This is a genomic window from Amycolatopsis sp. cmx-4-54 (genome assembly GCF_046548895.1).
Lineage (GTDB): Bacteria > Actinomycetota > Actinomycetes > Mycobacteriales > Pseudonocardiaceae > Amycolatopsis.
Window position 1 is genome coordinate 57,226 of the sequence record NZ_JAEBEJ010000020.1, and the last position, 56,219, is coordinate 113,444.

Sequence of the window (56,219 nt, forward strand, 5' to 3'; positions counted from 1 at the left end):
GCCGGTCCAGCCGACCGGACTGACCCTGTCCTGCTTCACGGTCTTCGGGACGTCTGGTTTCTTCGCGGTCCCGGCGTCCATCGCCTCGTTCGCGAGCCCGTCCGCGTGGGAGTTCTCCGCGCGCGGGATCCACTCGTAGCGCACTCGCGAGAACCGCGCCGCCAGCTCCTTGGCCTCGGCGTTCAGCGGCTGCATCGACGGGTGCTTGACCTTCCAGCGCCCGGACATCTGCTCCACCACGAGCTTCGAGTCCATCCGGACGTCCACTGTGGACGCTCCGAGCTCGGCGGCCGCGGCGAGCCCGGCGATCAGGCCGGAGTACTCGGCGACGTTGTTGGTCGCGATGCCGACGTACGCCTTGCGCTCGGCGAGCACCTCGCCGGTGGCCGCGTCCTTGACGACCGCGCCGTAGCCGGCGGGGCCGGGGTTGCCCCGCGAACCGCCGTCGGCCTCGACGAGCACGTGGTCGGTCACAGGCCGGACTCCAGCGTGCGCACCAGGATGGCGCCGCAGTTCTCGCACTGGATGACGTTGTCCTCGGGAGCCGCCTTGATCTCGGCGATCTCGCGGCGGTCGATGTCGAGCTGGCAGGCGCCGCAACGGCGGGCCCGCAGCAGCGCCGCGCCGATGCCCTTCTGCGCCCGGACCCGCTCGTAGAGCTTCATCAGGTCTTCCGGGAACCGCGGCAGGAGCTTGGCGCGGTCTTCGTCGCGGCGTGCCTGCGTTGTGTCGAAATCGGCGAAGTGCTCGTCGCGCCGGCGGATGGCTTCGGCGACCTCGTTCTCGGCCTTCGCGACCTCGGCGCTGGTGCGCTGGGCGTCGAGCTCGAGCGCCTCGCGGCGCTCCATCAGTTCGAGCAGGTCGTCCTCGAGGGCGGACTGGCGCCGGGTGAGACTGTTCAGCTCGTGCTCGATGTCGGCCATCTGCTTCGCCGCGACCGAACCGGATTCGAGGAGCTTGCGGTCGCGGTCGCCGCGGGCGCGCACCGACTCGATCTCCTTCTCCTGACGGGCGATCTCGCGGTCGAGGTCGGACGCCGCGGTCTGGACCGAGACCAGCGCGTCACGTCGTTCGCGCACCGTCTTCTCGCCCGCGTCGATCTCGGCGATCTCCGGCAGGGTGCGGCGACGGTGGGCGGTACGCGAGAGTTCCGCGTCCACCTTCGCGAGTTCGAGCAGCTGGCGCTGGACGGCGGGGTCGGCCTTCACGGTGCTCCTTGGATTGTCAGTGCTCGGTTCGGGTGGCCCGTAGCGTCCACGGGTCGGTGCACCTCGTGGAGACGTGAACGTCGACGTTACCCGCAAACGCGGTACGGACGACGGCCGAGGCTTGCTCGCACCACGGCCATTCGCTCGCCCAGTGCGTGACGCCGACCAGGGCGGGGACTTCGGCGATCTCGGCGAGATGCTCGCCGGCGGGATGGTGCCGGAGATCGGCGGTGACGTACGCGTCGACGCCGGCGGCGGTGGCCCGCTTGAGATAGCTGTCGCCGGAACCGCCGGAGACGGCGACGCGGCGGATCGGGCGGTCCGGGTCGCCGGCGCCGTAGACGCCGGGTTCGGTGCGCGGCAAGGCGTTCGCGACGCGTTCGACGAAGACGGAAAACGGTTCGGGCGCGGGCAGTTCACCGATGCGCCCGATACCGGTGACGCCGTCTTCGCGCGGATCGAGCGGGCCGAGGACGGTCAGGCCGATGGCGTCGGCGAGCGCGTCGGAGACGCCGGGCGACGCGGAATCGGCGTTGGTGTGCGCGCAGTAGAGCGCGACTCCCGCGCGGATCAGGCGGTGCACGAGGCGTCCCTTGGTGCTGTCGGCCGGGACGCCGTGGACGCCGCGCAGCAGCAGCGGATGGTGCGCGACGATCAGCCGCGCGCCGCCGTCGATCGCCTCGTCGACGGTCTCGTCGACCGGGTCGACACAGAACAGGACCTTGTCCACGTTCTCGGCCGGGTCGCCGCAGACGAGTCCGACGGCGTCCCACGATTCGGCGAGTTCGGGCGGGTACGCCTGTTCCAAGGCGGCGATGACTTCGGCTAGCGCGGGCACCCGGGGATTTTCGCATGTAGCGTTCCCGGGCATGCGACTTCGGGTGCTCTGTGCCGCTTCGCTGCTTCTCGTGGTGCTCCCCGCTCCGGCGTCGGCATCAGGGGGACTCTGGAAACTGACCGACCTGGCCGCGCAGCGCGTGCAGATCGCCGACAAGGTCGCGGCCGCGAAGTTCGGCACGCCGTCGCCGATCGACGATCCGGTGCGCGAACAGCAGATCCTCGACTCGGTGGCCGCGAAGGCGCCCGGCCTCGGTCTCGACGCGGCCGGTGCGGTGCGGTTCTTCCGCGACCAGATCGAGGCGAACAAGGTCGTGCAGCGCGGCCTGTACGCGCGGTGGACCGAGCACCCCGGCACGCGGCCGCCCGGACGGCCCGATCTGGGGACCGAGGTGCGGCCGGTGATCGACCGGCTCAACGCCGGCCTGCTCGCCGAACTCGCGGAGACGCGGGACGCGCGGGCACGGCGGTCGTGCGACGTGCGGCTCGCGGTCACGGTGCGGCTGACCGACGCGCGGCGGGGGCTGGACCGGCTGCACTCGGAGGCGCTCACGGAGTCCGTCGGGTCGGCCTGTGCACGGCCCTGACCTGCGGAAAGGGAGCAAGGGACCTTTGCTACCACTTGGGCCGGCCCTGCCCGTGCCGCGTGTTGCGAAAGCCACTTTCGCAACGTTGAAGGTTGCGAAAGTGGCTTTCGCAACGTCGCGGCGGACAGCACCCGAGGCGCTGACCTGCGGAAAGGGAGCAAGGGACCTTTGCTACCACTTGGGCCGGCCAGTGGCTTTCGCAACACGCGGCACGGGCAGGGTTTCGCAACGCGCGGCGGACGCCACCCGGGTCGCTGACCTGCCGAAAGAGAGCAAGGGACCTTTGCTACCGCCCCCGGCTCAGTCCAGCGCCTTCGCGTCCTTGTTGATCGCCCAGCGGCCGGCCGCGCGCACCGCGCGACCCGTCCACAGCATCACCCGGTAGGCCTTCGTCGCCTGATCGGGCACGTCGGGCCGGACGACCTGGTACGGCGCGACGGACGCGCTCGACCGGAGGTGCAACGGCATCCTGGACATCGCCTCTTTCGGCGATCTCGCCTGGACGAAGTGGTGCTCCGACAGGATCCGCCCGACCTCGTAGGGGTGCGGAAGCTTGACGGTGATGCGATACCAGCGAAGCCCGGTTGCCGGGGACTCGACGCTGGGTGTTGGTGCGCTCATACGCGACCTTCCTGCGTGTTTCTCTCCCAGGAGGTCTACTCCCGCTTCGTCCCGGCTTTCCACCTTCGCGCGCCCGGTAGCCGTTCGGAGCCGGTGAGCGGTCGATCTCCGGCGGCCATCACACTGATCGGGTGCTGCACATCGTCTTCGTCTGTTCCGGCAACATCTGCCGCTCCCCGATGGCCGAGCTCGTCTTCCGCGCGAAGGCCGAGGAGGCGGGACTCGATCACCTCGTCCAGGTGTCCAGCGCAGGAACCGGCGGCTGGCACGTCGGCGAGGCCGCCGACAAGCGGGCCCGCGCGAAACTGGCCGAACACGGTTACCCGACCGGGCACGTCGCGGCCGAGGTCGACCGCGGGCATCTGGCCGCAGACCTGCTGCTCGTGGCGGACGAGAGTCACCTGTCATTCCTTCGGCGCAAGGTGTCGGACCCGGCGAAGGTCCGTCTGCTGCGCGAGTTCGATCCGTCCGCGCCCGAAGGCGCCGAGGTCCCGGACCCGTACTACGGCGAGGACGACGGTTTCGAGGACGTCCTCGGCATGATCGAGCGGGCCGTTCCCGCCCTGCTCGACTGGGTGCGCGCACACGCCTGAGGCCGACCGCTTACCGTGGTGGGGTGCGGTTGAAGTTCCTGCTGAAGCCCGGGTGGCTGGCGTTGACGTTGGTGGTGTTCACCTTCGCCATCACCTGCTTCACCCTGCTGGCGCCATGGCAGTTCTCCCGCAACACCGAGCGCGAGCACCAGAACGCGGCGCTGCGGGAGTCGTTCTCCGGGCAGCCGCGGTCGCTGGACCAGCTGCTTCCCGACGGAGCCGCTCCTGATCAGCGCACCGAATGGCATCTGGTCGCGATGAAGGGAACGTATCTGCCCGAGGGCGAGGTCGTGGCCCGTCTGCGCTCCGTACAGGGCGAAGCGGCCTTCGAGGTCCTGACGCCGTTCCGGACCGTCGAGGGCACGGTCGTGCTGGTGGACCGCGGGTACGTCCGGCTCGACGACAAGTCGCGCGCGCTTCCCTTCGCCCCGCCTCCCACCGGAACGGTCGACATCGTCATGCGGGCCCGTCACGACGAGAGGGACGGGAAGAACCGCGACGCCTTCGCCGACGAGTCGACCGGCGGGAAGCTGCAGAGCTACGTCGTCGATTCCCAGGTCGTCGCGCGGGCCGCGAAGCTGGACATCCGGCCGGGCTACTTCCAGCTCGACGTGAACCAGCCCGGTGTGCTGGGCGCGCTGCCGCTGCCGCAGACCGACGCCGGGCCGTTCTTCTCCTACGCGCTCCAGTGGATCGCGTTCGGGGCGATGGCGTTGATGGGCTGGCTGTACTTCACCGTCCGCGAGCTGAAGCCGGGCGGTGCGCTGGCCCCGGAACGGCCGCACCGCCGCAAGAGTGTCGCGGAGATGCTGGCCGAGGACGAACGCTCCGAAATGGCCACCTGATCTGACGCGAAAATGGCCCTTCTATAGGTCCATTCCGCGTGTTCCCCTTCGATCATGCTGATTCACCCGTGGGACGCCGCCCACGACGACGCCGAATGGCAGGCCTGGCTCTCCGCACATGACTTCGGCCAGCTGATCGCCGGGGGCGCGGGCCGTGACCTGCCGATCGTCAACCCGGTGCACTTCGTCTACGACGGCGACCGAACGGTCCTGCTGCACCTCGCACGCCCCAACCCGGTCTGGCCGTTGCTGGAGGAACACCCGCGCGCGCTGCTCTCGGTGACCGACGACCACACCTACATCCACTCCGCCTGGAACACCCCGGCCGACCCGCCGCACGGCGTCCCGACGTCGTACTACGCGTCCGTCCAGCTCGAATGCGACGCCCGGCTGATCGACGACGCCGCGGAGAAGGCCGCACTCCTCGACCGGCAGCTCGCGCACTTCGAACCCGGCTCGGGCCGGTTGGGGGTGAGCGCCACCGAGGCGCCGGACAAGCGGGTCCTTCCCGGCATCCGCGGCGTCGAGCTGACCGTCACCGGGGTGCGGGCGAAGTTCAAGTTCGGCGGGAACAAGCAGCCCGGCGACCGGTCACGGATCGACGCGGAGCTCGCGCGGCGCGACGGCCCGATGGACGCACGGGCGCGGGCACAGCTGGCGCGGCGGGAGCGGTAGCAAAGGTCCCTTGCTCTCTTTCCCCAGGTCAGCGCCCCAAGCGATAGCAAAGGTCCCTTGCTCCCCTGCAAGGCACTGTGTGGATTTCTGGTCATCTGACGTCCCAAAATCCACACAGTCGGTACGCACCGCTACACCGAGTACAGGGTGTGTGGAAATAGGGACACTCAACGTCCCTATTTCCACACACCCTCCCGCGGCAGCAAAGGTCCCTTGCTCACTTTCCGCAGGTCAGCGCCCCAAGTGGTAGCAAAGGTCCCTTGCTCCCCCGGCGCCCTAAAACTCAGCGCCGCCGAAGCCCGACGAGACCCGCCAGCACCACCGAGCTGAGCGCGCCCAGCCACCCGACCACCCGCGAGAGTTCCACGGCCCGCGTCACATGCCCGGCGTCCGGGTTGCGGCCGATGCCGAGCACCGGCAGTTCCTCGACGCCGTGCGGATACACCGTCCGCCCGCCGACCCGGATCTCCAGCGCCCCGGCGAAAGCGGCCTCGACGCGGCCCGCGTTCGGGCTCGGGTGCGCGATGGTGTCCCGCCGCCACGCCCGCCACGCGCCGCCGGCCGAGCCGCCGACGACCGGGGCCGCGAGCACGGTCAGCCCGGCGGCGACCCGCGTGGGTAGGAGATGGACGACTTCGTCCAGCCGGGCGACGAGCCACCGGTACCGCTCGGGGCGCCCGCGCCCGATGCCGCGCAGCAGGCTGATCACACGCGAGCCGAGCAGGCCGGGGACACCGGCCAGCGCTCCCCACACCAGCGGCGCGATGACGACGTCTGCGGTGTTCTCGGCGAGTGTCTCCACCGAAGCGCGCGAGAGGCCGATGACGCCGAGGTCGTCGGCGACCCGGGGGTCCAGTGTGGACAGTGTGCCGCGCGCGGTCTCGAGTTCACCCTCTTCGAGGTCCCTGGCCAGCGACGTGCCGTGCGCGGCCAGGCCGGCGGCACCGAGGACGGCCCAGGTGGTCACCGCGGTCGTGGTCGCCTGCAGGACGGGTCTGCGCCGTCCGGCACGTTCGGCGAGCACGCCCGCCAGCACGGCGGAGCCCGCGAGGCCACCGGTCCACAGGATTCCGGCCACCGGGTGCTTCGACCGGACTTTCGCGTCCACCGCCGAAGCCGCCCTGGCGAACGCCGTCACCGGACGCCGCGACCGAGGGTCTCCGATCGCCCCGTCCGCGGCCACCCCCAACACCAAGCCGATCGCGCGCGCCGCGCTCACCGTCGCCCCCCGCATGCAGTATCACTCGAAGACCTGCAGAGGCTACTCGAAGATCATCCGTCCAGAAGGACGGCCATCTCGTCACGCGCCTGGATGACGATGTCCCGCATCGCGCGTTCGGCCCGGTCAGGGTCACCGGCGTCGACGGCCGCGGCGACCTCGACGTGCAGGGCGACGGCCTCGGGTTGGGGCTCCTCCGGCATCAGCCCGTGCCCGGTGCGCCCGGCGAGCACCGCGGCGACGACCGCCGAAAGCTGCGCGAACATCGGGTTTCGCGACGCGGACAGCAGCAGATCGTGGAAGGCGACGTCGTGCCCCAGGAAGGTTTCGAGGTCCCGCCGGTGCGCCGTCTCCTCCAGCCTCTTCGCCAAGGCCCGGAGACGGCCGCCTTCTTCCGGTGTCGCCCGCAGCGCGGCGTACCGGGCGGCGCACGGTTCCACACCGGACCGCAGTTCGGTCAGAGTGCGCAGCGCGGTCTTCCGCTCGGCTCCGTCGAGTTGCCAGCGGAGCAGTCTCGGGTCGTAATGGTTCCAGTCACGCGGCTCGCGCACGATCACCCCGACCCGGCGCTTGCTGCTGGTCAGGCACATCGTTTCGAGGACGCGCACCACCTCGCGCGCCACCGTGCGGGACGCGCCGAACCGCTCCTGGAGCTCCTCCGAGCGCAGGACGGAGCCCGGCGGGAGTTCCCCGTTCGCGATCGCGGAGCCGAGCGCGTCGAGCATTTCGGCATGCCTGTCGTTGCCCACCAGGCGACTGTAACGTTCTGATTCGATTAAGTAGTACTTGATGTTGCTTAAGTAGTACTTTTGAGCTGTACTCGTCCCGGCTACAACGACGTGGGAGGTACGGATGACCGTCATCGTGGTGATGGGCGTTTCCGGCTCGGGCAAGACGACCGTGGGCACGGCACTCGCCGAACGCCTCGGCGTCGACTACGCCGAAGCGGACACGTTCCATCCGAAGGCGAACATCGACAAGATGAGCTCCGGCCACCCGCTGAACGACGAAGACCGGCGACCCTGGCTCGAAGCCATCGCCGCTTGGATCTCCGACCACCAGTCCTCCGGCGGCGTCGTGACGTCCTCCGCGCTCAAGTACCGCTACCGCGACATCCTGCGCAGCGGCGGCGACGTCTGGTTCCTGCATCTGCACGGCGACCGCGAACTGCTCGCGAGCCGGATGAAGACCCGCTCGGGGCATTTCATGCCAGTGTCCCTTTTGGACTCCCAGCTCGCCGACCTCGAACCTTTGCAGCCGGACGAATTCGGCCTCGTCGCCGACATCGCGAAGAAGCCGGAAGAGATCACCGACACCGCCCTTTCCGCTTTCGAGGACCGCCGATGACCACCACTCTCGCCGCCGCCTGGACCGGACACGACACCCGTCTCATCGGCGCGACGGTGCTGGCCATCGCCGTGATCGTCGTCCTGATCACCAAGGCGAAGCAGCATCCGTTCCTGGCCCTGATCCTCGGCTCCGGCGTGCTCGGGCTCGTCGGGGGCATGCCGGCGGACAAGCTGATCAAGAGCTTCAGTTCCGGCGTCGGTTCCACGGTCGCCTCGGTCGGCGTGCTGATCGCGCTCGGCGCGATGCTCGGCAAACTGCTCGCCGACTCCGGCGGCGCGGATCAGATCGTCGACACCATCCTTCGCCGCGCGGGCGACCGCACCCTGCCGTGGGCGATGGCGCTGGTCGCCGCGCTGATCGGGCTGCCGATGTTCTTCGAGATCGGCCTGGTCATGCTGATCCCGGTGATCCTGCTGGTCGCCAAGCGCACCGGGAAACCGCTGCTGATGCTGGGCATCCCCGCGCTCGCCGGGCTTTCGGTACTGCACGGTCTCGTCCCGCCGCACCCCGGACCGCTCGCCGCCGCGGGCGCGCTGAACGCCAACGTCGGCCTCACCCTGGCCTTCGGCCTGCTCGTCGCGATCCCGACGGTGATCATCGCCGGGCCGCTGTTCGGCAAGCTGGCCGCGAAGATGGTCCCGGATGCCGTCGCGCCGGAGCGGCTCGTCCCGGAATCGTCCTCTTCGGACGGCCGGCGGCCCGGCTTCCTCGCGACGCTGTCCACGGTGCTGCTGCCGGTCGTGCTGATGATGGGCAAGGCGCTCGCGGACATCCTGCTGGAGAAGGAGAACCACGTCCGCCGCGTGCTCGACTTCATCGGCGACCCGCTGGTGGCGCTGCTCGCCGCGGTCCTGCTCGGCATGCTCACCCTCGGCAAGTCCGCGGGCTTCACTCGCGACAAGCTGTCGTCCACGGTGGCGGATTCGCTGCCGCCGATCGCCGGCATCCTGCTCATCGTCGGCGCGGGTGGCGGCTTCAAGCAGACCCTCGTCGACGCCGGCGTCGGCAACGTCATCACCGGCCTCGCCACCGGCGCGAACCTGTCGCCACTGCTGCTCGGCTGGCTGGTCGCGGTCGCGATCCGGCTCGCCACCGGCTCCGCGACGGTCGCGACCGTGTCGGCCGCCGGCATCGTCGCCCCGCTCGCCGCGACCATGGACCCGTCGCACGGCGCGCTGCTGGTGCTCGCGATCGGCGCCGGTTCACTGTTCTTCTCCCACGTCAACGACGCCGGGTTCTGGCTGGTCAAGGAGTACTTCGGACTTTCGGTCGGGCAGACGCTGAAGAGCTGGTCGATCATGGAGACGGTCATCTCGGTGGTCGCGATCGCACTGATCCTGCCGTTGGGCGCCTTGCTCTAGCCAAGACTTGACACGTGACCTTTTGGTCACCTATTCTTTCGACGTGCCCGACGACGACCTGGTTTTCAAGGCTCTGGCGGATCCGACTCGCCGGTTCCTGCTCGACCAGCTGTTCGCGCGTGACGGCCGCACGCTGACCGAGCTTGAGTCCGAAGTGGACATGAGCCGGTTCGGCGTGATGAAGCATTTGAAACTGCTGGAAGAAGCCGGACTTGTCGTCACGCGCAAGGAGGGCCGGGAGAAGAGGCACTTCCTCAACCCGGTGCCGATCCGGCAGATCCACGACAGGTGGATCGACAAGTTCACCGAGCGGCACGTGACCGCGCTGCTCGACCTCAAAGCCGAACTCGAAGCCGCCGAACTCGAAAACGAGGAACCATCATGACCGACACCCAGGTTTACCGCGTCTACATCAAGGCCACCCCGGAGAAGATCTGGGACGCCATCACGAAGCCCGAATGGACGCGGAAGTACGGCTACACCGGACTCGTCGACTACGACCTGCGGCCGGGTGGCAAGCACGCCACCCATCCCACGCCGGAGTACGTCGAGGCGGGGTTCACGACCGACCTGGTCGACGGCGAGGTCCTCGAGGTCGATCCACCGCGCAAGCTGGTCATCACCTGGAAGCTGCTGATGGACCCGTCCTTCGACAAGGAGCCGTACACCAAGCTCACCTACGAGATCGAAGAGACGAAGACCGCGGGCACCCGGCTGACCGTCACCCACGACGTCACCGACGCGCCCACGACGGCCGCCCTGGTCAACGGTTCGCAGGAGGACTTCAACGCCGGGCCGGGCGAGAACGCCGGTGGTGGCTGGCCGTGGATCCTGTCGGACCTCAAGACGCTGCTGGAGACGGACGAGCCGCTCGTCCCCGCCGCTTCCTGAGCCGATAGGCGCGTGAAGGCCCCCTTCCCTCGACTGAGCCGAGGGAAGGGGGCCTTCACGCACGTTCAGACCCGCTTGGTGGCGGCCTTCAGCGCGGCCTTGGCGGTGCCGGAAGCACCGATGGTGTCCAGCGCGAACAACGCCGCGCCGACTACCGGGGCCACGTCGACCACCTGGATCGAAGCCTGCGGCGCCACCTTCAGGCACCGCCGCTCGATCTCCGCGATCACCTGCTCGCCGACGCCGGTCAGCACTCCCCCGCCGAGGATCACCTCCGGTGCCTCTTCGGTGAGTTCTAGCCGCCGCAGGATGACCGAGACCAGCAAGGCGACCTCTTCGACGAACCGGTCGACCACGTCCTGCGCCACCTCGTCGCCGCCCGCCGCGACGGCGAACAGCAGCGGGCACAGGCCGTGGATCGCGTCGGAGTGCAGCTCCTCGAAGTGCAAGCGCTGCACCACTTCCAGCACCGAAGACGCCTTGAAGTGCGCGGTGACGGCGGCTTGCAGAGCCGTGCCCGGACCCCGACCGTCTTCGGCACGGACGGCCCACCACAGTGCTTCCTCGCCCAGCCGGTAGCCGCCGCCCCAGTCGCCGGAGATCTTGCCCAGCGCGGGAAACCGGTGTTCACGGCCATCCGCGCTGACGCCGGCGCCGTTGATCCCGGCGCCGCACACCACCGCCACCCCGGTCCCGTCGGAGCTGCCCGCACGCAGCAGCGCGAGCGTGTCGTTGCCGACGATCAGCGTGTCGCTCCAGCCGCGCGCGGCCAGCGCGGCGTCCAGGATCGCTTCCTCACGCGGGAAATCCAGCCCCGCGAGATAGGCCGACGTATGTGTCGCGAAAGGACGTTCGTCGGGAAGCCCTGCCCCGCGAAGAGCTTCCAGGACCAGCTTCTCCAGCGCCTGGACGCTGCCGTCGACCCCGATGTTCTGCGGGGACGCGCCCGGTCCTCGCGACTGTCCGAGCACCCGTCCGTCGTGCGAGACGATCAGGACGTCGGTCTTGCTGTTGCCGCCGTCGATCGCGACGACGACGTCCCGAGAGCCGGCCGTCATGCCCCCGCCCACGGCAGGAACTCACGGTTGGTCCGCACCAGCGTGTCGGCGAGCTGATCGGCCTTGGTGTACTGGCCGACCAGCGGATGCGCGAGCAACGCGTCGGCCACCCGGTCGCGGCCGCCCTTGATCGCGGCGTCCAGCGCGAGGTGCTCGTACGCGGTCACCCCGGCGATGAGCCCGGCGAACCGCTGCTCCACCGGCGGCTGCGCGATCGGGCGCGGCCCGTTACCGTCCACAAGGGACGGAACCTCGATGACGGCGTCGTCCGGCAGGAAGTCGAAGGTGCCTTCGTTGCGGACGTTGACGACGTGCTCCTCCGCGGGCCCGCCCGAGGTGAGCGCGTGCACGAGCTGCACCGCGGCCTCGGAATAGTAGGCACCGCCCCGCTTTTCCAGCTGCTCCGGTTTGGTCATCACCTCCGGGTCGAGGTACACCTTGAGCAGTTCCTCCTCGACGTCGCTGACGACGTCCGCGCGCGGCCGCTCGGTGCGCTGCTTCGCGACCTGCTCGTCGTGCCCGTAGTAGTACTTCAGGTAGTACGACGGCACGACGTTCATCCGCCGCATCCATTCGACCGGCGCGGTGACGTGTTCGCCGAGGAATTCCGCGTGCTCCGCCAGCAGTTCCGGCAGCCGGTCCTCGCCGTCGACGAGCACCTTCCGTTCCCAGCTCAGGTGGTTCAGTCCGGTGTGGACGAGTTTGACCTCGTCGACCCCGGCACCGAGCAGATGCGCGAACGTGCGCTGGAGGTGGATCGCGACGTTGCACAGTCCGACGGCACGGTGGCCCTCGTTCAGCAGCGCGCGGGTGACGATGCCGACCGGGTTCGTGAAGTTCACGATCCAGGTGTCGTCACCGGCGACTTTCCGAACCCTGTCAGCGATGTCGAGCACCACCGGCACCGTGCGCAGCGCCTTCGCGAGTCCGCCCGCGCCCGTGGTCTCCTGCCCGACACAGCCGCAGGCGTGCGGGAAGGTCTCGTCCCCGCGCCGCGCTCGCTGTCCGCCGACCCGCAGCTGGATCAGCACCGCCGACGCGCCGTCGACGCCTTCTTCGAGACTCGCGGTGGTGCGGACCCGCGCCGGATGCCCGGCGTGGCTCAGCAAACGATTGCTGAAGTCCCCGACCGCCTCCACCCGGTACGCGTCCGGATCGATCAGCACGATCTCGTCGACGTCCAAAGTGGACCGCCGTCCGGCGATCCCGTCGATCAGCTCGGGCGTGTACGTGGACCCACCACCGACGACTGCCAGTTTCATCCCTTGACCCCTGTGAATGTGATGCCCTTGACGAAGGACTTCTGCGCGAACACGAACAACACGATCACCGGCAGCATGATCAGCGCGGTGGCCGCCATGGTGAGGTTCCATTCCACGTGGTGCATCCCGCGGAACGACGCGATCGCCAGCGAAAGCGGCCAGCTGTCCCTGGTCTCACCCGTGTAGAGCAGCGGACCGAAATAGTCGTTCCAGGTGAACAGGAAGCAGAACATCGCGGTGGCCGCGATCCCCGGCTTCGCCATCGGGATCAGCACCTTGACCATCGCCTTGAATTCGGTGCAGCCATCGATCTTCGCCGCTTCGAGGTAGTCCTTCGGAATGGTGAGGAAGAACTGCCGCAGCAGGAAGATGGAGAACGCGTCGAAGAAGAAGTACGGCGCGATCAACGGGATCAGCGTCCCGGTGAACCCGAGCCGCACCCACAGGTCGTACAACGGCACGACGGTGACCTGCGGGGGCAGCATCATCGCGGCGACGGTCAGCATGAAGAACAGGTTCTGCCCGCGGAACTTCAGCTTCGAAAGCGCGTACGCCGCCGGGATCGCCGAAACGAGCGCCCCGAGGGTGGCCAGCGTCGAATACAGCATGCTGTTGCCGAAGTACCGCAGCAGCGGCGCCTTTTCGAACACCTCGATGAAGTTCTCGAAATGCCATTCCGTCGGCCAGAAGTTCGACGAAAGCGCCTGATCGCTGGACATCACCGCGGTGAGGAACACGAACAGGATGGGCAGCATGAAGATCACGCCCATCGCGATGCCCACACTGTGCGTCGCGATCCAGTGCAGCTTCTTGTCCCACTTGCGCCGCATCCGCACCTTCGGCGGTTCGGACGCCGGGGCGGCGTGCCGCGGTTCTGCGAGTGTCGTCATCCGCCCACTCCGCTCATGCGGGACACCCGCACCCGGTCGGGGCCATGAACAGGCCGTCGCGAGAATATGATCATGCCCCCTCCTCCTGATGCTGGGACTTGCGCAGTTGCCGCACGAGAATCCAAGTGAACCCCGCCGAAACGATGAACAACAGGACCGCCATCGCGGCCGCGTAACCCATGTTGAAGTACCGGAAACCCTGGACGTACAGCCAAACCGGATAGGTCAGCGTGGAGTTCTGTGGCGCACCGATGAACTTCGTGTTGCCCGCGACGTCGGCCGCGCCCGCCGCGGCCGATCCCGCGACGATCGCCTGCGTGAAGAACTGCAACGCGAAGATGATCGAGTTGACGATGCCGAACAGCAGCACCGGCGAGATCGACGGCAGCGTGACATGCCAGAACCGGCGGACCGGCCCGGCGCCGTCGAGCTGAGCGGCCTCGTACTGCTCCTGCGGCACGTCGAGCAGCGCCGCCAGGATGATGATCATCAGCTCGCCCGAACCCCACATCACCAGCAGGGTCAGCGCGGGCTTCGACATCGCCGGGTCGTTGAACCACAGCCCGCCGTCGATGCCGACGAACTCCAGGAAAGCGTTGACCGGGCCGTATTCCGGGTTGAACAGGAACACGAAGGCCAGGGTCGCCGCCGCCGGCGGGGCCAGCGAAGGCAGGTAGCACAGCGTCCGGACCAGGCCGACGCCCGACTTCAGCCGGGAGATGACCGACGCGACGCCGAGCGCGAACACCACCCGGCAGACGGTCAGGACGATCACCAACCACAGCGTGTTGTACGCGGCCGTGCCGACCAGCGGCTCGCTGGTGAACATCCGGACGTAGTTGTCGAAGCCGATGAACTCCGGCGCGTTGATCAGGTCGTACCGGGTGAACGAGTAGTACACCGTGGCGATCAGCGGGTAACCGAAGAAGATCAGGAAACCCAGCATCGCCGGGGCGATGAAATAGAAGACGGTGCGACGGCGGCGCGCCGTGTTCCCCTTCCGCGTCCGGGTGGACGCGGAAGGGGAGGCGACCGCCCTGGAATCCAGGGTCGAAGTCATGCGATCAGCCGCCGGCGCGCTTCTGGGCCAGCTCGTCGTTGATCTGAGCGTCGACCTGCTTCAGACCCGCGACCATGTCCGGGACGTTGCCCGCCTGCCACTTCTCGGCGAAGTCGTTGACCGCCTTGAGGTGCGCGTCGCCGATCGGGGTCGACGGGTTCGGCGTCAGCTTGCCGCCGTTGTACAGGTCGAGGAACGTCTTGAACTCCGGCGTGACCTCGAGCTTCGGGTCGGTCAGCGCGGCCTTGGTGCTCGGGACGTTCTTCAGGCCGTTCGACAGCTCGACCAGCGTCGACGTGTCGAGGGTGACCTGCTTGATCAGTTCCCAGGCCGCGCCGGGGTTCTTGGCGCCCTTGGGGATCGCGATGATCGTGCCCGTGGTGAACGCGCCGCCGTAGCGGTCGGGCTTGCTGTCGAGCACCGGCGGGGCCGCCGTGCCGAACTTGAGCTGCGGCGCCTGGTCCTTGATGAACGCGGTGCGGTACTCGCCGTCGATCATCATCGCGAGCTTGCCGCGCTGGAAACCGTGGTCCGCCGAGTACTCCTCGCCGAGACCGGCCTTGAACTGCTCGACCTTGGCGTGGCCGCCGTAGAAGTCCACCAGCTGCTTCTGGAAGTCGAACATCGCCTTCCACTCGGGGCTGTCGGCGAGATGCGACTGACCGTCGGGGCCGATGTAGGTGGCGCCGAAGTTCGGGGCCCAGTACTGCGCCATGTTGGCGTAGAACGGCATCGACGGCAGGAAACCGGCGACCTTGATGGAGCCGTCCGCGTTGAACTCGGTCAGCTTCTTGGTGGCCTCGAACAGTTCCGAGGTCGTCTTCGGCGGCGACGTGACGCCCTTCGCCGCGAACATGTCCTTGTTGTAGTAGAAGCCGTAGACGTCGGCGAGCAACGGCATGGCGCAGCGCTTGCCCTGGAACTCGGTGTAGCTGCGGACCGCGTCGGGGATCTGCGTCAGGTCGATCTTGTCGCGGTCGATGTAGGGCTTGAGATCCTGGAAACTGCCCGTGGAGCACCACGCGCCGAGGTTGTCGGTGAAGAACGAGATCGCCACGTCCGGCGGGTTGCCACCGCGGATGGACTGGGTGATCTTGTCGTCGTCCTGCTGGCCTTCGTGCTTGATCTCGATGTTCGGGAACTTCGCCTTGAGCTTGTTGAGCCCGGCGGTGACCACGTTGTACTCGCGGTCGGTGAACTTGCTGTAGACGGTCAGCGTGAGCTTCGCGTCCGCGGCGGGAACGGCCGCCGCGTCGCCCGCCCCACCGTTCGGGCCGCTTGCGGCGCCCGAACAAGCGGACACCAGTGCGGCGACGGTGACCGCGCCGAGCACTATCGAGCCGCGCCAACGGCGGCCACTTCTCCGAACCTGGGTCGTGGAACTCATGACCCTCCTCCTAGTTGGTTGGGGCGGGAGACGGTGGTTCTGTTCGTGAATCCGGGATAGCCACGATCGGATTTGGCTCTCCCGCCCCGGACCGTCTCGGCCCGAGGAGCGAAGGGGTGTTGACGCCGAAGACGTCACGGCGGACGGTGGCGAGCGCCGATTGAAGCGCGCCCGCGCGGACCGCGTTGCCCTGCACCGAAGCGACCCCGACGGGGGTGCGGGGCAGGACCAGTTCGTGCAGCCTTTTCGCGACCAGCGCGGCGAATTCGTCGCCGCCGGCTCGGCTGGTGTCGCCGGAAAGGAGCACGAGTTCGGGGTCGACCACCGCGATCAGGCCTGCCGCTCCACCCGCGACACGGCGGGCTAGGTCGTCGAGGAAAGCTTCGTTGTGGCTTTCGCGCGCCTTGGCGACGGCGTCCGCGCCGGTTTCGGCCACGATGCCGTGCGCGGCGGCCAGCTCGACGACGGCCGGAGAAGCGACGAGATCACCGAAACGATCTCCCGCGCGAGGCTTGTCCTTCAGGGTGGCGACGGAAACCGGATCGGGCACGCGCATCCAGTCGATCTCGCCGCCACCGCCGGTCGCCCCGCGCAACAGCCTGCGGCCGACCACCACGGCGCCGCCGACGCCGTCGCTGAGCCAGATCATCACGAAGTCGTCGAGCCCGACGGCCTGGCCGACCGTCATCTCCACGATCGCGACGAGGTTGACGTCGTTCTCGATGGTGACCTCGACGCCGAGCTCGCGGCTGAGCCTTCCCGGCACGTCGAACCCGAGCCAGCCGGGGATGTGGGGCGCCGAGGAGAGCAAGCCGGTGCGGGGATCGAAGGCGCCCTGCGCACCGATGACGACGTGGCGGAGATCGGTGGCGGCGAGGCCGGCGCTGTTCGCGACGCTGGTGAGCGCCGCGCCGAAGGTGCCGACGACGTCCGCGCCCTCGTGGACCGGCAGCGGGACCTGGTACTCGGCGAGCACCGCGCCCGCGACGTCGGCGACCACGAAGTCGGCCTGTTGCGGCGTCAGGTCCACGGCCGCGACGTAGGCGACGGCGCCGTCGACCTGCCAGAGCTGCGCCCTCGGGCCGCGGCCCCCGCCGCGGACGCCCGCCTTGGCGACGATGCCGTCCTGTTCGAGCCGGGTGAGCAGCTGCGCCGTCGCGGGCTTGGACAGGCCGATGGCGACCTCGAGCTCGGCACGCGTCAGAGGGCCGTCCTCGAGGAGGACCTCGATGGCCGCGCGATCGTTGATCTCGCGCAGCATTCGCGGACTACCGGCTCGCACTGGGGCTTGCTCCCGACTTCGTTAGGAAACTTTACAGACGGTTTCCGGGGGACTGTAGTGAGCCGAGCCACAGCCGTCAACGGTGCGGGGAAACGGGGAGGTAACGCTTGGCGTGTTCCGCACAGCGGGTACGCGTACCGGTGCGGTGAGTGGCCGCGATGGGTCGTCGCCCTGCGGCCACCTGCGCGTTTCGTGCGACCAATTGGACGACACGCGTGATCCGACGGACGACACGCGTGATTGGACGGACGACTCGGACGTCAGCCGCGTGTCGTCCGTCCAGTCACGCGCGTCGTCCATCCAGTCACGCGAAACCGCCATCGGAGCCGCACGGTCGTCATCACCCTCGACGAGGCGGAGGACTTCAACCGGCTCGTGCTCACGGTCGACGATCCCGCCGCGACCGTCACCGCCGTCAACAACGCGACCGCGTGACGGTTTATTGGTGCCAGCGCGTGAAGGCCCCCTTCCCTCGGCTGAGCCGAGGGAAGGGGGCCTTCACGTGCTACCACTCGCTAGCGAGTGGTAGCAAAGGTCCCTTGCTCCCGCGACATGGGGAACCAGGAGTCAGACGCCGGCCCACGCCGCCAGCATCACGCGCGCGATCGACGAATTCCCCGGCAGCACCAGCTGCCGCGTCCCGCCGGCGATCGGCGTCGGCACGGCGCCCGCGTTCCGCAGCTGACTGTTCGCGAAGGCGGCCCGCACCTCGGCGCGCGAAACCCAGAACGCCTCTTCGATCTCGCCCTCCGCCGGCACCAGCGGAGCGGAGATGTCGGCCCGAGCGGTGAAGCCGAGCATGATCGACCGCGGGAACGGCCACGGCTGGCTGCCGAGATAACGCACATCGCGCACCTCGACGCCGACCTCTTCGCGGATCTCCCGCTCGACACATCCTTCGAGCGACTCGCCCGCCTCCACGAAACCGGCGAGGATCGAGTACCGGTCCGACGGCCAGATCGGCTGCCGCGCCAGCAGGACGTGCTCCCCGTTGACGCCGGCGTCATCGTGCACGAGGCAGATCACCGCCGGGTCGGTGCGCGGGTACTCCTCGCGGCCGCAGCCGCCGCACTTGCTGGCCCAGCCCAGCTGGATCAGCTCGGTCGGGCTGCCGCAGCGCGTGCAGAACTTCGCCTGCCGCCGCCAGGCCTGCAGCGCCTGCGCGGTGGTGAACAGCCCGGCCGACGCGTCGTCGAGCAGGTCGCCGTAGCCGCGCAGGTCGACCCAGATCTCGCCGTCGCGGCGCTGGACCTGTTCGACGACGCCCCAGCTGCCCGCCATTTCGACGGTCTCGGTCTCCCCGGCGGGGCGGCCGGGCATCGACCAGTAGTCGGTGCCCTGCCACTCCCCCAGGAAGACCGCGTCGGCGGGCGGCTCGGTGCCGAAGTCCTGCGACTTGCGGGTCGCGAGCGTGCCGGAACCCTCCGCCACCGGGGTGCGCGCGTGCTCGTCGAGCAGCACGATCCGGGCGTTGGGCCAGCGCTCGGCGAGCCTGTCCGGGTTGGTGCGCAAGGATTCCTGACGGTCCGCGGTGGAGCGCGAAAGCGTCGGGAGCGCCCCCAACCCGAACGGTGTCTCCATCAGGAGGGCTCCCCGACGGTCACGTCCCCCAGCGCCGTCAGCTTCGGCGCGAGGACGTCGGCGTCGCCGACGACGACCCCGGTGAACCGCTTGGGCGCGAAGAACTCCAGCGCCGCGTTCGCCACTTCTTCGGCGGTGACCGCGGCGAGACGCTCCGGATGCCCGGCGAGCCATTCGACGCCCAGCCCCGTCGCGGCGAGCGCGGACAGCTGCGCGGCCAGGCCGCCTTGCGACGACGCCGCCGTGACCAGCGAACCGATCGCGTACTGCCGCACCGACTCGACCTCGTCGGCGGTCGGCGGCACGAGACCGAGCCTGGCCAGCTCGTACCGCGTCTCCATGAGCGCGGCGGCGGTCGCGTCGGTCGCGGTGTCCGCGTCGACGTTCACCACGGCGGTCTGGTCGGTGAATTCGAACCCGGAGTGCGCGCTGTAGGTGTAACCCTTGTCCTCACGGATGTTCTCGACCAGCCGCGACGAGAAGTACCCGCCGTACACGAGGTTCGCCAGCTGCAGCGCCGGGTACCGCGGGTCCGTGCGCGACACGCTCTGCGCGGACAGCCGGATCTGCGACTGCACGGCACCGGCCCGCGGCACCAGCAGGACGTTGCCGCCGGTGAGGTCGGGCAGCACGGGCAGGCGGACGGCGGAGCGGTCCGATGCCCAGCCGCCGAACGCCTTCTCCAGATCGCCGATGACGGTCTCCGGGTCGATGTCGCCGACGATCACCAGCACGGATCCTCGCGGCAGCACCGAAGCCTGGTGCAGCGCCCGAACCTGTTCTGGCGTCACGACAGCGACATCTTCGGCCTGCGGGACCTCGCGCACGGCCGGGTGGTCGCCGTAGCGGTGCTTCTGCAGCGCCTCACGGGCGATCGTCCTCGGCTGCGTGCGAGAGACGGCGATCCGCTCGATGAGCCGCTCGCGTTCCCGCTCGACCTCGGCGTCCGCGTACGACGCGCCGGTGAGCGCGTCGGCGAGGACGTCGAGCATCGTCGGCAGGCCGTCGGCCAGCGAAGTACCGGTGATGATCAGGCGCTCCGGGTCGACGCCGGACGCGAGGTCGCCGCCGATCAGCGCCAGGTCGGCGTCGATCTCGATGCGGTCGCGGCGGGCGGTGCCGGTCAGCAGGGTTTCGGCCAGCACCTCGGCGGTGGCCGGGTGCAGCTTGTCGTCACCGGCGAACGGGATCCAGACGCGCAGCTCGACCAGCGGCACGGTGGGCTTGCGGACGGCGAGCACCCGCAGCCCGTTGCTCAGCTTCGTGTCCACATGGGACAGATCGGCGGCGGCGCGCTGTGTTCCCAGCGAAGGGACCGGACGCGGCCCGGTGGCCGTGCGGCCGATCTCCTCGGCGGTGCGGTGCGGTGCGCTCACTGCTCGGTACCTTCCTGGTCTGAAGATCCACTACCCGGGCGGACGACGAGCACGGCGCGCGAATCCGGCCGCAGCGCCTTCGCCGCCGCCGAAACGGCCTCTCCGGTGATCGCCGAGATCTTCTCGGCGAGCCGGTACACCAGCGAAGCGTCGCCGTACAGCAGCTCGAAAGAGCCGAGCGCGAGCGTCCTGGACACCAGCTTGTCGTGCTCGGAGTGCAGGCTCGCGGCCCAGCGCGCGGTGACCTTCTTGATCTCCTGGTCTCCCGGCGGCGTGGCCGCCAGCTTCTCCAGTTCCTCGTCCAGCGCGGTGAGGACCTGGTCGGTGCTCACGTCCGGCGGGTGGATCGCGGTGATGGTGAACGTGTCCGGGTCGCGGGCCTCGAACGGCCCGAACAGCCCGGCGCCCGCGCCGATGTCGACGACCAGCGGCTCGCGGTGCACCAGGCGCTGCTGCAGCCGGGAGCCGTCGCCGTCGGTCAGCACGCCGGCGAGCACGAGGTTCGCCAGGTAGCCGTCGAGGTCGTTGATCGGATCCGGCATGCGGTAGCCGACGCCCACCGCGGGCAGCGGGGCGTGCGGGTCCACCTGCTCGCCTCGCAGCTCACCCGCGGGGGCGGGCTCGGCGAACGACGGACGCTCGGGCGCGGGCCGGTGCGGCACGTCGCCGAAATGCTTCTCGATCAGCTCGCGGGCCTGCTCGACGGTGAAGTCACCGGCGACGGTCAGCACCGCGTTCGCGGGCGAGTAGTAGGTGTCGAAGAAGGCCGCGCAGTCGTCCAGGGTGGCCTGTTCGAGATCCTCGAAACCGCCGTAACCGTTGTGCGCGTTGGGGAACGTGGAGTACAGCACCGGCGGGAGGGTGATCCACGGGAACCCGCCGTACGGCCGGTTCAGCACGTTGAGGCGGATCTCCTCCTTGACCACGTCGATCTGGTTGGCCAGGTTCTCCTGCGTCAGCTTCGGCGCCCGCATCCTGTCCGCTTCGAGGAACAGGGCGCGCTCGAGTGCCGCGGCGGGGAGGACCTCGAAGTAGTCCGTGTAGTCCGGGTGGGTGGAGCCGTTGAAGCTGCCACCACTCGACTGGACGTACCGGAAGTGCGCGAGCTTCTCCAGGCTCTCGCTCCCCTGGAACATCAAATGCTCGAAGAGGTGCGCGAAACCGGTGCGCCCTTCGGGCTCGGAACGGAAGCCCACGTCATAGTGGACGCTGACACCCACCACCGGAGCGGTCGCGTCGGGCGCGAGCACCACGCGCAGACCGTTGTCGAGGGTGAATCGGACAAGCTCGGGATCGGCCATGCGCACCACCCTACGGGCTACTCAGGCCTCCAGGCGACGACCCTGTCGGGTCGCGGCGAAGGTTCCCACTAGCGCGGCCGTGAAGTCGCTCACCCGCCCGATCGGGACTTCATCGCCATCTTCCTTGCCGTACCAGTAGATCTTGGGCGGTCCCTTGAGCGCGGCGAATCCGTCGACCCACTGTTCTTGTTCGCCGAGAGCGAGCGCGTACGGCAGCGCCCGGGAAAGGAGCACCTCGCGTTCGAGCTTCGGGACTGCCGTCGCCTCGGTCGCCAGCAGCGCGTCACGGACGCCGAGCAGGCGGCGGTGCAGCACGACGCCGGCGCCGGTGCGCACCGGTAGCCACCGGGCGGCGACGGCGAGTACCGCACCCGCGGCGATGACGATCAGCCCGAGCTGTGCGTAGCCGACGGTCAGGGCCAGCAGGACGGTGAGGAACAGACCGTAGAAGCAGATCCGCAGGCCGACGGGGGTCAGCCTGCCGGGCAGCCGCGAGTACCAGCGGCGTTCGACCACGCTGTCGTCCAGCGCGGCCCGCACGGTCTCGATCCCGATCTGCGCCGACTGGATCTCCGACAGCAGCACGGACTCGCGTTCGCCGGGCAGCAGCGCGTCGAAGACGGCGCGTTCGTAAGCGGTCAGCTGGTCGTCCGGCGGATTGCGGCGGACGAGCCGCCAGCGGGTCAGCTCGCCGGGCTCCTCGCTCACCCAGAGGTAGTTCCGGACGGCGAGGTCGACGACCGTCGCGGCCAGATCGACGGCGTCGGCGCGACCCGTGAGCACGGTCCCGACCTGGCCGGGCAACACACCGTCGGGTGACGAGAACGCTTTCCCGGTGAGCAGCCGGACCGGGAGCGCGTCGCCAGGGTGCTCGTCCCGCCTCCGCAGCAGGACCAACGCCACCGCGGCCGCGACCAGCGCGAGCGCGAAGCCGAACCAGGCCCACCCGACCGGAGCGGTGAGCACGAACGCTCCGGCGAAGGTCTTCGACGGCTCCAGGCGCGCGTTCGCCGGGACGGTCCCGCCGGGCAGTTCGACCGAGATCTCCATCCGCTGCCCGGCGGCCAGGTTCTGCTGGCTGAACCTGGTCAGCCCGGAATGCGCGATCTGGGCGGCGCCGCAGCGCGCGCGAGACCCCTCGGGCCCGGCGTGACAGGTGACCGCGTTCGGAACGGACGGTGCGGCGAAACTGGCTCGCACGAGTTCGAGCCGGGAGTCCCAGCCGCCCGCGAGCTGCCAGCTCACCCGGGTCAGGCCGTCGGCCTCGGCGACCGCACCGTCCACTGTGTACCGGACGACCGAGGTTCCGCCCTTGAGCTTGACGGTCAACTCGGTGTCGGTCAGCTCGGCGTTGCCCGCGCCCTCGATGACGACGTCACGGATGCCGATGATCCGGTCACGGTCGTGCGGGGCCGCGGTGCGGAGCGGGATCCGGCGGGTCATCGTCGCCTCGCTCGGCACGGACACCGCCTCGACGACCGAGAGCGCGCCGTCGCGTTCCACCTTGAGCGAGATCTCCGCGCTGTTCGGCAGCGAGGGCAGCTGCGGTTCGCCTTGTGCCCCCGCCGGTGCCGCCCCCAGCACCAGCAAGGCGAGCACCGCCAACACCACGCATTTCGTCCTCTGAACGCGGTACTTGCGCGTGCAACTACCGCATTCAGAGGACGAAATGCGCGTGTTCACGTCAGGCGGGGACCGGTTCGGGGCGGATGGAGCGCAGGTGCCCGGATTCGGCGAGCAGACCGTCCAAAGCGGACAGGAACGACGGCAGGTGCGCGGCGAACCGGCGCAGGTCCCGATCGCCTTCGAGGCCGCCGAACCAGTACAGCCCGGCCGAACCGTCCGCCGACGGGTCGAGCCCTTCGAACGTCCGGAGCCAGCGCTCGACGTCACCGAGCACGATGGCGTACGGCAGCGACCGCGAGAACACCATTTCCCGGTCCCCCACCGGCAGGTCGGCGACCTTGACGGTGTGCAGGTACTCGAGCAGCCCGCGCACCTGGCCGACCAGACGCCTGCCGCGCGAGGTCCGCGGCGGCACCCACGAAGCGCCCAGCAGCGCGGCGACTCCCGCGAGCACGGCCGCGACGCCGAGCAGCGCGTGCCCGGCGGTGAACGTCAAGACGGCGGTGCCCACGAGGCCGAGCGCGATCAGGCCGATGCCCGCCCACGTGAGTTTGCTCTTGCCCTGATCCGGGCGGCGCGAGAACCAGCCCCGGCGCACCACGTCGGCGTACATCGCCTCGCCCGCGACACGGAGATCGACGGTGCCGCGGCCGCGAAGTTCCGACAGCAGCACGGAATCGGTGCCCTCGGGCAGGATCGCGGTGTAGATCTCGCGTTCGAAGGCGGCGAGGTGCTCGTCCGGCGCGTTGCGGCGCGCGATCTGCCAGTCGACCGTGCCCGCGCCGCGGACCTCGGCGATCCACAGGTAGTTGCGGACCGCGAGGTCGACCACCGTGCCGCTGACGTCCACGACGTCGACCGTCTCGTCGACGACCGTGCCGACCTGTCCCGGCAGGACACCGTCGGGCGAGGCGAACGAGACCCGATCGCCTTCTCGCATGAGGACGTCGACCGGGCCCGTGCCCGCGGTCAGCGCGCCCTTGTCGCGACGGCGCAACAGCCAGATGGCGAGCGCGCCGAGCACCAGGATGAGTGCCAACGCCCCGAAACCGAGGCCGGCGAGGGTGGTGAGGGCGAACGCGCCGCCGACCGTGGCGATCTGCTCGAACCGCGCGTTCGCGGGTACCGTGCCCGCCGGCAGCTGGACGGCGATGTCGACCCGTTCTCCCGCCGGGAGTTTGTCCTGCTCGATGCGGACGACGCCGCTGTGGTCGGTCTCCGCGAGCGAACACTGCCTGTCCGAACCGAGCGGCCCGGCGAAACAGTCCACTGTGGGCGTTTCACGCGTCGGCGCGCTGAACGAAGCGGAAACCCGGGATAACTCGCCGTCCCAGCCGCTCGCCACCTGCCAGCGGACCTGCTGCGCGCCGTCGACGTCCGCGACCGCACCGTCCACTTTGTACTTGAGGGTGGCCGCGCCACCGTCGAAGGTCGCGACCAGCTGCTCGCCGTTCGACTCCGTTCTTCCCGCGCCCTCGACCGAGACGTCGCGGACGGCGTACACGCGGTCCTGCTCCTCACCGGCGGGAACCTTCAAGGGAATCCGGCGGACGAGGTGCTGTCCACCCGGGACGGTGACCTGCTCGGTGATCGACACCGAACCGTCGCGTTCCACCTTCACCGCGACCTTCGCGGCCGCGCCGCCCGGCGGCTGGAGCAGCCCGAGCTCACCGCGCGCGCCGATCGGCGGCGGCTTCGGCAACTGTGGCGCGTTCGTCAACGAAGGGCCCGCCGCGGGCGCCTCCGGAACGTTCGTATCCGACGGCGGGGCCATCAAGGCCGAGCTCGCCGCGACGGCCACGACCGCCGTCCCCCATTTCGTCAACACAGCCACACACTCTAGGGCAGCCGATCTATGCTGACCGCCGAAACGCCGGATCCGCCACCTGGGCGAACGGCGTTGCCGAACGCATGGGGGATCCACTCGATGAACCAGCAGCCGCCCGGCCCGCCTGATCCGCGGCGCCGGCCGACTCCGCCACCGACGCCACCGCGACCACCGCGGCCGCCGCAGGGTGGCCGTCCGCTCCCGCCGCCGGGCGCGCGTCCGCTGCCGCCGCGCGGTCGCCCGCCGATGCCTCCGCCGAACCGGCCGGGTCCCGTCCCGCCCGGTCGTCCCCGGCCGCCGGTTTCGCCGCCGCCGTTCCGGCCGGGTCCGCCGAGCGGCGGCATACCGCTGCCCCCGCCGGGCGCGGCCCCGCTGCCGCCGCCGCAGATCGGCGCGCCGGTCCCGTTCCGGCCCGGCGCCGTCGGCCCGCCGCGGCTTCCGTACGGTCCCCGTTTCGCGCAGCCCGCGTTCGCGCCCTACGGGGGATACCAGGCCAAGAAGTCGAACGGCGGGGTCATCGCGGCGGTCGCGATCGTGGCCTTGATGGCGTTGATGGGCGGCCTGCTCATGGTGGTCACGATCGCCAACGGCGGCTCGAACCACGTCGCGGACGTCGGATACTCGAGCTATCCGACGACCTCCTCTTCGGACTACACGACGACCACCACGGCCAGCGACACGTCGACCACGAGCACCCGTTCGCGCGATTCGACCGCCTCACGCGAGACTTCGACGGGCTCGACGCGCGAGACGTCGGCAAGCCGCGCGCCGTCCGGCCCGCGGCCGCACCTGAAGCTGGCGGACAACCCGCTGTGGCTCGATTCCCAGGTCGGCCTGCCGAACCAGCCGTGCAACCTCGCGCGCTGGGCGAACAACCCGGACGCGGCGGCGGCCTTCTTCGACAGCGCGCGGCCCTGTCTGGACAGCGTCTGGCAGCAGGTCATGAACTACACGAAACTGCCGTTCCGGGTCCCGACCGTGAAGTACCCCTCCGGCAAGAACTGGTCGAGCCCCTGCGGTGACGCCAGCAACGGTTCGGTCGCGGCGTTCTACTGCTCGCAGAACGAGACGCTTTACATGCCGTACGAAGGCCTCCAGGTCCCGCAGTACGGCAACCGGCCGGGGGTCTATCTGGCCCTTTTCGCCCATGAGTACGCGCACCACATCCAGGCGCTTTCCGGTATTTCGGAGGCCTATTGGTCCGCACGCTACGAAGCGGGCACCGACTCGGCGGCGGGTCTGGAGATGTCGCGGCGCAACGAGCTTTCGGCGCAGTGTCTTTCCGGGACGTTCCTGGGTTCGACGGTGGGCCGCGGTGGCTCGGTCGATCAGGCGATGTACCGGGACGCCTGGGGTTCGCAGGACCGCGGCGACCACAACGGCGGCCCGCGCGACCACGGCTCCGACGCGCACGCGATCTCGTGGTGGCAGCACGGCGCGCAGAAGAACCGGATGTTCCAGTGCAACACCTGGTCGGCGAAGTCGGCCGACGTTTCCTGAGAAGTCCGTGAAGGCCTCCTTGAGGGACTCTGGGTCCCTCAAGGAGCCCTTCACGGACTTGGGGCGGTGACGTTTCGGCCCACGTGAAGGCTTCGCGAGGCCATTTCACGATGAGCGCGGGTCAGCCCGGCGGCGCGAAGGGGTTCTCGGGAACCGGCGCTGAGGGAGCTTCCGGCTGGGCGACCGGAGCGGCCTGCCCAGGCTGGACGGCCGCCTGCGGATACGCCTGCCCAGGCGCGGCCGGATGTCCCGGCGCGGCAGGCACCGGCGCGGGCCCGTACTGGACCGCCGGTTGCAGCTTCGCCTGATCCCGCAGCCGTCGCTCGGCCAGCACGGCCGACAGATACGCCCAGGACGGCACCCCCGGCGGCACCGGCGCCCCGATCGCGGCCGCGACCTGCTGTGCGAGCCCGTATCCGAGCGCTTCGACAGCTTCGGGACGAAGCTCGCTCGTCCGGCTCAGGTATTGCCGGACGGCCAGCGCGAGGTCGTTCGAGAGCCGGGTCAGGTCCAGCTGCGAGGCCCAGTGCGCCAGCTGCGGCGGCATCCCGACGTACGGCGTCCTGGCGGCGGGCATGCGTTCCCGGATCACCAGCGTGCCGGCGAGATAGTCGCCGACGCGGCGGCCGTTGGGCGACAGCAGCGACGTGACCACCGCCACGACGCCGAGCATCCCCAGCGCCCAGAAGTCGATGAAGAACCCGGCGAGCCCGCGGACCAGCGCGTGCCGGAACCGCACCGGGCCGCCGTCGGTGCGCACCACCCGCAGGCCGAGCGCCATCTTCCCGAGGGTGCGGCCGCGGGTCAGCGTCTCGAAGGTCACCGGGTAGCCGACCATGATCAGCACGACGGTCACCAGGAAGAGGGTCAGTGCCAGCGCTTCGTCACCGAACGCGGCGACCTGGCTCAGCACGAGCATCGCGACGACCAGTGCGATGAGCTGGAGGGCGACGTCGAGCATCATGGCGAGCCCGCGGCTGGCCAGTTTCGCCGCGCGGACGTCCAGGACGACGGCCTCGCCGGTGACGAGTTCGGACTCTTGTTCCACCGGGCAAGCGTAGTGACGAATAGGCTGGGCCACCAAGGACGATCGCCGGGAGGGCTCCGAGTTGGACGTGGACGTGTTCGTCGCCGCGCATCAGGCCGAATGGAACCGGCTGCGTGACCTCGTCGGCCGCGCCGGGAAACTCAGCGGCCAGGACGCCGACGAGCTGGTGACGCTGTACCAGCGCGTCGCGACGCATCTTTCGATCATCCGCTCGGTCGCGCCCGATCCCGTGCTCGTCGCGCAGTTGTCCGGCCTGGTCGCGAAGGCCCGCTCGGCCGTCACCGGTTCGCACAGTCCCGCCTGGCGCGAGATTGGCCTCTTCTTCACCCAGCGGTTCCCGGCGGCGCTGTACCTGAGCCGGCGCTGGTGGCTGGCGTCGGCGGCGGCGTCGATCGCGGTGATGGCGATCGCGGCGGTGTGGATCGCCGGTGACCCGCAGGTGCTCGCGTCGCTGGCCTCGCCGGAGGAGTTCAGGGACCTGACGGCGCCGGGCGGGAAGTACGAGACGTACTACTCGTCCGATCCGGCGGGTTCCTTCGCCGCGCGCGTCTGGACCAACAACGCGTGGGTCGCCGCGACCTGCCTGTTCCTCGGTGTGGTGCTGGGTGTCCCGGTGATCTACGCGCTCTGGGCCAACTCGCTGAACCTCGCGATCGGCGCGGCGCTGATGTCCTCGGCCGGGCGCCTCGACGTGTTCTTCGGCCTGATCCTGCCGCACGGCCTGCTGGAGCTGACCGCGGTGTTCGTCGCCGCCGGGACGGGGCTGAAGCTCGGCTGGACGGTCATCGACCCGGGCCGCCGTTCCCGGACGGCGGCGCTCGGTGAGCAGGGGCGCTCGGTCGTGGTGATGGCGCTGGGGCTGACCGTGGTACTGCTGATCTCCGGTGTGATCGAGGGTTTCGTGACCCCGTCGGGCCTGCCGACCTGGGCTCGGATCGGCATTGGAGTAATCGCGGAGGTCGCGTTCTTACTTTACGTGTTCGTCGTCGGGCGCAAGGCCGCGAAAGCGGGCGAAGTGGGTGATGTCGACTGGCGATACGCTGGAGATTCTCGACCGGAAGCGGGCTGACCTGGTTAGCTCCTTTCATGGGGAGAAATCGGTTACGCGGCTTCGCGATCGTCGTCCTGTCCGTACTCGCCTCGACGCTCCTCGTCGGCGCCTCCCAGGCGCAGACCGGATCCGCGCCGTCGGGCAAACAGAACTGGGTGGTGAGTGTCGGCGGATTCCGGACCGACGCCGACCGCAACTACGTCCGCCTCGGCTACCTCGTGTTCAACCCGGCCGACAACACCGTCGCGCACAACTTCTGGACCTGGAACCAGGCGGACTTCCCCGTCCCGGTCAACAGCGGCGACGTCTACTACTGCGGCGACTGGGCGCCGGGGTCCAATCCCCGCAACAACTGCCCGATCAAGACCGCGCCCGGCTTTACCGGTGAACCGAACGGCCACTTCACCGGCACCTACGCCGAGACCTCCGGGCAAGTGGCCATCACCTGGACGAAGAGCACCGTCAACGGCACCACGACGACCGTGAACCTCGCGGAGAAGTGGGCGGTTTCGGAACCACGGCCGGGCCTCGGCCGGATGCGACTGGTGAGCGACGACTACTCGATCACCAGTGGCATCGCCTACGGCAGCAACGCCTCCCTCGCGCAGACCAGCAAGGCCCCGATGAGCTCGGTCCGCGCGACCCAGCGGTCGTACCTGCTCGAAGGGCAGGGCGTGAACCGCCGCGCGATCACCGACTGGACCAGGGGCGGCAGTGGCGCGCTCGGAGTCGGTCCGGGATGGAACAACTGCGACGACGGCTCGTGCCTCGGGTTCGTGCAGTACGACTCCGGGTGCGACCCGTCCTCCTGCTGCCCCGCCGGCCCCGGCCACGCGGCGTGCGCGCAGAAGATCATCGACACCGGCGACAGGCGGTTCTACTACCTGAGCGATGCCTTCGGCGGACGGCGCAACAGTTACGAGTTCTGGTGCGAATGCCTGTCCTACAACGGTTGCTACCTCGGCAACAGCCACGTGCGGCCGCTCCTGCAGGTGATCGACGACGCGGGCGCGTTCCAGGGCTGGGTCGGCGCCGAGGTCAGCCCCGACCGGAGCGGCTCACGGGATCCGTTGGGCGAGTACTACTCGAGTTTCGCTCTGGTGGCTTAGTTTCGCGGACGTTGTGAAAGCCACTTTCGCAACCTTCAACGTTGCGAAAGTGGCTTTCACAACACGCCGCCCCTTTGCCTCACCCCAAAGAATCAGCACTCGAGTTCCGCCGGCACAAGGGCGCCCCGGACAGCAGCATGGGGATCACCGCGAAGAACAGCACGCGAACCGCCCGGGACACCCGTCGCCAACCGGCACCACTCCGTCGGGTTCAGCCCGACATCACAGTCGTCCGGCCGCCTTCAGCGCGAGATACCGGTCCGCCAGCCGCGGCGGCAGGTCCTCGGGCACCGCGTCGACGACCTCGACGCCGTGCCGCGCCAGCCGCGCGGTGACCTGGCGCCGTTCGGCCAGCACCCGCTCGGCCGCGGCCGCGTCGTAGACGGCTTCCGCGTCGCCGCGGCCCGCCGCCATCTCGGCGACCCGCGGGTCCGCCACCGAAGCGATCATCAGCTGGTGCCGCGAGGTCAGTTTCGACAACACCGGGAACAGGCCTTCTTCCAGCGGTGCCGCGTCCAGCCCGGTCAGCAGGACGACCAGCGCGCGCCGCCGGGTCCGCCGCAGCACCTCCGCGACCATTCCCCGCGCGTCGGTCTCGACCAGCGACGATTCGAGCGGCGCCATCGCGTTCACCAAGGCGGGCAACAACTCCGTCGATCCCTGGACGGCGGCGTGGACCTGCCGGTCGTAGGCGATGAGGTCGACCCGGTCGCCCGCCCGCGCGGCGAGCACGGCCAGCAGCAGGGCCGCGTCCATCGCCGCGTCGAGCCGGGGCGCGTCCCCGACCCGGCCCGCCGAAACGCGGCCGGTGTCGAGCACCAGCACCACGCGCCGGTCGCGTTCGGGGCGCCAGGTACGCACCATGACGTCGGACGCGCGCGCCGAAGCCCGCCAGTCGATCGACCGGACGTCGTCGCCGATCACGTACTCGCGCAGGGAGTCGAATTCCGTGCCCTGGCCCCGGATCAGCACCGCGTTGCGGCCGTCGAGCTGCTGCAGCCGCGCGAGCCGGGAAGGCAGATGCTTGCGGCTGTGGAACGGCGGCAGCACCCGCACGGTCCACGGCACGTCGTGCGAACCCTGCCGCGCGGCGAGCCCCAGCGGCCCGGTGGACCGGACGGTCACCCTGGCCGCGATCCGGTCACCGCGCCGGGTCGGCAAGAGCCGCGTGGTCACGACGCGGCGTTCTCCCGGGGGCAACGTCAGCCGGTGCCGGTCGTCCGCGCCGGCGCTGGGCGGCCACGCGTCCCGGAGCCACGCGCGCACCGGGCGGCCGGTGGGATTTGCCACGGTGAGCGTGACCTCGCACTCCTCCCCCAGCCGCACCGACGTCGCGCCGGACCGCGCGAAATTCAGCTTGCGCACACTCCCGGCGAGCAGGACATCCAGCACCACCAACAGAAGCAGCACCGCGGCGGCAAGCCCGATCCCGGCCCATGAGGGCAGCAGGAAACCGACCACCGGCGCCGCGAGGAGCGCCAGCAGCCCGAGCCGCCCGGTGACGGCCATCAGCGCGGAACGGGCACGGACGCGAGGACCCGGTCCAGCACGCCGTCGGCGGTCGCGCCTTCGAGTTCGGCCTCGGGCCGCAGGTCGAGCCGGTGCCGCAAAGCCGGGCGTGCCAAGGCTTTGACGTCGTCCGGGGTGGCGTAGTCGCGGCCCGCGAGCCACGCCCACGCCCGGGTCGCGGCGAGCAACGCGGTCGCGCCACGCGGGGAGACGCCGAGCCGCACGGACGGCAGCGACCGCGTCGCCCGGCAGACGTCCACGATGTAGGCGAGCACCTCGGGGCGCACGGTGACCCCGGCGACCGCGCGCCGCGCGGCGTCGAGCTGGGTGATCCCGGCGACCGGCGTGACTCCCGCCGCGGTCAGGTCGCGCGGGTCGAAACCCTGCGCGTGCCGGGAAAGAATGCCGAATTCGTCCTCACGGGACGGCATCGGCATGGTCAGCTTCAGCAGGAACCGGTCCAGCTGTGCCTCGGGCAGCGGATACGTGCCCTCGTATTCGACCGGATTCTGCGTCGCGATGACGATGAACGGGTCGGGCAGCGGCCGCGTCTTGCCGTCGCTGGAGACCTGACGCTCCTCCATCGCCTCCAGCAGCGAAGACTGGGTCTTCGGCGGGGTGCGATTGATCTCGTCGGCCAGCAACAGGTTCGTGAACACCGGGCCCTCGCGGAACGAGAACTCGCCGCTGTGCGCGTCGTACACGATCGAACCGGTGATGTCGCCCGGCATGAGGTCCGGGGTGAACTGCACCCGGGTCGTCTCCAGGTCCAGCGCGGCCGCCAACGCCCGCACCAGGAGCGTCTTCGCCACTCCGGGAACGCCTTCGAGCAGCACATGCCCCCGGCACAGCAACGCGATGATGAGCCCGGTGACGGCCGCGTCGTTCCCCACCACGGCCTTCCCGACCTCGGCACGCAGCGCGATCAGCGCCGCCCGCGCGCCGGCCGCGGCGTCCATATTGGACTGTTCGGTACTCAAGACCGCTCCACCTCTCGTTCCACGACATCGAGTCCGTCCGCCAGCCGCACGAGCGCGGCAGTGTCCGACACGTCCCCGGGCGGGTCCCCGTACAACAGCGCGCCGATCTCCGCGGGCGCCCGGCCGGTCCGCGCGGCGACGGACTCCACCAGCGCGGCCGGTTCGGCGTCGCGGGTGAGCCCCAGCAACGGCCGGAGCCGCGCGCGGGCCGCCTCCCGCAGGGTTTCCCCGGCGTGCGCGGCGGCTTTCGCCTTGCGATACAACCTCGCCCGCCCTTCGGTGGCTTCCGCCGCGCGGACCACGACCGGGATCGGCTCGGTCACCACCGGCCCCAGCCGCCGGGAACGCCACAGCGCCAGCAGCACCACCGCGACCCCGGCCTGCAACGCCGCGTACGACCAGCCCGCCGGGATCAGTTCGGACAGCGGCTTCCGCTCGGTCTCCAGCGACGGATCGGCGGCCGTCGGCAGGTACCAGACCAGCCGCTCGTGCTTGCCGAGCAGCCGCATCGCCAGCGCCGCGTTGCCCTCGTCGGCCAGCCAGTCGTTGGTCAGCGGGGTGGGGGTGCCGAGTACGGTCACCGTCCCTTGTGGACCGGGGACCTCGAGATACGAGCCGCCGTAACATTCCTGCGCCCTCGGCTGCGTGGCCGAATACTTCAGGCCGCCCATCGTCGCGTTCCCCGCCGCGACGGGATCCTTCGCCTCGCAGTCGGGCGCGCGGGTCTCGGTCTCGGCCTGGCCGTTCACCCGCACGCCGGGAAGGAATTCTTCGACCGTGCCGGGGCTCGGCTGCACCAGTACGACGTGCTCGGCTGTCTGCCTGATCTCCGTGAAGGCGCGCTTGGGCACGTACTCGGGCTGAGTGATCAAGACCGTCGCGCCCCTCGCGACCCCCTTGGCCTCGGCGGCGGTGCGCACGACCGGGATCTTGACGCCTTCCCGTTCCAGCAAGGTCGCCAGCGCGCGGCTTCCGGTGGGCTCGTACGAACCCGGTTCGAGCGCGCCGGTGGTCTGGTCGCCCCGCAGCAGGACGAGCAGCGTCCCGGTCAGCACGATCAGGAGCACGACGGCGAGCGGGAGCCGCACCCCGCGCCAGATCCGGCGGGCGTCGGGCGAAACCGAGGTCATCCGGCCGCCAAGGCGACGGGCCGGGTACGACGGCAGCTTTCGTCCAATTCGGACAGTGAGCGGTAGCCTGCCTCCGTGGCGGGGATCCCGCCGTAGTGGACGTCGTCGAACAACCGGGCGCCCGCGCGCAAAGGAGCGGCGACGTCGGGAAGCAGCCGTCCGGCTTCGAGGGCGGCCTCGTCGGCGGTCCGCCCGGACTTCTCGTCCAGCAGCGCCCGCTCCTCCAAGGACCGCACCAGGGCACGGAACCGCTCACGGACGGCGTCGTCGAAGTCGCCCCGCGACGCGGCCTCCTCGGCCGCCTTGCGATGTTCGCCGGACGCCTTGCGCTGCCCGGCGAACACGGCCCGCCCGCTCTTCGCCGCCGTCGCCAGTGGACCGGACTTCAGCCGGACCACCACGACGACCACGATCAGCACGACGACCAGCAGCACCACGGCGAAGATCCCGCCGGGCACCGCGCTGTCGATCGTTTCGAGGAAACGCAACAGCTTTTCGACCACCCAGTTGAACGCTTCGGACAGCCAACTCGGTCTCGCGGCCTCATACGCCTCGCCCGAAAGCTCCTCGGCGGCGCGCAGCCGGGCGGTGTCCCGGTCGATGTCGACCGGGACCTCGGTGAGGAAGCGCGTCACCATGCCTGCGGCGGAGGCGGCGTCGCGATCCCGGCCGCGCGGGCCAGCTCGATGTCCATGCCCTCGCGGCGCATCCGCTGATCGATGTAGAGGATCACGGTGACCAGCGCGGTGAACGGGCCGACGATCGTCTGCGCGATCACCGTGCCCACCGACTGCAGGATCAGGTCACCGGTCGACGGGATGTACATCTGGTCCAGATCGCCGAAAATCGACAGGAAGGCGCTGAAACTAAACGGGATCGTGATGATGGAAGCCAGGAACGACGAGATCACGGTGGCCAGCAGCAGGATGCCGAAGACCCGCCAGAACATCCCCGACACCAGCTTCACCGACCGGCGGAACGCCTCCATCACCGTGCCGCGTTCGAGGATGAACGCCGGACTGGCCAGCGCCCAGAAGGTGTAGGGGATGATCGCGGGCAGCAGGCAGAAGATCGCGGCGACCATGATCGCCAGCGTGTAGAGCACGGTCAGGCCGAGCAGCGGAAGCAGCCGCGGCGTCGCCTCACGCAGCGCTTCCTTGAACGTGACCGGCTTGCCCAGCACGGCCCTGCCCATCAGCACGGTGAGGAATCCGGTGAGGATCGTCGTCCCGAGCAAGGTGGCGACCAGGCTGATCGACGACGACGCCAGCGTCCCGCCGAGGACGCCGAACAGCTGGTTCATCAGTTCCTGATCGGTGGCCGCCGGGCCGAGATCGCGCATCCGTTCGAGGTCGGCGGTCGTGTCGACCAGCAGCAACCCGACCAGATTGATGGCCGCGGTGAGCACGGCGGTGACCGCGGCGGCGCCGAACACCATCCGCCAGTACTTGCGCATGGCGGTGACCGCGCCGTCGAGGATGTCGGTCAGGTTCAGCGGACGCAGCGGAATGACGCCGGGCCTGCCGAGGCCGACCTTCCAGTTCGCGTACTGCTGCTGAGGCGGCTGGTACGACGGCAGCGGGGAAGGCGGCGGCGTCGCCCCGGACGGGGACTGCCACTGCTGCTCCGGCGCCGGTGAAGGCGGTACTTCCCCCCGCGGTGGTGTCGGTGTGTCCGCCTGCGACGGTGCTGGTTCCCCCACCTGCGACAGTGTTGGTTCCCCCACCTGCGACAGTGTTGGTTCCCCCGCCTGCGGCTTCGGCGTCTCGGTGCCTCCAGGCCCGGACGGTCCGCCGGTCTCCGTCATGCGACAGCCCCTTACCCGTTCACGTTGCTTGCGCCCACTCTTCCAGAGGGTCCGACACCCGGCCAGAGCTGGGGGGACGACACCGATGGGTGACCGCTCGCCTCACGCTGGATACCCTCTGCAGCCGAGCTGTGGGTGGGGACACCGTTAGCTCGTTATGCTGAACATCGGGCCGGGTACCCCCGGTTCGCCCCTAGAACCACCGGGACCGACTTGATGACGCAACCGCCCCACGGCCAGTGGCCGCCACGCGGCGCCGTCCAGCCACCGCCGGTGCACGGCCAGCACCCTGCCCAGTGGCACGGAGCGCCGCAGCACTTCCCGCCTCCGCCGCCACGCCGGTCCGTGGGCGCGATCATCGGTATCTGCCTCGGCGCGGTCGCCGTTCTGGTCCTCGGCCTGGTGGCGATCGTTTCACTCAATCGTGACGGCTCCGATCACGTAGCGAACGCGGGCTACAGCACTCTCCCGGCCACGTCGTCGCGCGCGGAACTGCCGCCGAGCGGGTCTTCGTCGCCGTCATCCTCGACGAACCCGTTCCCGACGTCACCGTCCAGGGCACCGTCCTCGCCGAGCGGGCCGCAGAAGATCCTGAAGCTCGCCGACCACCCGATCCTCCAGGACCCCAACGCCGGCCTGCGGAACCGCGTCTGCACGCTGCCGCAGTGGCAGAGCAGCCAGCAGGCCGCCGAGGCGTTCTTCACGGCGGCGGGCAAATGCCTCGACAACGCCTGGGGCCCGTTCCTCGACGCCTACGACCTGCCGTTCACCCCGCCCGCACTGCACTTCCCGACCGGGGCCAGCTTCGAGACCGAATGCGGCACGATCCAGGTGGGCATCGCGACGGCGGCGTACTACTGCGAAAACAACCTCTACGTGCCGTTCCGCGGTCTTCAGACCGACCAGTACGGCAACAACCCCGGCGTCTACCTCGCCCTTTTCGCGCACGAGTACGGGCACCACGTGCAGGAGGTCGCCGGCCTGATGGACGCGGCCTGGCAGAAGATCTACGACGCGGGCCAGAACAGCCCTTCCGGGCTGGAGATGTCGCGGCGCAAGGAACTCCAGGCACAGTGCTTCTCCGGGATGTTCCTCGGCGCGCACGTCGACCAGGGCGGCACGGTCAGCCGGGACATGTACAACAAGGCCTGGAACGACCAGGAGACCCGCGGCGACAACACCTCGCGCAGCCAGGACCACGGGACGAACGCGCACTACGCGTCCTGGTGGCGGGCGGGTGCGAGCAACAACCGCATCGCCGACTGCAACACCTTCTCGGCCCCTGCCAGCGCCGTTTCCTGACTGTTTCGCGCGTGAGTTTCAAGCCAGGACGCCGACCGTGTGGATTTTGGGACGTTGGATGACCAGAAATCCACACAGTTCCCGCGTGACCGGTCCGGTCACGACGGGGTGTGCGGAAATCGAGACGTTGAACGTCTCTATGTCCACACACCCCTCACTCGCGCGCCCACCGACCACGTCGAGTAGCCGCTTGGGTCAGGCCGTCACCGGCACACGCGGCCCACGCAACACCAAGAAGACGTACATTCCGCCCGCGAAGCAGCTGAACACCAACAGCGCCAGCCCGAGCGGCCGCCGCGCGTCGCTCGCTCCCACCGTCGCGTCGGCCGCGTGCACCGCGACCGAGTCCCCCGAAGCACCGTCCGGGACGACGACCTCGAGGCGCTCGCCCTTGCCGTGACCGCAGCCGTTGAGCGAGCCCTCCATCGGCTTGCCGCCGAATTCGAACTTGACCTTCTCGGTCGAGCCACCGCCCGCGCAGGGTGCGGGCTCGACGACCTCCGCCCGCACCTTCGTCCCCTGGGCCTCGTTCGCGATGCCGAACAGGCCCGGCCCGGCGAACCAGGCCAGGAAGATCACCAGCAGGCCGGCACCGGCCGCCACGGCCAGGGAGTTCCACCCCGGGGTGAGCCCTCTGGCGGGGTCCGATCGCTTGCGCACGAACGCCATGCTCCCAGAACCTCGCGGCAAAACACAGGAACCCGGGCAGGTGACGCCAGCGGCAGACCAGGAGCCCGCTTGTCCAGCGCGGGTGGTAGCAAAGGTCCCCCGCTACCGCTCGATCGTCTCCGCGGAGGTCACCTTCCGGATGTACAGCAGTTTGTCCCCCGGCTCGATCGCGTCCGCCTGCGGGGCGTCGACGCGGTACAGGACGCCGTCGCGGACGACACCCAGCACGATATCCGGCAGATGCCGCGGCGAACCGCCCTCTTCGGACGGCTCCACCGGGCGTTCGGCGATCGCGAGGCCGGACTCGGGGGTGAGCAGGTCCTCGACCATGTCGACCACCAGCGGCGTCGACGTCGCCATGCCGAGCAGGCGTCCGGCGGTCTCGCTCGACACCACGACCTGGTTCGCGCCCGACTGCTTGAGCAGGTGGACGTTCTCCGCCTCCCGCACCGACGCCACGATATGCGACTTCGGCGCCAGCTCACGGGCGGTCAGCGTGACCAGGACGGCGGTGTCGTCCCGGTTCGGGGCGACGACGACGGCCTTGGCCCGCTGCACGCCGGCGACCCGCAGCACGTCGGCGCGGGTGGCCGAGCCGTGCACGGTCACCAGGCCGAGTGACGTGGCCGCTTCGAGGGCCTGCTGGTCGGTGTCGACGACGACGATGTGATCGGGTTCGACGTTCTCGTCCCCGAGCAGCGCGTTGACCGCCGACCGGCCCTTCGTGCCGAATCCGACGACGACCGTGTGGTCACGCACTTTCGTCCTCCACTTTTGGATCTTGAAAGCCTGGCGGGAGCGCTCGGTGAGCACTTCGAGGGTGGTACCGACCAGGACGATGAGGAAGAGCACCCGCAGCGGCGTGATCACCAGCACGTTCACCAGCCGCGCGGACGGTGTCGCGGGTGCGATGTCACCGTACCCCGTGGTCGACAGCGACACGGTCGCGTAATAGAGGCTGTCGAGGAAGGAGAGCCCGTCGCCGTTGGCGTCGCGGTAGCCGTCTCGGTCGAGGTAGACGATCAGAACGGTCGCGAGCAGGGCGAGCATCGCGCCGATGATCCGTTTGGAGATGGCCCGCAGCGGGCTGACCGTCAGCTCCGGCATCCGGATCACGCCGACGAGCTCGTGGTCCGGGCGGTCGCTCAGCCGGACCGGGAAACGCTTGAGAACCCTCATGCACAGGCTCCGGCCTGGTCCGCGTCACTCACGGTCGCGAGGATAGCCGAAGATCCGCGCCTTGAGCGCGGTATGCGAAGCTCAGGGCATGTCTTCGGATTCCAAGCCGTCTCAGCGGCCCGCGTATTTCCTCGCCGGCGTGCTCGGCGCGGCCGGTGTGCTGCACTTCGTCCAGCCGAAGCCCTTCGACGCCATCATCCCGAAGCAGCTTCCCGGCTCCCCCCGCGCGTGGACCTACGGCTCCGGTGTGGCCGAGCTGGGCGTCGCCGCGGCGGTGGCCAACCCGAAGACGCGACGTCTGGGCGGGCTCGCGGCCGCGCTGCTGTTCGTCGTGGTCCTGCCGGGGAACGTGAAGATGGCCCTCGACGCCGACCGTCGCAAGGCACCGAAGCACTGGCGGGCAGCCTTCTGGGCCCGCGTGCCCCTGCAAATCCCCTTGGTGACCTGGGCCCTCAAGGTGCGCGACCGCGCCTGACACCCCCCGCATTTCGTCCTCTGAATGCGGTAGTCGCACGCACAAGGACCGCATTCAGAGGACGAAATGCTAGATCGTCGGGACGCTCCGCAGGAGTTGCCGCAGGCCTTCGGCGTCCAGCAGGTCCGCCGGGCGGACGGTCTTGTCGTGTTTCACGTAGTGGAACGCCGCCCGCACCTTTTCCACCGGCACCTTCTTGAGCGCCGCCCACGCCAGCCGGTACGCCGCCAGCTGCACGGCCAGCGGTTCGAGCCGGTCCTTGTCCGGCACCGCGCCGGTCTTCCAGTCGACGACGGTCCAGCCGCCGTCCGCGTCGCCGAACACGGCGTCCATCCGCCCGCGCACCGTGACGCCCACGACGTCCGCCGAGAACGGGACCTCGACGGCGTGCGGCACCCGATGCGCCCACTCGCTCTTCTCGAACGCGGTCCGCAACGCCTCCAGCTCGGAATCGGGCGCCTCGTCGACGTCCGCCGCACCCGGCAGATCGTGGATCTCCAGCAGTTGCTCGCCACCGAACCGCTGCTCCAGCCACCCGTGGAACGCCGTCCCCCGGCGCGCGTAAGTGTTGGGGCGCACGGGAAGCGGCCGCCGCAGCCGGTTGGCCAGCGCGGCGGGATCGGCCGACAGTTCGACCAGTTGGCTCACCGAAAGATGCGGCGGAAGGACGACCTGCTGCACGCGATCCCGCGCCCGCGCGCGCTCCTCCAGCAGCACCTTGGTGTCGGAGATCCAGCTGTCCGGATCGTCTTCTTCCTCTTCCTCGGCGTGTTCGGCCTCTTCCATCGCACCGAGCACCAGATCGACGCCGCCTGCGACGCCTTCGCGCCGCGGCCACAGCGGATCGACCGGCCACCGCGCCCGGCGGGAGTCGGCGACCAGCGGATTCTCGTCGGTTTCCGGCTCCTCGGCCCAGTGCTCGATCCGGCCGACGGAGTTCGCCCGCATCACCTCGCCGATTTCGAGCAGGAACTCCGATGGCCCCTTCGGCCGCGCGCTGCTCTCGTTCCACCAATGACCGGAGATCAGCATCGTGTGCTCCGAGCGGGTCAGCGCGACGTAGCAGAGCCGTCGCTCCTCGTCCGCCTCGCGCGCGATGAAGCCTTCTTCGTGCAGCTCCAGTGCTTCCTGCACTTCCTTGCGGTCGGCGCCGTCGGGAATCCGCAGCTCCGGCAAGTCCTCGGAGTCACCGCGTAGCGCGGCGGGCAGCGAGGTCGACGTCCGCAGCCACGACGACGAACGGCGCCGCCCCGGGAAGACCTCCTTGACCAGATGCGGAATCGCGACGATGCGCCATTCCAGCCCCTTGGCCGAATGCACGGTCAGCACCTGGACCCGATCCGGGACCACCTCCACCTCGCCCGGGGTGAGCCCGTCCTCCGCATGCGCGGCCGTATTCAGGTAGTCCACAAAGGACAAGAGGGTGGCCGTCGGCGACGTCTCGGCGAAATCCGTGACGACGTCGGCGAAAGCGTCCAGATGCGCTCGCCCGGCCGGGCCGGGACGGGCCAGCGACTCGACATCGAGCAGCATGGTGCGCTCCACGTCGGCGACCAGCTCGGGCAGCGACTGGTCCAGCCGCCGTCGCAACGCCGACAGCTCGGCGCCGATCTTCCGGATCCGCCGGTAGCCCTCGGTCGAATACCGTTCCGGCGTCCCGGGATCGTCGATGGCGTCGGCGAGCCCTGCCTGCTCGACCCGTTCGGTCACCAGCACCGGTTCGTCCACATCGGACTTTTCCGCAGGTGGCACCGGTGAGGACAGTTCGCCCGCGCGGCGCCACAACGCCGCGAGGTCGGCCGCCGCGATCCGCCAGCGCGCCCCGGTGAGCAACCGCGCCGCCGCACTGCCGGCGAGCGGGTCCGCGAGTACGCGCAACGTGCTGACCAGGTCCGCGACCTCGGGTTCGTCGAGGAGGCCGCCGAGACCGACGACCTCCACCGGCAGCCCGCGGGCCCGCATTTCCGCCGCGATCGGCGCCATGTCGGCGCGACGGCGCACCAGCACCGCGGCCGTCGGCGGTTTTCCGGTCTCCTCCAGGGTTTCGAACCAGCGCTTCGCCACCGCGCCGGCCACCCACTCGCGTTCGGCGCGGACGTCCGGCAGCAGCGCGGCCGCGATATCGGCCGAGCCCGCGCCTTCCAGCGCGCGCAGCCGGGCGACACCGAGACCGCGTTCCCGCAACGGTTCCGAGATCGCGTTCGCGAGTTCGAGCACCTCGGGCGGGTTGCGGAAACTGGTCAGCAGCCCGAACTCCCAGGCCGGGACGAGCCGTTCGCCGTTGTCACGCGGGAAGTCCGTGGTGAACCGGGGCAGGTTCGCCGCGCTCGCGCCGCGCCAGCCGTAGATGGCCTGTGCCGGGTCGCCCACCGCGGTCACCGGCATCGGCGGATGCTCGACGCCGCCGAACAACGACCGCAGCAGGATCCGCTGTGCGTGCCCGGTGTCCTGGTACTCGTCGAGCAGGACGGCACCGTAGCGATCCCGCTCCCCCACGACGACCGCCGGATAACTGCTGGCGAGCTGCGCCGCGAGCGACATCTGGTCGGCGAAGTCGAGCGCGCCCTCGGCTCGCTTCCGCGCGTGGTACGCCTCGACCAGCGGCAGGAGCGCGAGCCGGAACCGTTGCGCGGCCATGACTTCGGCCAGTTTCTGCGGCAACGACGCGCGCTGCCCCTTCGCGCGCGGCGCGTTCTCGATGACCTCGCACAGCCACGACGTGTACTCCGCGAGCCGCTCGGTCTCGACCAGATGCTCGCCGAGTTCCCCGGCCAGCGCCAGCAGGTGCGCGGTCACCGTGGACGGGACCCGGTCGGTGTCCAGATCATTGTCCCAAGTGGACACCACGCGATGCGAGAACTGCCACGAAGACGTCTCCGAAAGCAACCGGACCCCGGGCTGGACGGGCAGCCGCAGACCGTGCTCGGACAACAGCCGCCCGGCGTACGCGTGATAGGTCAGCACCGTCGGTTCGCCCGAGGTCACCGTCGTGCGCAGGTCGCCGGTCGGGTCGATCTTGTCGAGCAGCCCCGACCCGACCAGGCGGCGCAACCGGGTGCGGACCCGCTCACCGAGCTGGCGGGCGGCCTTGCGGGTGAAGGTCAGGCCGAGCACGCGTTCCGGCGGGACGAAGCTGTTGGCCACCAGCCACACCACCCGCGCGGCCATCGTCTCGGTCTTGCCCGCGCCCGCCCCCGCGACGACCAGCGACGGCTCGATCGGCGCGGCGATCACCTCGGCCTGTTCGTCGGTCGGCCTGTGCAGGCCGAGCGCGCGCGCGATCTCGCCCGGCTCGACCTGGCGGCGCTGGAGTTCGGAGATCACGGGCCGGTCACCTGCCTGCCCTCAGGCCGCAGCGGGCAGCAACCCCTTGCCGGGCAACGATCACAGTCCGGGTTCTCGGTGACGCCGTATTCCGGTCCCGCGGCGGAGCCGGCCGCCGAGCGCACCAGCTCCAGCCACTGCTTGCCGCCGTCCTCGTCCAGCGGCGCCTGTTCGCGCTGGGTGGATCCGGTCTTGTTGTTGGACTTCGCGACGTAGACCAGCCGCGCGCCACCGGGTTTCGAACCGCCCTCGACCGCGCCGAGCAGCACGGCGAGCTGGTACGCGGCGAGCTGCGGATGCTGTTCGGCGTCGGCGGCGGAGATCGGGACCTTGCCGGTCTTGATGTCGATGACGACCGGACGGCCGTCCTTATCCATCTCCACGCGGTCGACGCGGCCGCGCAGGAGCACGCGGACGTCGTCGGTGTCGCTGTCGCCCACGGGCAGCTCGACTTCGATGTCCTGCTCGACCCCGGCTTCGATCAGCTCCTTGCGGCTGGATTCCAGCCAGGTGATGAAGTTCCGCAGCATCTGCTCGACCCGCGACCGCTCCCGGCGCGAGAACCAGGGCGCTCCCGCGTCGACCCGCACCCACGCTTCGTCGAGGGCCGCGCGGATCTGCTCGTCGCTGCTGCCGCCCGCGACCGCCTGCGCGAGTCCGTGCACCAGGGTCCCCGTGACGGCCGCGAGTTGCGCCGGGTCACTGCCGCCGTGGCGTTCGATCAGCCAGCGCAGCGGGCATTTGACCAGGACCTCCACAGTGGACGGTGAAATCCGGATGAGATCGCCCGGACCGTGCACGGGTTCGCCGGTGGAGGGTTCCAGCAACCCGTACCAGGTGCCCGGATGCGCGCCCGGCACCCCGGCGGCGGCCAGTTTGGCGAGCTGACGCGCCGCCCGTTGCCGCCGTTCCGGCTCGCTCGCTTCGTCGCAGACGACCTCGCGCAGTTCCCCGACGAGTTCGGCGAGCACCAGCGAGCGTCCCGCCGGCTTCATCCGCGAGTCGAGCCCGCCGTCGTCCGCGCCGTTCTCCTCCAGGTCGTCGATGAACCGCGAGGGCTGCTCGTCCTCCCCCGCGACCGCGCTGACCAGCAACGTCTTCCGCGCGCGGCTCGCGGCGAGATAGAACAGCCGCCGCTCCTCGGCGAGGATCGGCGCGGTGGCGGACACCTTTTCGTCGTCGACACCGGACATGAGGTCGACCAGCCGCTCGACGCCGAGCACGGAACCGCGCAGCCGCAGATCCGGCCAGCTGCCCTCCTGGACGCCGGCGATGGCCACGACCGTCCACTCGCGACCGGCGGACGCGTGTGCCGTGAGCAGCGAGACGCCATCGCTCTTCATCGCCGCGGGGGCCAGTGTGTCACCGGCGATGTTCTGTGAGGACAGGTAATCCGCGAACGAGGCGACACTCGCCTTCGGCAATCTGTCGACATAGCGACCGGCCGCGTCGAAGAGCGCGACGATGGCGTCGAGGTCGCGATCCGCCTGCGAGCCGAGCGAACCACCACGGTCGACCATACGCAGCAGGCGCTCCTCGAGACCGCTCGCCTGCCAGAGATCCCACAGCACCTGCTCGACGCCGTCCCCGCGCACGACGGCCTGATGCGCGGCGTGCAGCAGGCCACCGATCCGGCGCATCGGCAGCGCCTCGGCCTCGGCGAGACCGGTGAGGACGTCGTTGGCACGTAAGGCTTCCACCAGCAGTTCGTCGCTCGACCGCTGTCCGCCACCCGCGAGCTCCAACCGGCGCAAGCCGCGACGCAGCCTGCGCAGAGCGAGCGGATCCGCGCCGCCCAGGGGCGAAGACAGCAACATCTCCGCGAGGTCGACGTCGAGCAACTCCGGATCCGCGGCGAGCCGCAGCATCGCCAGCAGAGGACGAACTGCGGGCTGCTTCGCGAGCGGCAGTTCCTCGGTGGCCGAACCGATGGGCACCCCGGCTGCCCGCAGAGCACGTTGCAGGACAAGGAAAGTCCGGGCAGGCGAGCGGACGAGCACCGCCATCTCCGACCACGGCACGCCGTCGACGAGATGCGCGCGGCGGAGCTGATCAGCGATCCAGCTCGCCTCGGCGGCCGGGGTCGGCATCAGCCGGACCCGGACGGCGCCACCCTCGGCGTCCGGCGCGTCGACGAGTTTGCGCTGCGGCGACGAACCGGGCAGCACGGAGCCGAGTTTCGTGACGGCCGTGCGGATCACCGGGGCGAGCCGGTGCGCGGTGGTGAGCAGGACCGTGCGCTCGCCGTCCTCGTCCGCGTCGGCGAACAGGCTGGGATCCGCGCCACGGAAGGAGAACACGGACTGATCGGGATCGCCCGCGACGACGAACTCGTCGGCCGCGTGCCCGATGAGCCGGATGAGCTGCGTCTGCAACGGGTCGAGATGCTGTGCGTCGTCGACGAAGAGATGCCGGACGCGGCGCTGCTCGCGTTCCCGCAGTTCGGGATCGTCCTCCAGCGCGAGCAGCGCGGAAGTGACCAGCTCGGCGGCGTCCAGCGCGGGAGCGCTCGCGACGCCGAGCGCGTTGCCGCCCGCGCCCTGCAGCAGCGTGACCTCTTCGTACTGGCTCCAGAAACGTGCGGCCGCGATCCACTCCTCGCGGCCGCGGCGCCTGCCGAGCTCGACCAGATCCTCCGGGCCGAGGCCGCGTTCGGCGGCGCGGAGCAGGAGGTCTCGCAGTTCCTCGGCGAATCCGGGCACGCCCAACGCGGGCCGCAGCTGCTCCGGCCAGTCGAGTGCGCCCTCTTCGAGGTCGCCGGCGAGCAGGTCACGGACGACGACGTCCTGTTCCGCTCCGGCCAGGAGGCGGGGCGGCGGCAGATCGTCGGCCTGCGCCTCCATCCGCAACAGTGCGTACGCGTACGAGTGCACCGTGCGCACGAGCGGCTCACGGATCGTGCGCGGCAGCGGATCCTCCTCCGGGTCGGTGGTGAGCCGGTGGGTGATGTCGGCGCGCAGGACTTCGGCCGCCTTGCGGGAAGTGGTGAGGATGAGCACGCTCTCCGGGTTCGCGCCCTCCGCGATGCGCCGCGCCGCCGCCGACGCCAGCAGTGCCGTCTTGCCCGTGCCCGGCCCGCCGAGGACCCGGCGGAAGCCGTCCGGGGCGGCCAGCAGGCGGCGGGCGCCGGAATCCCACTGGAAGGACGGCGTGCCGGTGACCGGCGTGCGGACCAGCCGCGCGTCGGTTCCTGCCGCTGTTCGCCGCCCGTTCACGCCCACGATGGAACCACGCCCCGCCGACACAACCTCGCAGCGGCACGGCAAAGTGGTCCCATGGATGACGAACTGCACGAGCGGGTGCGCGAGGTCATCGCGAGCGTGCCCGCCGGCTCGGTCGCGACTTATGGGGATATAGCGTCGGTTTCGGGGGCGCCGTCGCCGCGGCTGGTGGGCCGGATCCTCGGTGAGGACGGCCACGATCTGCCTTGGCACCGCATTCTGCGGGCCGACGGGACACCGGCTCCGCATCTTCTCGACGAACAGCTGCAACGGCTGCGCACGGAGGGCGTCATCCCCGACGGCCAGCGCGTCGACCTGCGGAAATACCGGTGGCGACGTGATCCCGACGACGACGCTGGTCCCGGCGCTCTCTTTTAGGTTAGCCTCGCCTAATGAGCTACATCGAGGCGAAGGTGACCGGTGTCCGGCGGCTCACCCCGCATATGAGCCGGGTGACCTTCTCGGGGGCGTCACTGGTGGACCAGGCGCCCGACCAGTACCTGAAGGTGTTCTTCCCGCAGCCCGGCCAGGCGGAGCCCGTGCTGCCCGCTCCGCTGAGCGGCGACGAAGTCCTGTCCTGGTACCGGACCTACCTCGCAATGCCAGACGACGTCCGGCCGCCGATGCGCACCTACACCGTGCGCGCGCTGCGACCGTCGGTGCAGGAGATGGACATCGACTTCGTGCTGCACGGCGACGAAGGCCCGGCCTCCGCATGGGCCTCGCGCGCCACGGAGGGCGATCGGGTCGCCTTCCTGGGACCGCACGGGCTCTACGACGTGCCCCCGGACACGAGCTGGCAGCTGCTCGTCGGCGACGAGACCGCGATCCCGGCGATCGGCGCGATCGTCGAAGCGCTGCCCACCGGAACGCGAGCGGTGGTCTACGTCGAGATCAGTGCTCGCGAAGACCGGCAGGCCTTCGAAACGCAGGGAACGGTGGAGCTGCACTGGGTGGTGCGGAACTCCGGTCCCGTCGGCGACGCGGTGCTCGAAGCCGTGAGGAAGGCGGAGCTGCCGGGCGGGACGCCCTACGCGTGGATCTCCGGCGAAGCGAACATGGTGAAGCTGGTGCGGCGGCACCTCGTGCGGGAGCGCGGGGTCGACAAGCGGGCGATCTGCTTCACGGGGTACTGGCGGCAAGGGGTGAGCGAAGAGGCCGCCGGCCGCGAAGCGATGCGGCAGGCGGAGGCCGGGGAGGCTCCTTCGCCCGATGAGGACTGAGGGGTTTGCGTAATCCACGCGCTAGTAGCCCCCTGAACTGCGGAAAGGGAGCAAGGGACCTTTGCTACCACGGGCCCGGCGAGTTGAGGGGTGTCTGGAAGTAGGGACGTTGAGCGTCCCTACTTCCAACCGCGTAGTGGCGCGTATTGACCGTGTGGGTTTTGGGACGTCAGATGTCCCGAAACCCACACAGTCACCACGCCGACCTGCGAAAAGGGAGCAAGGGACCTTTGCTACCACGGCCCTCGGGGTGTGTGGAAATAGGGACGTTGAGTGTCCCTATCTCCACACACCCCACACTCCGCGTAGCGACACCTACCGACCGTGTGAATTTCGGGACGTCAGATGTCCCGAAACCCACACAGTCACCACGCCGACCTGCGAAAAGGGAGCAAGGGACCTTTGCTACCACGGCCCCGGCGAGTTGAGGGGTGTGTGGAAATAGGGACGTTGAGTGTCCCCATTTCCACACACCCCACACTCCGCGTAGCGGCGCCTACCGACCGTGTGGATTTCGGGACGTCAGATGTCCCGAAACCCACACAGTCACCACGCCGACCTGCGAAAAGGGAGCAAGGGACCTTTGCTACCACTTACGTAGGCATGCTAACCAAACGAGAGCAAAGGTCCCTTGCTCCCTTCGCGCCCGGAAGTCCGTGAAGGCCCCCTTACCTACCCTCAAGGTAGTGAAGGAGGCCTTCACGGACACGGAGCCACCGGAAGCTCAGTGCGGTACCCAAAGTGTCACCCGGGTCCCCCGCCCCGGATGCGAATCGATCGTCCCCCGCCCGCCGACCTCCGCCAGCCGCGCCATGATCGACTGGCTGATCCCGAAGCCCGGCGGCCGGTCCAGCATGCTGAAGCCGGTCCCCTGATCCCGCGCGATGACCGCGATGCCGCCTTCGCTTTCCTCGACGCGAAGCACGACCTGCTTCGTCCCGGCGTGCTTCACGGTGTTTCGCAGGGCTTCGCGGACAGCGTCACGAATGGCGGTCCGGCGCGCGTGCGAGAGTCGGTAGTCCTCTTCGGTCTCGGCGGCGACGAGCTGGGTGCGGAGGCCGTCTCGCGCCATTTCGGTGGCGACCTCGGCGAGGTCCGCCGTGAGGCCGCGGGCCGACGGCGCATCGGGGCCGACCAGTTCGCGGCGCAGTTCGGCGGCCTGCGCCCGCGCGGTGGCGCGCATTTCCGCGAGCCGTTCCGCGGGCACGGAATCGTCGTCCGGCGCTTCCAGCCCCATCGCCTCCAAGGTCTGGAGCACGGAGTCGTGCATGACCCGCTGGGTCCGCAGGCGTTCGGCGCGCTGCCCCCGGCGCATCCCGATTCCCAGCGCGAATCGGGTCCCGACGCCGAGCAGGATCAGGATCCCCGCCGTGGTCACCATCGCCACGACGAGCGCGATCATGCACCCCACCGACCGGCTCACCGCGAGCGGATGGTCGATCGGCAGCCCACCGGCCCAGGTCAGGAAGGCCCGGAACGGCACGGCCGCGATCACCAGCAAGAGCGTCGCGGGCAGCCCGAACGACAGCGTCCACAGCGCCACCGTCCCGACCATCCACGTCCAGGCGACGTCGACGGCGAACGGCTGGATGTCGGCGGGCGCCGTGGTGGCCACGATCGTCGTGAGCACCACACCCACAGCGAGATCCGCGTACATCAGCCGCCCGGACGTCTTCGCCCGGATCCCGCGGCCGCGCACCACCCACCAGACCGCGAGGACGTTGAGCAGCATCCCGACGATCGTCGTGCTCAGGACGGGGATGATCCCCGCCGACCCGTTCGAGACGAGGAAACCGATGTACACCTTCGGGAACGCGGCCACGCGGTAGAAGATCGGGCCGAGCGCGGAGTAGCGGATCGCGCGCATCAACAGCGTGTCCGCGGAATCTTCCCGATAGCGCCAATCGGGAACGGAATCGGGGTCGGGTGCTTCGTCGGCGGGGCTCGCGCCCAAGACCGAAGAGCCCTTTCGCAACATCGCGCGCACGAACGTGACCGATGGAGACTCGGACATCCGCCGCCCTCCCGTGCGTCCGGTGTGTCGAGCCTGGCAAAGCGGCTTACCCGCGTCAAGACGGCCGAATGCGCAGCTCGGCGACGAGAAGTTTGACCAACGCGCCGAGCCGCTGACGTTCGGGCTGGACGGTCGGTACCCCGGCGGCTTCCAGGGGCGCCGCGGTCACCGGTCCGACGCACGCGCACAACACCGGACCTCGTAGTGCGGCAAGGAGTTCCTCGCGCCGCGACCCCGCCAGCGTCAGCAGGTTCGCGGCCGCCGGAGCGGAAGTGAAGGCCAACGCGTGCACGCGTCCGGAAAGCACGCTTTCGACGAGTTCGTGCACAGGTGTGACGTCGGCGGGCGAAAGCCAGCGATACGGCTGCGCCTGGACGACGTCCGCGCCCGCGTCCCGCAGCGACCCGGTCAGTTCGGGCAGCAAGGTGCCGTGCAACTGGACGGCGACCCGTGCGCCGCGAACCCCGGCGTCGCGCAAGCCTTCGAACAGTTCCGCGTTGCTCTCTTCGGGCGCGGAGAATTCCTCACGCAGCCCCTCTCCGCGCACCGCGCCCGCCGCTTTCGGCCCCCGCACGAAAATCCGTGACGCGGCCAGCCGCTCCAGCAACGGTTCGCGCAGCCCCCAGCCTTCGGCCGCCGAAACCCAGCCGCGGAACCCGGCGCCGGTGGTGACCGCGGTGAAGCCGACCGGCCCGGCCAGCACCGCGTCGGTCGCCGCCCGTAGTTCGGTGTCGTCGGGCAGCGGGACGATCCGGATGGTGGGCGCGTGCAGCACGGTCGCGCCGTGCCGCGTCAGCGCGCCGATGAAGTCGTCGGCCCGCCGCTCCGCGGTGATCCCGATCGTGATTCCGTCCAGGTCAGCCATAACGCGCGCCCATCTTCCTGATCTCCTCCGCCAGCCGCTCGCGCAGTTCCGGCGGTGCGAGCACTTCGAGGTTGCCGCCGAACCGCAGTAGTTCACCGACCGCCGGTTCTCCGGGTTCCACGGGCAGTTCCATCGTCAGCCAGCCGTGTTCGTCCGGCTCGGCGTCCGCTTCCCGCAACGCCCTCGCTCCGACGGCCCCGAGATAGAACGGCAACAGTATGCGGGCGAGCTCGTTCAACCGGACCATCGCCACTCGCGGATACATCCGCTTTTCGAACTGCTCCGACCATTCCTGCCAGTAGCGCGCGAGGTCGAAGCCGGACGGCCGCTCGAAGATTTCACCGAGGTCTTCGAGCTCTTCGATCCGGGAGACCCGATAGGTCCGGTCGGTCCCGTCGCATCGCGCCGCGAGATACCAGTTCCCGGCCTTGAGAATCAGGCCAAGCGGATCGAGGACGCGATCGACCTTCCGCTGTCCCCAGCGTTCGTACCGGACCTTGACCCGCCGCGCGTGCCAGACCGCGTCGGCCAGTTCGGACAGCCGCGGCAGGCTTTCGATCCCGCGATGCCAGCCGGGCACGTCCAGATAGAACCGTTCGGAGATCTTGCTCGCCCCGGCACGCAACTCCGCGGGCATGGCCGCGTGCAGTTTGAGCTGCGCGGCGGCGAGGACCGTGCCCAGCCCGAGCTCGCTGGCCGCGCCCGGCAGGCCCGCCAGCGAAAGCGATTGCGCCTCTTCCTCGGTCAACCCGGTCAGCCTCGTGCGATAGCCGTCGACCAGCTGATATCCGCCCGTACGCCCGCGATCGGCGTACACCGGGACGCCGGCCGCGGAAAGCGCCTCGACGTCGCGGTAGACCGTCCGGACCGACACCTCCAGCTCGGTCGCCAGCTCCTCGGCCGTCATCCGGCCGCGATTCTGCAGCAGGAGGAGGACCGACAGGAGTCTGCTCGCGCGCATGAATCCAGTATCCCCGAAAACCTGACACATTCTGACAGGTTTGGCTGACAGGGTGAATCCATGAACAAGTTCGCGGTGAAGAATTGGGAAGAAGCCATCGTCAGTGGCGCCGACGGCGGCCCGCGAGTGGCCTACGCGCACGCAACGTTCGACTACCACGGGCTGATCGAAGGCGAGTCGATCCTCGACTACCTGCTGTACTACTCGGGTGAGGGTTTCGACGGCGACGGCACGACGGCGCCGGGCTTCGAACGGATCGAAGGCAGCGTGGACGGGCGCAAGGGAAGCTTCGTGATCAAGCACGAAACCGGGTTCGACGCGAAGGGCATCTCGTCGAAGTTCGCGGTCGTCGAGGGCTCCGGAACGGGTGAACTCGCCGGAATCACCGGCACCGGTACCACGACCGGGGCGCTCGGTGAGCCGACGATGTCGTACACGTTCGCGTTTTCGCTGTAGGGAGGACCGGTGCTCGAGGTCGATCGCGAGCAGGTGCTGGCATACCGGATCGCGGCGCACGGACTGCATCGCGAGGAGAAGGATCCGGCCGCGGCGGCCGTGCTCGACCTCGGGCTGCAGGATTCCGTGCGGGACACCGCCTTGCTGGGCCTCGCCGCCCGGATCGACGGCGACATCACGCACGAGGTCTGGGACGACGAACGGTTCGTGCTCGCGTGGACCCATCGCGGCGCGCCGCATTTCCACCGGCGCGCGGAACTGGACGCGATCCGGGCGGCGCTCGTGCCGCTCGACGAGAAGGACGCGATGGCGCGGATCCTCTGGCAGCGCAAGCAGGTCGAGGACGCGGGCAGGTCCGCGACGGACGCGCTGTTCACCGCGGCGAGGGCGATTCGCGAGGTCGTCACCGGTGTGCAGACCAAGGGCACGGTGAGCGGCGCCGTCACGAAACTGATCCCCGACGGCTTGTCGTACGCCTGTCGCGGCTGCGGTGTCGTGCACATCTACGAGCAGTTGATGCGGGTCGCGTCGATCCACGCCGGGGTCCGGCTGGAAACGGGCGCGACGCCGGCGACGTTGGCGCCACTGGAAGGGCGCGGCCGCCTCAAGGCGTCGCCGAACATCGAGGCGGCCACGCGTGTGGTCGAGGGTTACCTGCGGATCAACGGTCCGGCCGCCCCTGGCGACGCCGCCGCGTACGTCGGGACGACCCGCACCGGCGTCGACGCGATGTGGCCGGACGGCCTGGCCGAGGTCCGCGTCGACGGCAAGAAGGCGTTCCTGCCGGAAGACCGGTTGGCACTGCTGGAGAATCCGCCGGAGCCGGACGTGGTGCGCCTGCTGCCGCCGCTCGACCCGTTCGTCCAGGCGCGCGACCGCGCCTTGCTGGTGCCGGACAAGGCCCGGCAGAAGGAGGTCTGGAAGATCCTCGGCAGCCCCGGCGCGCTGCTGGCCGGCGGCGAGATCGCCGGCGTGTGGCGGGCCAAGGCGAGCGGGAAGAAGCGGCTCGACTTCACCGTCACCCCGTTCGACGCCCTCCGCCCGGCCGTGCGGAAGGCGGCCGAAGCGGAGGCGGCCCGCGTCGCCGCTGCCCGGGGGTTCTCCGACCACCGCGTCACCTTCTCCTGACCGCGCGGCAAGCCGCACGAGCCGGAACTCTCGCTAGCCGACGGGCTTCCATGGCCACAGAGTCCCGCGAACTTGTCCATGAACTCGACTTGCCCGCGGGGGACAAGTTGCGATGTTGGGCAAGTTTTGACGACGACAGCGATGTCCATCCGGACCATCGCCGACAAGGGGCCCGGCAAAGTTCTGGCGGCGAGAGCGGGCCGTAACGCCGCTTGCGCGCTTTTGACTGTCCATAAGGGACACCGATCGAGATACCGGCGTCCGATTTGAGCGCTTTGTGCGGCTTTGTGACCAGGTCGTGAGCGGCAAGGAGCGTTCCAACCTCCATTATCACTCACGACCCCACGCGAAACTGTACACATCGGACATTCATCCACCATAGAATGTCCCTTGTGGACATTCAGGCCGCACCACCACTCATCACCGGACAGCCGACGATCTTCTAGAACACCTGGGTTGAAGGGGTCTGTCCCCGCATGCGAAGCGGCTAAAGTTCCCTTCACTCGGCCGGGAAGTCACGGGTCGACGGCCAGGCGGTAGCCGCGTTTCACGACCGTCTGGACGAGTTTCGGTGACCCCAAAGAGCTCCGCAGGCGTCCGATGGCGGTCTCGACGGCGTGTTCCTCGCCGCCGTCGGGCAAGGCGGAGATCAGCTCACGCCGGGAGAACACCCGCCCCGGTGACTCCGCCAGTGCCCGCAGCAGGGCCATCGGCGCGGGCGCCACGTCGCACCACTGGCCGTCGACCAACGCCGCCTGACCCCGCAGTTCGATGCTCCGCCCGCCCGCGGTCAGCCGCGGCGAACGGGCTTCGAGCGCGTCGGACACCGTCCGCGCCAACGCCCCGATCCGCGACCGCGACGGCTGGACCGCCGGGATCCCGAGCGCGGCCAACGGCGCCGCCGTGATCGGTCCGACACAGGCCGCCACGACGCGCTTTTCCAGTGCCCGAACGATTCCAGGCAGCCGTCCGGTCCGTTTCGCGACCGCCAGCATGGACGCCACCGCAGGCGCGCTGGTGAACGGCAGGGCGTCCACCGAACCGTCGAGAACACCGTCGAGCAGCCGGTCCAGCGGGCCGGGATCGGCCGGGCCGACCCAGCGATACACCGGAACCTCGATCACTTCAGCGCCCGAGGAGCGCAGACTGTCCACAAAGTACGGAAGCGGCTCGCCGTGCAGTTGCACCGCGATCCGCTGACCGTCCACACCGGAATCGAGCAGATGCCGCAGCACCTCGGCGTTGCTCTCCGAGGCGGGCGAGTAGTCCTCAGAGAGCCCTGCGGCGCGGATCGCGCCCTTCGCCTTCGGGCCGCGCGCCAGCAGCGACGACTTCCCGAGCCGGTCGAGCAGCTCCTCCCCCAGCCCCCAGCCTTCGGCCGCCTCCACCCAGCCACGGAAGCCGATCCCGGTCGTCGCGACGACGGCGTCGACCCGATCCTCCAGCAGACGCTGAGTGGCCGCCCGCAGTTCGGTGTCGTCGGCGAGCGGCACGATCCGGATGGCCGGGCCGTAGCGCACGGTCGCACCCTTACGCACGAACAGCGCGCCGAGCTCGTCAGCCCGCCGCGCCGCCGTGATCCCGATGACGAATCCCGCCAGGGGAAGGACTTCTGTCACGGTGAGAATTCCACCTCCACGACACCCTCGGTCACCCGCACCGGATAGGCCGCGACCGAGACTCCTTCGGCGTCCAGGCACGAGCCGGTCCGCAGGTCGAAGCGCTCCTTGTAAACCGGCGAAGCCACCACGGGGACGCCGCCCGCGTCGCCGACGATGCCTCGCGACAGCACCGCCGCGCCGCTGATCGGATCCACATTGGACAGTGTGTACCACCGGTCGCCGGGCAACCGGAAGATCGCCACCTGCGTCCCGCCTTCGAGCAGGGCCGCGACACCGGACCATTCGGGGACGGCACCGGCCGCGCAGACGGCGGTCCAGGTGCGCTCGATCGAGGTCGTCACTGTTTCACCTCCGGAATACCCAGCAGCACGGGCACCTTCTGGTCGCGTTCGGTGCGGAACGAGATCGTCGGATCCGGCGTGCCCGGCGCGTTGACGAACGAGCTGAACTTCGCCAGCTTCTCCGGGTCTTCCAGCACGCCACGCCACTCGTCGGCGTAGTCACCGACGTGTTTGGCCATCGCCGCGTCGAGATCCTCGCAGATGCCGAGCTTGTCGTCGACGATCACCGCGCGCAGGTGATCGAGCCCACCCTCCATCTCCTCAACCCACGGCGCGGTGCGCTGCAGGCGGTCGGCCGTGCGGACGTAGAACATCAGGAACCGGTCGATCGTCCGGATCAGCGTCTCCGTGTCCACTTCGGACACCAGCAGGTCCGCGTGCCGCGGGGTCGCGCCGCCATTGCCGCCGACGTAGAGATTCCAGCCCTTGTCGGTGGCGATGATGCCGAAGTCCTTGCTCCGCGCCTCGGCGCATTCCCGCGCACAGCCCGAAACGGCGGACTTCAGCTTGTGCGGCGAACGCAGGCCTCGGTAGCGCAACTCCAGCTCGATCGCGAGCCCGACGCTGTCCTGCACGCCGTAGCGGCACCACGTCGAACCGACGCACGACTTCACCGTGCGCAACGACTTCCCGTACGCGTGGCCCGACTCGAACCCGGCGTCGACGAGCCGCCGCCAGATCAACGGGAGCTGTTCGACGGTGGCGCCGAACAGGTCGATCCGCTGTCCGCCGGTGATCTTGGTGTACAGCCCGAAATCCATCGCCACCTGCGCGATCACCATGAGCTTCTCCGGCGTGATCTCACCGCCGGGGATCCGCGGGACCACCGAGTAGGTCCCGTTGCGCTGCAGGTTCGCGAGGAACTTGTCGTTGGTGTCCTGCAACGTCGCCTGCTCGCCGGCGAGGATGTGCCCGTTGCCCAGCGTGGCCAGGATGGACGCGATCGCCGGTTTGCAGATCGCGCAACCGGTTCCGGTGCCGTAGCGGTCGATCATCTCGCTGAACGTGGTGATCCGGGTGGCCTGGAGGATCTGGAACAGCTCCGCGCGCGACTGCGGGAAGTGCTCGCACAGCGCCTTCGACTGCTCGACACCGCACGCCGTCAGCAGCTTGCCCAGCAGCGGGACACACGATCCGCAGGCCGTGCCCGCCCTTGTGCAGCCCTTGATCTTGGCGACCGAATCGCAACCCTCTTCGGTGATCGCGTGCGTGATCGCGCCCTTGGAAACCGCGTTGCAGGAACAGATCTGTGCGGCGTCGGGCAGCGCGTCGACGCCGACCGCAGCCCCGCCACCGGCCGGGGCGAGGATCGCGCCCGGTTCGGCGGGCAGCGGCCTGCCGACCATGGCGCGCAGCGTGTTGAACTCGCTCGCGTCGCCCACCAGCACCCCGCCGAGCAACGTCTTCGAGTCGTCGGACACGACGAGTTTCTTGTACGTCCCGGCGACGGCGTCGTTGAACGCGACCTCCAGCGCGCCCTCGGTCGCCGCGTGCGCGTCGCCGAAGCTGGCGACGTCGACGCCCATGAGCTTGAGCTTCGTCGACATGTCCGGCTCGGGGAAGGTGCCCTCGCCGCCGGTCAGCCGCGCCGCGACGATCTCCGCCATCGCGTATCCGGGCGCCACGATGCCGTACACCCTGCCGTCCACGGCCGCGCATTCCCCGATCGCGAACACGGCGGGGTCGGACGTCCGGCAGGCGTCGTCGACCAGGATCCCGCCCCGCGCGCCGACCTCCAGACCGGACGACCGGGCGAGGTCGTCCCGCGGCCGGATACCGGCGGAGAACACGACCAGATCGACGTCGAGTTCCGTGCCGTTGCCGAGCTTCGCGAGGTAGCGTTCGCCGTCCGGCTCGATGGCGTCGGTCGACGTTCCCGTGTGGACGGTCACGTCGAGGTCGGTGATCAGCCGCCGGAGCAGGCCGCCACCGCCCTCGTCGACCTGCAGCGGCATCAGGCGCGGCGCCATCTCGACCACATGCGGCGAGAGACCCATGTCCCGCAACGCCTTCGCGGCTTCGAGACCGAGCAGCCCGCCACCGATGACGACCGCCGAACGACGTCCACGGCCGGGGCGCTGAGCGGCTTCGCGAATGGCATCGAGGTCTTCGATCGTCCGGTACACAAAGCAGCCAGGGAGATCGTGCCCCGGCACCGGCGGAACGAACGGCCGCGAACCGGTCGCGAGCACGAGCGCGTCGTACGGCTGCTCGTATCCGGCCTCGGTGACGACGGTCTTGCGCTCCCGGTCCACCGAAACCACCGCGTCGCCGAGCCGCAGCTCGACCAGCGGATCGTCCGCGTAGTCCGCGCCTTCCAGAGCGAGCGCCGCGGGATCCCAGGTGTCCACATAGGACGTCAGGGCGACCCGGTCGTACGCGGGCCGCGCCTCCTCGGCGAGCACCACGACCTGCCACTCGCCGGCCTTGTCCTCCGCGCGCACCGCTTCCACGAGCCGGTGCGCGA

At 69.7% G+C, this 56,219-nt stretch carries 51 protein-coding genes (2 of these 51 only partly in view); 18 read left to right on the forward strand and 33 right to left on the reverse strand.

Annotated elements, in window-relative coordinates; all coding sequences use genetic code 11:
* The 3 genes in view from ACLJQ7_RS40555 to ACLJQ7_RS40565 are tightly spaced (at most 16 nt apart) and all read right to left on the reverse strand, a layout consistent with a single transcriptional unit that may run on beyond the window.
* Positions 1–474, reverse strand: partial view of a bifunctional RNase H/acid phosphatase gene (locus ACLJQ7_RS40555; protein ID WP_410653498.1) — the start only. 639 nt of this gene lie to the left of the window's left edge; only the first 474 of its 1,113 coding nucleotides appear in the window; the start codon lies at positions 472–474; the stop codon falls past the left edge of the window.
* Positions 471–1,208, reverse strand: a complete 738-nt coding sequence (locus tag ACLJQ7_RS40560; RefSeq protein WP_410653499.1) for a zinc ribbon domain-containing protein — start codon at positions 1,206–1,208, stop codon at positions 471–473. Before ACLJQ7_RS40560 ends, ACLJQ7_RS40555 begins: the two co-directional genes overlap by 4 nt.
* A gap of 16 nt (positions 1,209–1,224) precedes the next feature.
* On the reverse strand, positions 1,225–2,046 hold the full coding sequence (locus ACLJQ7_RS40565) for a Nif3-like dinuclear metal center hexameric protein (protein WP_410653500.1): 822 nt from the start codon (positions 2,044–2,046) through the stop codon (positions 1,225–1,227).
* A 31-nt stretch (positions 2,047–2,077) separates the two neighbouring features.
* On the opposite strand from ACLJQ7_RS40565, the gene ACLJQ7_RS40570 reads away from it, so the two are divergent.
* Positions 2,078–2,632 carry a chorismate mutase gene (locus ACLJQ7_RS40570; RefSeq protein ID WP_410653501.1) on the forward strand — a complete coding sequence of 185 codons (555 nt, stop codon included), beginning with the start codon at positions 2,078–2,080 and terminating at the stop codon, positions 2,630–2,632.
* A 300-nt stretch (positions 2,633–2,932) separates the two neighbouring features.
* Here ACLJQ7_RS40570 and ACLJQ7_RS40575 read toward each other — a convergent pair whose 3' ends face one another.
* The gene (locus ACLJQ7_RS40575) at positions 2,933–3,253 is read right to left on the reverse strand and encodes a hypothetical protein (RefSeq protein WP_410653502.1); all 321 of its coding nucleotides are present in this window, start codon (positions 3,251–3,253) and stop codon (positions 2,933–2,935) included.
* Positions 3,254–3,384: 131 nt separating this feature from the next.
* On the opposite strand from ACLJQ7_RS40575, the gene ACLJQ7_RS40580 reads away from it, so the two are divergent.
* The 3 genes from ACLJQ7_RS40580 to ACLJQ7_RS40590 are packed head-to-tail and all read left to right on the forward strand — an operon-like array spanning position 3,385 to position 5,366.
* Positions 3,385–3,846: a low molecular weight protein-tyrosine-phosphatase gene (locus ACLJQ7_RS40580; RefSeq protein WP_410653503.1), complete on the forward strand. Its 462-nt coding sequence runs from the start codon at positions 3,385–3,387 to the stop codon at positions 3,844–3,846.
* 23 nt (positions 3,847–3,869) lie between these two features.
* Complete coding sequence (locus tag ACLJQ7_RS40585) at positions 3,870–4,691, forward strand: SURF1 family protein (RefSeq protein WP_410653504.1); 822 nt, start codon at positions 3,870–3,872, stop codon at positions 4,689–4,691.
* Positions 4,692–4,745: 54 nt separating this feature from the next.
* Entirely contained in the window at positions 4,746–5,366 is a 621-nt protein-coding gene (locus tag ACLJQ7_RS40590; protein ID WP_410653505.1) for an FMN-binding negative transcriptional regulator, read from the forward strand.
* A gap of 283 nt (positions 5,367–5,649) precedes the next feature.
* On the opposite strand, the gene ACLJQ7_RS40595 is transcribed toward ACLJQ7_RS40590, so the two are convergent.
* Positions 5,650–6,585, reverse strand: a complete 936-nt coding sequence (locus ACLJQ7_RS40595; RefSeq protein ID WP_410653506.1) for a cobalamin biosynthesis protein — start codon at positions 6,583–6,585, stop codon at positions 5,650–5,652.
* Positions 6,586–6,638: 53 nt separating this feature from the next.
* Entirely contained in the window at positions 6,639–7,310 is a 672-nt protein-coding gene (locus ACLJQ7_RS40600; RefSeq protein ID WP_410653553.1) for a FadR/GntR family transcriptional regulator, read from the reverse strand.
* A gap of 127 nt (positions 7,311–7,437) precedes the next feature.
* On the opposite strand from ACLJQ7_RS40600, the gene ACLJQ7_RS40605 reads away from it, so the two are divergent.
* Genes ACLJQ7_RS40605 through ACLJQ7_RS40620 form a run of 4 tightly spaced genes read left to right on the forward strand, consistent with a single transcriptional unit; the run spans position 7,438 to position 10,187 of the window.
* Positions 7,438–7,932, forward strand: coding sequence for a gluconokinase (locus ACLJQ7_RS40605; RefSeq protein ID WP_410653507.1), 495 nt, complete (start codon positions 7,438–7,440; stop codon positions 7,930–7,932).
* The gene (locus tag ACLJQ7_RS40610) at positions 7,929–9,296 is read left to right on the forward strand and encodes a gluconate:H+ symporter (RefSeq protein ID WP_410653508.1); all 1,368 of its coding nucleotides are present in this window, start codon (positions 7,929–7,931) and stop codon (positions 9,294–9,296) included. The genes ACLJQ7_RS40605 and ACLJQ7_RS40610 overlap by 4 nt, the downstream gene beginning before the upstream one ends.
* A gap of 43 nt (positions 9,297–9,339) precedes the next feature.
* Positions 9,340–9,681: an ArsR/SmtB family transcription factor gene (locus ACLJQ7_RS40615; protein ID WP_410653509.1), complete on the forward strand. Its 342-nt coding sequence runs from the start codon at positions 9,340–9,342 to the stop codon at positions 9,679–9,681.
* The gene (locus ACLJQ7_RS40620) at positions 9,678–10,187 is read left to right on the forward strand and encodes an SRPBCC family protein (RefSeq protein WP_410653510.1); all 510 of its coding nucleotides are present in this window, start codon (positions 9,678–9,680) and stop codon (positions 10,185–10,187) included. Before ACLJQ7_RS40615 ends, ACLJQ7_RS40620 begins: the two co-directional genes overlap by 4 nt.
* A 65-nt stretch (positions 10,188–10,252) precedes the next feature.
* Here the strand turns inward: ACLJQ7_RS40620 and ACLJQ7_RS40625 are convergent, their stop codons facing one another.
* The 6 genes from ACLJQ7_RS40625 to ACLJQ7_RS40650 form a co-directional block, all read right to left on the reverse strand.
* Entirely contained in the window at positions 10,253–11,257 is a 1,005-nt protein-coding gene (locus ACLJQ7_RS40625; RefSeq protein WP_410653511.1) for an N-acetylglucosamine kinase, read from the reverse strand.
* Positions 11,242–12,507 carry a 6-phospho-beta-glucosidase gene (locus ACLJQ7_RS40630; RefSeq protein ID WP_410653512.1) on the reverse strand — a complete coding sequence of 422 codons (1,266 nt, stop codon included), beginning with the start codon at positions 12,505–12,507 and terminating at the stop codon, positions 11,242–11,244. Before ACLJQ7_RS40630 ends, ACLJQ7_RS40625 begins: the two co-directional genes overlap by 16 nt.
* Positions 12,504–13,397 (reverse strand): carbohydrate ABC transporter permease, encoded by an 894-nt coding sequence (locus ACLJQ7_RS40635; protein ID WP_410653513.1) that lies wholly within the window; start codon positions 13,395–13,397, stop codon positions 12,504–12,506. The genes ACLJQ7_RS40630 and ACLJQ7_RS40635 overlap by 4 nt, the downstream gene beginning before the upstream one ends.
* 70 nt (positions 13,398–13,467) lie before the next feature.
* Positions 13,468–14,457: a carbohydrate ABC transporter permease gene (locus tag ACLJQ7_RS40640; RefSeq protein WP_410653514.1), complete on the reverse strand. Its 990-nt coding sequence runs from the start codon at positions 14,455–14,457 to the stop codon at positions 13,468–13,470.
* Between the two features lie 4 nt (positions 14,458–14,461).
* The gene (locus ACLJQ7_RS40645) at positions 14,462–15,844 is read right to left on the reverse strand and encodes an extracellular solute-binding protein (protein WP_410653515.1); all 1,383 of its coding nucleotides are present in this window, start codon (positions 15,842–15,844) and stop codon (positions 14,462–14,464) included.
* A 10-nt stretch (positions 15,845–15,854) separates the two neighbouring features.
* The gene (locus tag ACLJQ7_RS40650) at positions 15,855–17,105 is read right to left on the reverse strand and encodes an ROK family protein (RefSeq protein ID WP_410653554.1); all 1,251 of its coding nucleotides are present in this window, start codon (positions 17,103–17,105) and stop codon (positions 15,855–15,857) included.
* A 261-nt stretch (positions 17,106–17,366) separates the two neighbouring features.
* Between ACLJQ7_RS40650 and ACLJQ7_RS40655 the strand changes: the two genes are divergently transcribed.
* Entirely contained in the window at positions 17,367–17,561 is a 195-nt protein-coding gene (locus ACLJQ7_RS40655) for a hypothetical protein (protein ID WP_410653516.1), read from the forward strand.
* A gap of 132 nt (positions 17,562–17,693) precedes the next feature.
* Here ACLJQ7_RS40655 and nudC read toward each other — a convergent pair whose 3' ends face one another.
* The 5 genes from nudC to ACLJQ7_RS40680 all read right to left on the reverse strand — a co-directional run bounded on the left by nudC (position 17,694) and on the right by ACLJQ7_RS40680 (position 24,838).
* Positions 17,694–18,707: an NAD(+) diphosphatase gene (nudC, locus tag ACLJQ7_RS40660; RefSeq protein ID WP_410653517.1), complete on the reverse strand. Its 1,014-nt coding sequence runs from the start codon at positions 18,705–18,707 to the stop codon at positions 17,694–17,696.
* A complete protein-coding gene (locus ACLJQ7_RS40665; protein WP_410653518.1) occupies positions 18,707–20,083 on the reverse strand; it encodes a M16 family metallopeptidase in 1,377 nt (458 codons plus the stop codon). The genes nudC and ACLJQ7_RS40665 overlap by 1 nt, the downstream gene beginning before the upstream one ends.
* Positions 20,080–21,384 (reverse strand): M16 family metallopeptidase, encoded by a 1,305-nt coding sequence (locus tag ACLJQ7_RS40670; protein WP_410653519.1) that lies wholly within the window; start codon positions 21,382–21,384, stop codon positions 20,080–20,082. The genes ACLJQ7_RS40665 and ACLJQ7_RS40670 overlap by 4 nt, the downstream gene beginning before the upstream one ends.
* Before the next feature lie 21 nt (positions 21,385–21,405).
* The gene (locus ACLJQ7_RS40675; protein WP_410653520.1) at positions 21,406–22,995 is read right to left on the reverse strand and encodes a DUF2207 family protein; all 1,590 of its coding nucleotides are present in this window, start codon (positions 22,993–22,995) and stop codon (positions 21,406–21,408) included.
* A gap of 73 nt (positions 22,996–23,068) precedes the next feature.
* Complete coding sequence (locus ACLJQ7_RS40680; RefSeq protein ID WP_410653555.1) at positions 23,069–24,838, reverse strand: DUF2207 family protein; 1,770 nt, start codon at positions 24,836–24,838, stop codon at positions 23,069–23,071.
* 246 nt (positions 24,839–25,084) lie between these two features.
* Here ACLJQ7_RS40680 and ACLJQ7_RS40685 point away from each other — a divergent pair, with 246 nt between their 5' ends.
* Complete coding sequence (locus ACLJQ7_RS40685; RefSeq protein WP_410653556.1) at positions 25,085–26,338, forward strand: neutral zinc metallopeptidase; 1,254 nt, start codon at positions 25,085–25,087, stop codon at positions 26,336–26,338.
* Between the two features lie 121 nt (positions 26,339–26,459).
* Here the strand turns inward: ACLJQ7_RS40685 and ACLJQ7_RS40690 are convergent, their stop codons facing one another.
* Positions 26,460–27,386, reverse strand: coding sequence for an RDD family protein (locus ACLJQ7_RS40690; protein WP_410653521.1), 927 nt, complete (start codon positions 27,384–27,386; stop codon positions 26,460–26,462).
* A 61-nt stretch (positions 27,387–27,447) separates the two neighbouring features.
* Here ACLJQ7_RS40690 and ACLJQ7_RS40695 point away from each other — a divergent pair, with 61 nt between their 5' ends.
* Both ACLJQ7_RS40695 and ACLJQ7_RS40700 read left to right on the forward strand, forming a co-directional pair.
* Positions 27,448–28,455, forward strand: a complete 1,008-nt coding sequence (locus ACLJQ7_RS40695) for a stage II sporulation protein M (RefSeq protein WP_410653522.1) — start codon at positions 27,448–27,450, stop codon at positions 28,453–28,455.
* A gap of 17 nt (positions 28,456–28,472) precedes the next feature.
* Positions 28,473–29,546 (forward strand): hypothetical protein, encoded by a 1,074-nt coding sequence (locus tag ACLJQ7_RS40700; protein WP_410653523.1) that lies wholly within the window; start codon positions 28,473–28,475, stop codon positions 29,544–29,546.
* A 222-nt stretch (positions 29,547–29,768) separates the two neighbouring features.
* Here the strand turns inward: ACLJQ7_RS40700 and ACLJQ7_RS40705 are convergent, their stop codons facing one another.
* From ACLJQ7_RS40705 to ACLJQ7_RS40725, 5 genes are read right to left on the reverse strand one after another with little or no spacing between them, the layout of a single operon-like run.
* A complete protein-coding gene (locus ACLJQ7_RS40705) occupies positions 29,769–31,055 on the reverse strand; it encodes a DUF58 domain-containing protein (protein ID WP_410653524.1) in 1,287 nt (428 codons plus the stop codon).
* Positions 31,055–32,014 carry an AAA family ATPase gene (locus ACLJQ7_RS40710; RefSeq protein ID WP_410653557.1) on the reverse strand — a complete coding sequence of 320 codons (960 nt, stop codon included), beginning with the start codon at positions 32,012–32,014 and terminating at the stop codon, positions 31,055–31,057. Before ACLJQ7_RS40710 ends, ACLJQ7_RS40705 begins: the two co-directional genes overlap by 1 nt.
* A 17-nt stretch (positions 32,015–32,031) precedes the next feature.
* Positions 32,032–33,165, reverse strand: coding sequence for a DUF4350 domain-containing protein (locus tag ACLJQ7_RS40715; RefSeq protein WP_410653525.1), 1,134 nt, complete (start codon positions 33,163–33,165; stop codon positions 32,032–32,034).
* A complete protein-coding gene (locus ACLJQ7_RS40720) occupies positions 33,162–33,803 on the reverse strand; it encodes a DUF4129 domain-containing protein (RefSeq protein WP_410653526.1) in 642 nt (213 codons plus the stop codon). Before ACLJQ7_RS40720 ends, ACLJQ7_RS40715 begins: the two co-directional genes overlap by 4 nt.
* Positions 33,797–34,972 carry a hypothetical protein gene (locus tag ACLJQ7_RS40725; protein WP_410653527.1) on the reverse strand — a complete coding sequence of 392 codons (1,176 nt, stop codon included), beginning with the start codon at positions 34,970–34,972 and terminating at the stop codon, positions 33,797–33,799. Before ACLJQ7_RS40725 ends, ACLJQ7_RS40720 begins: the two co-directional genes overlap by 7 nt.
* Positions 34,973–35,188: 216 nt before the next feature.
* On the opposite strand from ACLJQ7_RS40725, the gene ACLJQ7_RS40730 reads away from it, so the two are divergent.
* The gene (locus tag ACLJQ7_RS40730) at positions 35,189–36,274 is read left to right on the forward strand and encodes a neutral zinc metallopeptidase (protein ID WP_410653528.1); all 1,086 of its coding nucleotides are present in this window, start codon (positions 35,189–35,191) and stop codon (positions 36,272–36,274) included.
* Between the two features lie 195 nt (positions 36,275–36,469).
* Here ACLJQ7_RS40730 and ACLJQ7_RS40735 read toward each other — a convergent pair whose 3' ends face one another.
* Positions 36,470–36,877 (reverse strand): hypothetical protein, encoded by a 408-nt coding sequence (locus tag ACLJQ7_RS40735; RefSeq protein ID WP_410653558.1) that lies wholly within the window; start codon positions 36,875–36,877, stop codon positions 36,470–36,472.
* Positions 36,878–37,045: 168 nt separating this feature from the next.
* A complete protein-coding gene (locus tag ACLJQ7_RS40740; RefSeq protein ID WP_410653529.1) occupies positions 37,046–38,122 on the reverse strand; it encodes a potassium channel family protein in 1,077 nt (358 codons plus the stop codon).
* A gap of 88 nt (positions 38,123–38,210) precedes the next feature.
* On the opposite strand from ACLJQ7_RS40740, the gene ACLJQ7_RS40745 reads away from it, so the two are divergent.
* Positions 38,211–38,597 carry a hypothetical protein gene (locus ACLJQ7_RS40745; RefSeq protein WP_410653530.1) on the forward strand — a complete coding sequence of 129 codons (387 nt, stop codon included), beginning with the start codon at positions 38,211–38,213 and terminating at the stop codon, positions 38,595–38,597.
* 69 nt (positions 38,598–38,666) lie between these two features.
* On the opposite strand, the gene ACLJQ7_RS40750 is transcribed toward ACLJQ7_RS40745, so the two are convergent.
* Positions 38,667–41,921 carry an ATP-dependent helicase gene (locus tag ACLJQ7_RS40750; protein WP_410653531.1) on the reverse strand — a complete coding sequence of 1,085 codons (3,255 nt, stop codon included), beginning with the start codon at positions 41,919–41,921 and terminating at the stop codon, positions 38,667–38,669.
* On the reverse strand, positions 41,918–45,142 hold the full coding sequence (locus ACLJQ7_RS40755) for an ATP-dependent helicase (RefSeq protein ID WP_410653532.1): 3,225 nt from the start codon (positions 45,140–45,142) through the stop codon (positions 41,918–41,920). The genes ACLJQ7_RS40750 and ACLJQ7_RS40755 overlap by 4 nt, the downstream gene beginning before the upstream one ends.
* Before the next feature lie 54 nt (positions 45,143–45,196).
* Between ACLJQ7_RS40755 and ACLJQ7_RS40760 the strand changes: the two genes are divergently transcribed.
* Together ACLJQ7_RS40760 and ACLJQ7_RS40765 are read left to right on the forward strand one after the other, a co-directional pair.
* Positions 45,197–45,520, forward strand: a complete 324-nt coding sequence (locus ACLJQ7_RS40760; protein ID WP_410653533.1) for an MGMT family protein — start codon at positions 45,197–45,199, stop codon at positions 45,518–45,520.
* A gap of 14 nt (positions 45,521–45,534) precedes the next feature.
* Positions 45,535–46,365: a siderophore-interacting protein gene (locus ACLJQ7_RS40765; protein WP_410653534.1), complete on the forward strand. Its 831-nt coding sequence runs from the start codon at positions 45,535–45,537 to the stop codon at positions 46,363–46,365.
* A 724-nt stretch (positions 46,366–47,089) separates the two neighbouring features.
* Here the strand turns inward: ACLJQ7_RS40765 and ACLJQ7_RS40770 are convergent.
* Genes ACLJQ7_RS40770 through ACLJQ7_RS40780 form a run of 3 tightly spaced genes read right to left on the reverse strand, consistent with a single transcriptional unit; the run spans position 47,090 to position 50,205 of the window.
* Positions 47,090–48,379: a sensor histidine kinase gene (locus ACLJQ7_RS40770; RefSeq protein WP_410653535.1), complete on the reverse strand. Its 1,290-nt coding sequence runs from the start codon at positions 48,377–48,379 to the stop codon at positions 47,090–47,092.
* 55 nt (positions 48,380–48,434) lie between these two features.
* Complete coding sequence (locus tag ACLJQ7_RS40775) at positions 48,435–49,244, reverse strand: uroporphyrinogen-III synthase (protein WP_410653536.1); 810 nt, start codon at positions 49,242–49,244, stop codon at positions 48,435–48,437.
* Complete coding sequence (locus ACLJQ7_RS40780; RefSeq protein ID WP_410653537.1) at positions 49,237–50,205, reverse strand: helix-turn-helix transcriptional regulator; 969 nt, start codon at positions 50,203–50,205, stop codon at positions 49,237–49,239. The genes ACLJQ7_RS40775 and ACLJQ7_RS40780 overlap by 8 nt, the downstream gene beginning before the upstream one ends.
* A 60-nt stretch (positions 50,206–50,265) precedes the next feature.
* Here ACLJQ7_RS40780 and ACLJQ7_RS40785 point away from each other — a divergent pair, with 60 nt between their 5' ends.
* The gene (locus ACLJQ7_RS40785) at positions 50,266–50,661 is read left to right on the forward strand and encodes a DUF3224 domain-containing protein (protein WP_410653538.1); all 396 of its coding nucleotides are present in this window, start codon (positions 50,266–50,268) and stop codon (positions 50,659–50,661) included.
* A 9-nt stretch (positions 50,662–50,670) separates the two neighbouring features.
* The gene (locus ACLJQ7_RS40790) at positions 50,671–51,789 is read left to right on the forward strand and encodes a DNA glycosylase AlkZ-like family protein (protein WP_410653539.1); all 1,119 of its coding nucleotides are present in this window, start codon (positions 50,671–50,673) and stop codon (positions 51,787–51,789) included.
* A gap of 515 nt (positions 51,790–52,304) precedes the next feature.
* Here the strand turns inward: ACLJQ7_RS40790 and ACLJQ7_RS40795 are convergent.
* The 3 genes in view from ACLJQ7_RS40795 to nirB are tightly spaced (each overlapping or abutting the next) and all read right to left on the reverse strand, a layout consistent with a single transcriptional unit that may run on beyond the window.
* On the reverse strand, positions 52,305–53,408 hold the full coding sequence (locus ACLJQ7_RS40795) for a uroporphyrinogen-III synthase (RefSeq protein WP_410653540.1): 1,104 nt from the start codon (positions 53,406–53,408) through the stop codon (positions 52,305–52,307).
* On the reverse strand, positions 53,405–53,752 hold the full coding sequence (nirD, locus tag ACLJQ7_RS40800; RefSeq protein WP_410653541.1) for a nitrite reductase small subunit NirD: 348 nt from the start codon (positions 53,750–53,752) through the stop codon (positions 53,405–53,407). Before nirD ends, ACLJQ7_RS40795 begins: the two co-directional genes overlap by 4 nt.
* Positions 53,749–56,219, reverse strand: partial view of a nitrite reductase large subunit NirB gene (gene nirB / locus ACLJQ7_RS40805; RefSeq protein ID WP_410653542.1) — the 3' portion only. Its footprint extends 34 nt past the window's final position; only the last 2,471 of its 2,505 coding nucleotides appear in the window; its start codon lies beyond the right edge, outside the window — the gene reads right to left on this strand; it ends in the stop codon at positions 53,749–53,751. Before nirB ends, nirD begins: the two co-directional genes overlap by 4 nt.

What these genes read in the sequence shown, in the direction of transcription:
- ACLJQ7_RS40570 (WP_410653501.1), top strand. Translation starts at nt 2,078, where the DNA reads ATGCGACTTCGGGTGCTCTGTGCCGCTTCGCTGCTTCTCGTGGTGCTC.
- ACLJQ7_RS40575 (WP_410653502.1), bottom strand. Translation starts at nt 3,253, where the DNA reads ATGAGCGCACCAACACCCAGCGTCGAGTCCCCGGCAACCGGGCTTCGC.
- ACLJQ7_RS40590 (WP_410653505.1), top strand. Translation starts at nt 4,746, where the DNA reads ATGCTGATTCACCCGTGGGACGCCGCCCACGACGACGCCGAATGGCAG.
- ACLJQ7_RS40600 (WP_410653553.1), bottom strand. Translation starts at nt 7,310, where the DNA reads ATGCTCGACGCGCTCGGCTCCGCGATCGCGAACGGGGAACTCCCGCCG.
- ACLJQ7_RS40605 (WP_410653507.1), top strand. Translation starts at nt 7,438, where the DNA reads ATGACCGTCATCGTGGTGATGGGCGTTTCCGGCTCGGGCAAGACGACC.
- ACLJQ7_RS40610 (WP_410653508.1), top strand. Translation starts at nt 7,929, where the DNA reads ATGACCACCACTCTCGCCGCCGCCTGGACCGGACACGACACCCGTCTC.
- ACLJQ7_RS40620 (WP_410653510.1), top strand. Translation starts at nt 9,678, where the DNA reads ATGACCGACACCCAGGTTTACCGCGTCTACATCAAGGCCACCCCGGAG.
- ACLJQ7_RS40630 (WP_410653512.1), bottom strand. Translation starts at nt 12,507, where the DNA reads ATGAAACTGGCAGTCGTCGGTGGTGGGTCCACGTACACGCCCGAGCTG.
- ACLJQ7_RS40635 (WP_410653513.1), bottom strand. Translation starts at nt 13,397, where the DNA reads ATGACGACACTCGCAGAACCGCGGCACGCCGCCCCGGCGTCCGAACCG.
- ACLJQ7_RS40640 (WP_410653514.1), bottom strand. Translation starts at nt 14,457, where the DNA reads ATGACTTCGACCCTGGATTCCAGGGCGGTCGCCTCCCCTTCCGCGTCC.
- ACLJQ7_RS40645 (WP_410653515.1), bottom strand. Translation starts at nt 15,844, where the DNA reads ATGAGTTCCACGACCCAGGTTCGGAGAAGTGGCCGCCGTTGGCGCGGC.
- ACLJQ7_RS40650 (WP_410653554.1), bottom strand. Translation starts at nt 17,105, where the DNA reads ATGCTGCGCGAGATCAACGATCGCGCGGCCATCGAGGTCCTCCTCGAG.
- nudC (WP_410653517.1), bottom strand. Translation starts at nt 18,707, where the DNA reads ATGGAGACACCGTTCGGGTTGGGGGCGCTCCCGACGCTTTCGCGCTCC.
- ACLJQ7_RS40670 (WP_410653519.1), bottom strand. Translation starts at nt 21,384, where the DNA reads ATGGCCGATCCCGAGCTTGTCCGATTCACCCTCGACAACGGTCTGCGC.
- ACLJQ7_RS40685 (WP_410653556.1), top strand. Translation starts at nt 25,085, where the DNA reads ATGCCTCCGCCGAACCGGCCGGGTCCCGTCCCGCCCGGTCGTCCCCGG.
- ACLJQ7_RS40700 (WP_410653523.1), top strand. Translation starts at nt 28,473, where the DNA reads ATGGGGAGAAATCGGTTACGCGGCTTCGCGATCGTCGTCCTGTCCGTA.
- ACLJQ7_RS40705 (WP_410653524.1), bottom strand. Translation starts at nt 31,055, where the DNA reads ATGGCCGTCACCGGGCGGCTCGGGCTGCTGGCGCTCCTCGCGGCGCCG.
- ACLJQ7_RS40710 (WP_410653557.1), bottom strand. Translation starts at nt 32,014, where the DNA reads ATGGACGCCGCGGCCGGCGCGCGGGCGGCGCTGATCGCGCTGCGTGCC.
- ACLJQ7_RS40715 (WP_410653525.1), bottom strand. Translation starts at nt 33,165, where the DNA reads ATGACCTCGGTTTCGCCCGACGCCCGCCGGATCTGGCGCGGGGTGCGG.
- ACLJQ7_RS40720 (WP_410653526.1), bottom strand. Translation starts at nt 33,803, where the DNA reads ATGGTGACGCGCTTCCTCACCGAGGTCCCGGTCGACATCGACCGGGAC.
- ACLJQ7_RS40725 (WP_410653527.1), bottom strand. Translation starts at nt 34,972, where the DNA reads ATGACGGAGACCGGCGGACCGTCCGGGCCTGGAGGCACCGAGACGCCG.
- ACLJQ7_RS40730 (WP_410653528.1), top strand. Translation starts at nt 35,189, where the DNA reads ATGACGCAACCGCCCCACGGCCAGTGGCCGCCACGCGGCGCCGTCCAG.
- ACLJQ7_RS40740 (WP_410653529.1), bottom strand. Translation starts at nt 38,122, where the DNA reads ATGAGGGTTCTCAAGCGTTTCCCGGTCCGGCTGAGCGACCGCCCGGAC.
- ACLJQ7_RS40745 (WP_410653530.1), top strand. Translation starts at nt 38,211, where the DNA reads ATGTCTTCGGATTCCAAGCCGTCTCAGCGGCCCGCGTATTTCCTCGCC.
- ACLJQ7_RS40760 (WP_410653533.1), top strand. Translation starts at nt 45,197, where the DNA reads ATGGATGACGAACTGCACGAGCGGGTGCGCGAGGTCATCGCGAGCGTG.
- ACLJQ7_RS40765 (WP_410653534.1), top strand. Translation starts at nt 45,535, where the DNA reads ATGAGCTACATCGAGGCGAAGGTGACCGGTGTCCGGCGGCTCACCCCG.
- ACLJQ7_RS40770 (WP_410653535.1), bottom strand. Translation starts at nt 48,379, where the DNA reads ATGTCCGAGTCTCCATCGGTCACGTTCGTGCGCGCGATGTTGCGAAAG.
- ACLJQ7_RS40775 (WP_410653536.1), bottom strand. Translation starts at nt 49,244, where the DNA reads ATGGCTGACCTGGACGGAATCACGATCGGGATCACCGCGGAGCGGCGG.
- ACLJQ7_RS40780 (WP_410653537.1), bottom strand. Translation starts at nt 50,205, where the DNA reads ATGCGCGCGAGCAGACTCCTGTCGGTCCTCCTCCTGCTGCAGAATCGC.
- ACLJQ7_RS40785 (WP_410653538.1), top strand. Translation starts at nt 50,266, where the DNA reads ATGAACAAGTTCGCGGTGAAGAATTGGGAAGAAGCCATCGTCAGTGGC.